This is a genomic window from Limnohabitans sp. (genome assembly GCF_034680285.1).
In the GTDB taxonomy this organism is placed as follows: domain Bacteria; phylum Pseudomonadota; class Gammaproteobacteria; order Burkholderiales; family Burkholderiaceae_C; genus Limnohabitans_A.
The window spans coordinates 1-54,479 of sequence record NZ_JAXITC010000019.1 but is presented as its reverse complement, the minus strand read 5'-3'; the positions used below and the strand labels follow the sequence as shown (position 1 = coordinate 54,479).

59 protein-coding genes and 1 tRNA gene are annotated in these 54,479 nt (G+C 57.4%); 37 read left to right on the top strand and 23 right to left on the bottom strand.

Annotation, left to right across the window (positions count from 1 at the left end; translation table 11 throughout):
- The 3 genes from pgk to SWE17_RS14525 form a co-directional block, all read left to right on the top strand.
- Window positions 1–229 (top strand): phosphoglycerate kinase (gene pgk / locus SWE17_RS14535; protein WP_322993792.1); only part of this gene is annotated, 229 nt, incomplete at its 5' end.
- A 36-nt stretch (window positions 230–265) separates the two neighbouring features.
- Window positions 266–1,306 carry a class II fructose-bisphosphate aldolase gene (gene fba / locus SWE17_RS14530; protein WP_322993791.1) on the top strand — a complete coding sequence of 347 codons (1,041 nt, stop codon included), beginning with the start codon at window positions 266–268 and terminating at the stop codon, window positions 1,304–1,306.
- A gap of 224 nt (window positions 1,307–1,530) precedes the next feature.
- On the top strand, window positions 1,531–2,028 hold the full coding sequence (locus tag SWE17_RS14525; protein WP_322993790.1) for an Rrf2 family transcriptional regulator: 498 nt from the start codon (window positions 1,531–1,533) through the stop codon (window positions 2,026–2,028).
- On the opposite strand, the gene SWE17_RS14520 is transcribed toward SWE17_RS14525, so the two are convergent.
- Window positions 1,944–2,567 (bottom strand): class I SAM-dependent methyltransferase, encoded by a 624-nt coding sequence (locus SWE17_RS14520; protein WP_322993789.1) that lies wholly within the window; start codon window positions 2,565–2,567, stop codon window positions 1,944–1,946. The genes SWE17_RS14525 and SWE17_RS14520 overlap by 85 nt on opposite strands.
- Before the next feature lie 96 nt (window positions 2,568–2,663).
- Here SWE17_RS14520 and SWE17_RS14515 point away from each other — a divergent pair, with 96 nt between their 5' ends.
- From SWE17_RS14515 to SWE17_RS14505, 3 genes are all read left to right on the top strand, one after another.
- Window positions 2,664–3,092: a rhodanese-like domain-containing protein gene (locus SWE17_RS14515; protein ID WP_322993788.1), complete on the top strand. Its 429-nt coding sequence runs from the start codon at window positions 2,664–2,666 to the stop codon at window positions 3,090–3,092.
- A gap of 121 nt (window positions 3,093–3,213) precedes the next feature.
- Window positions 3,214–3,567, top strand: a complete 354-nt coding sequence (locus tag SWE17_RS14510) for a carboxymuconolactone decarboxylase family protein (RefSeq protein WP_322993787.1) — start codon at window positions 3,214–3,216, stop codon at window positions 3,565–3,567.
- Between the two features lie 3 nt (window positions 3,568–3,570).
- Window positions 3,571–4,020: an OsmC family protein gene (locus tag SWE17_RS14505; protein ID WP_322993786.1), complete on the top strand. Its 450-nt coding sequence runs from the start codon at window positions 3,571–3,573 to the stop codon at window positions 4,018–4,020.
- Window positions 4,021–4,038: 18 nt separating this feature from the next.
- Here SWE17_RS14505 and SWE17_RS14500 read toward each other — a convergent pair whose 3' ends face one another.
- On the bottom strand, window positions 4,039–4,284 hold the full coding sequence (locus SWE17_RS14500) for a metal-sensitive transcriptional regulator (protein ID WP_019430145.1): 246 nt from the start codon (window positions 4,282–4,284) through the stop codon (window positions 4,039–4,041).
- A gap of 151 nt (window positions 4,285–4,435) precedes the next feature.
- Window positions 4,436–4,771, bottom strand: coding sequence for an ArsR/SmtB family transcription factor (locus tag SWE17_RS14495; RefSeq protein WP_295503678.1), 336 nt, complete (start codon window positions 4,769–4,771; stop codon window positions 4,436–4,438).
- 132 nt (window positions 4,772–4,903) lie between these two features.
- Between SWE17_RS14495 and SWE17_RS14490 the strand changes: the two genes are divergently transcribed.
- From SWE17_RS14490 to SWE17_RS14405, 18 genes are all read left to right on the top strand, one after another.
- Window positions 4,904–5,968: an efflux RND transporter periplasmic adaptor subunit gene (locus SWE17_RS14490; RefSeq protein WP_322993785.1), complete on the top strand. Its 1,065-nt coding sequence runs from the start codon at window positions 4,904–4,906 to the stop codon at window positions 5,966–5,968.
- 10 nt (window positions 5,969–5,978) lie between these two features.
- Window positions 5,979–9,197, top strand: a complete 3,219-nt coding sequence (locus SWE17_RS14485) for an efflux RND transporter permease subunit (protein ID WP_322993784.1) — start codon at window positions 5,979–5,981, stop codon at window positions 9,195–9,197.
- A 32-nt stretch (window positions 9,198–9,229) separates the two neighbouring features.
- Complete coding sequence (locus SWE17_RS14480) at window positions 9,230–9,439, top strand: DUF2892 domain-containing protein (protein ID WP_322993783.1); 210 nt, start codon at window positions 9,230–9,232, stop codon at window positions 9,437–9,439.
- A gap of 9 nt (window positions 9,440–9,448) precedes the next feature.
- On the top strand, window positions 9,449–10,843 hold the full coding sequence (locus SWE17_RS14475; RefSeq protein WP_322993782.1) for a TolC family protein: 1,395 nt from the start codon (window positions 9,449–9,451) through the stop codon (window positions 10,841–10,843).
- Window positions 10,844–10,872: 29 nt separating this feature from the next.
- The gene (locus tag SWE17_RS14470) at window positions 10,873–11,253 is read left to right on the top strand and encodes a rhodanese-like domain-containing protein (RefSeq protein WP_322993781.1); all 381 of its coding nucleotides are present in this window, start codon (window positions 10,873–10,875) and stop codon (window positions 11,251–11,253) included.
- A 156-nt stretch (window positions 11,254–11,409) separates the two neighbouring features.
- A complete protein-coding gene (locus SWE17_RS14465) occupies window positions 11,410–11,718 on the top strand; it encodes a c-type cytochrome (RefSeq protein WP_322993780.1) in 309 nt (102 codons plus the stop codon).
- 121 nt (window positions 11,719–11,839) lie between these two features.
- Entirely contained in the window at window positions 11,840–12,163 is a 324-nt protein-coding gene (locus SWE17_RS14460; protein ID WP_322993779.1) for a hypothetical protein, read from the top strand.
- 169 nt (window positions 12,164–12,332) lie between these two features.
- A complete protein-coding gene (locus SWE17_RS14455) occupies window positions 12,333–12,905 on the top strand; it encodes a DUF302 domain-containing protein (RefSeq protein WP_322993778.1) in 573 nt (190 codons plus the stop codon).
- A gap of 22 nt (window positions 12,906–12,927) precedes the next feature.
- On the top strand, window positions 12,928–14,235 hold the full coding sequence (locus SWE17_RS14450; RefSeq protein ID WP_322993777.1) for an OmpP1/FadL family transporter: 1,308 nt from the start codon (window positions 12,928–12,930) through the stop codon (window positions 14,233–14,235).
- A 131-nt stretch (window positions 14,236–14,366) separates the two neighbouring features.
- Window positions 14,367–14,672, top strand: a complete 306-nt coding sequence (locus tag SWE17_RS14445; protein ID WP_322993776.1) for a metalloregulator ArsR/SmtB family transcription factor — start codon at window positions 14,367–14,369, stop codon at window positions 14,670–14,672.
- A gap of 22 nt (window positions 14,673–14,694) precedes the next feature.
- Complete coding sequence (gene soxC, locus SWE17_RS14440) at window positions 14,695–16,059, top strand: sulfite dehydrogenase (protein WP_322993775.1); 1,365 nt, start codon at window positions 14,695–14,697, stop codon at window positions 16,057–16,059.
- Window positions 16,043–17,119, top strand: a complete 1,077-nt coding sequence (locus tag SWE17_RS14435) for a c-type cytochrome (RefSeq protein ID WP_322993774.1) — start codon at window positions 16,043–16,045, stop codon at window positions 17,117–17,119. Before soxC ends, SWE17_RS14435 begins: the two co-directional genes overlap by 17 nt.
- Before the next feature lie 69 nt (window positions 17,120–17,188).
- The gene (gene soxY / locus SWE17_RS14430) at window positions 17,189–17,644 is read left to right on the top strand and encodes a thiosulfate oxidation carrier protein SoxY (protein ID WP_322993773.1); all 456 of its coding nucleotides are present in this window, start codon (window positions 17,189–17,191) and stop codon (window positions 17,642–17,644) included.
- Window positions 17,645–17,700: 56 nt separating this feature from the next.
- Window positions 17,701–18,012, top strand: coding sequence for a thiosulfate oxidation carrier complex protein SoxZ (gene soxZ, locus SWE17_RS14425; RefSeq protein ID WP_322993772.1), 312 nt, complete (start codon window positions 17,701–17,703; stop codon window positions 18,010–18,012).
- 73 nt (window positions 18,013–18,085) lie between these two features.
- The gene (gene soxA / locus SWE17_RS14420) at window positions 18,086–18,889 is read left to right on the top strand and encodes a sulfur oxidation c-type cytochrome SoxA (RefSeq protein ID WP_322993771.1); all 804 of its coding nucleotides are present in this window, start codon (window positions 18,086–18,088) and stop codon (window positions 18,887–18,889) included.
- An 18-nt stretch (window positions 18,890–18,907) separates the two neighbouring features.
- Window positions 18,908–19,564 (top strand): sulfur oxidation c-type cytochrome SoxX, encoded by a 657-nt coding sequence (soxX, locus tag SWE17_RS14415; protein WP_322993770.1) that lies wholly within the window; start codon window positions 18,908–18,910, stop codon window positions 19,562–19,564.
- A gap of 60 nt (window positions 19,565–19,624) precedes the next feature.
- A complete protein-coding gene (gene soxB, locus SWE17_RS14410) occupies window positions 19,625–21,358 on the top strand; it encodes a thiosulfohydrolase SoxB (RefSeq protein ID WP_322993769.1) in 1,734 nt (577 codons plus the stop codon).
- 57 nt (window positions 21,359–21,415) lie between these two features.
- Complete coding sequence (locus SWE17_RS14405) at window positions 21,416–22,414, top strand: MBL fold metallo-hydrolase (protein WP_322993768.1); 999 nt, start codon at window positions 21,416–21,418, stop codon at window positions 22,412–22,414.
- Window positions 22,415–22,487: 73 nt separating this feature from the next.
- Here SWE17_RS14405 and SWE17_RS14400 read toward each other — a convergent pair whose 3' ends face one another.
- Entirely contained in the window at window positions 22,488–22,835 is a 348-nt protein-coding gene (locus SWE17_RS14400; protein ID WP_322993767.1) for a rhodanese-like domain-containing protein, read from the bottom strand.
- Window positions 22,836–22,932: 97 nt separating this feature from the next.
- Between SWE17_RS14400 and SWE17_RS14395 the strand changes: the two genes are divergently transcribed.
- Complete coding sequence (locus SWE17_RS14395; RefSeq protein WP_322993766.1) at window positions 22,933–23,871, top strand: cyanophycinase; 939 nt, start codon at window positions 22,933–22,935, stop codon at window positions 23,869–23,871.
- A gap of 4 nt (window positions 23,872–23,875) precedes the next feature.
- Here SWE17_RS14395 and SWE17_RS14390 read toward each other — a convergent pair.
- The 5 genes from SWE17_RS14390 to SWE17_RS14370 form a co-directional block, all read right to left on the bottom strand.
- Window positions 23,876–23,950, bottom strand: a tRNA-Arg gene (locus tag SWE17_RS14390).
- Between the two features lie 54 nt (window positions 23,951–24,004).
- On the bottom strand, window positions 24,005–25,189 hold the full coding sequence (locus SWE17_RS14385; protein ID WP_322993765.1) for a vWA domain-containing protein: 1,185 nt from the start codon (window positions 25,187–25,189) through the stop codon (window positions 24,005–24,007).
- A 15-nt stretch (window positions 25,190–25,204) separates the two neighbouring features.
- Window positions 25,205–25,816: a GNAT family protein gene (locus SWE17_RS14380; protein WP_322993764.1), complete on the bottom strand. Its 612-nt coding sequence runs from the start codon at window positions 25,814–25,816 to the stop codon at window positions 25,205–25,207.
- Entirely contained in the window at window positions 25,813–26,052 is a 240-nt protein-coding gene (locus tag SWE17_RS14375; RefSeq protein ID WP_322993763.1) for a hypothetical protein, read from the bottom strand. Before SWE17_RS14375 ends, SWE17_RS14380 begins: the two co-directional genes overlap by 4 nt.
- Window positions 26,053–26,062: 10 nt before the next feature.
- A complete protein-coding gene (locus tag SWE17_RS14370; protein WP_100119259.1) occupies window positions 26,063–26,905 on the bottom strand; it encodes an AAA family ATPase in 843 nt (280 codons plus the stop codon).
- Window positions 26,906–27,011: 106 nt separating this feature from the next.
- On the opposite strand from SWE17_RS14370, the gene SWE17_RS14365 reads away from it, so the two are divergent.
- Window positions 27,012–27,671, top strand: coding sequence for a c-type cytochrome (locus tag SWE17_RS14365; protein WP_322993762.1), 660 nt, complete (start codon window positions 27,012–27,014; stop codon window positions 27,669–27,671).
- Between the two features lie 109 nt (window positions 27,672–27,780).
- On the opposite strand, the gene grxD is transcribed toward SWE17_RS14365, so the two are convergent.
- The 4 genes from grxD to hemA all read right to left on the bottom strand — a co-directional run bounded on the left by grxD (window position 27,781) and on the right by hemA (window position 31,487).
- A complete protein-coding gene (gene grxD, locus SWE17_RS14360; RefSeq protein ID WP_322993761.1) occupies window positions 27,781–28,104 on the bottom strand; it encodes a Grx4 family monothiol glutaredoxin in 324 nt (107 codons plus the stop codon).
- 85 nt (window positions 28,105–28,189) lie between these two features.
- Window positions 28,190–29,035, bottom strand: a complete 846-nt coding sequence (gene prmC / locus SWE17_RS14355) for a peptide chain release factor N(5)-glutamine methyltransferase (RefSeq protein WP_322993760.1) — start codon at window positions 29,033–29,035, stop codon at window positions 28,190–28,192.
- Window positions 29,035–30,123 carry a peptide chain release factor 1 gene (gene prfA / locus SWE17_RS14350; RefSeq protein ID WP_322993759.1) on the bottom strand — a complete coding sequence of 363 codons (1,089 nt, stop codon included), beginning with the start codon at window positions 30,121–30,123 and terminating at the stop codon, window positions 29,035–29,037. The genes prmC and prfA overlap by 1 nt, the downstream gene beginning before the upstream one ends.
- Window positions 30,124–30,215: 92 nt before the next feature.
- Window positions 30,216–31,487 (bottom strand): glutamyl-tRNA reductase, encoded by a 1,272-nt coding sequence (gene hemA / locus SWE17_RS14345; protein WP_322993758.1) that lies wholly within the window; start codon window positions 31,485–31,487, stop codon window positions 30,216–30,218.
- Window positions 31,488–31,625: 138 nt separating this feature from the next.
- On the opposite strand from hemA, the gene SWE17_RS14340 reads away from it, so the two are divergent.
- Together SWE17_RS14340 and SWE17_RS14335 are read left to right on the top strand one after the other, a co-directional pair.
- On the top strand, window positions 31,626–31,901 hold the full coding sequence (locus SWE17_RS14340; protein ID WP_322993757.1) for a hypothetical protein: 276 nt from the start codon (window positions 31,626–31,628) through the stop codon (window positions 31,899–31,901).
- Between the two features lie 49 nt (window positions 31,902–31,950).
- Window positions 31,951–32,925, top strand: coding sequence for a tripartite tricarboxylate transporter substrate binding protein (locus SWE17_RS14335; RefSeq protein ID WP_322993756.1), 975 nt, complete (start codon window positions 31,951–31,953; stop codon window positions 32,923–32,925).
- 7 nt (window positions 32,926–32,932) lie between these two features.
- On the opposite strand, the gene ugpQ is transcribed toward SWE17_RS14335, so the two are convergent.
- From ugpQ to ugpB, 5 genes are all read right to left on the bottom strand, one after another.
- Window positions 32,933–33,667 (bottom strand): glycerophosphodiester phosphodiesterase, encoded by a 735-nt coding sequence (gene ugpQ / locus SWE17_RS14330; RefSeq protein WP_322993755.1) that lies wholly within the window; start codon window positions 33,665–33,667, stop codon window positions 32,933–32,935.
- A complete protein-coding gene (gene ugpC, locus SWE17_RS14325; protein ID WP_322993754.1) occupies window positions 33,664–34,686 on the bottom strand; it encodes a sn-glycerol-3-phosphate ABC transporter ATP-binding protein UgpC in 1,023 nt (340 codons plus the stop codon). The genes ugpQ and ugpC overlap by 4 nt, the downstream gene beginning before the upstream one ends.
- Window positions 34,687–34,794: 108 nt before the next feature.
- Window positions 34,795–35,649 (bottom strand): sn-glycerol-3-phosphate ABC transporter permease UgpE, encoded by an 855-nt coding sequence (ugpE, locus tag SWE17_RS14320; protein ID WP_322993753.1) that lies wholly within the window; start codon window positions 35,647–35,649, stop codon window positions 34,795–34,797.
- 1 nt (window position 35,650) lies between these two features.
- The gene (gene ugpA / locus SWE17_RS14315; protein WP_322993752.1) at window positions 35,651–36,532 is read right to left on the bottom strand and encodes a sn-glycerol-3-phosphate ABC transporter permease UgpA; all 882 of its coding nucleotides are present in this window, start codon (window positions 36,530–36,532) and stop codon (window positions 35,651–35,653) included.
- A 109-nt stretch (window positions 36,533–36,641) separates the two neighbouring features.
- Window positions 36,642–37,946: a sn-glycerol-3-phosphate ABC transporter substrate-binding protein UgpB gene (ugpB, locus tag SWE17_RS14310; RefSeq protein ID WP_322993751.1), complete on the bottom strand. Its 1,305-nt coding sequence runs from the start codon at window positions 37,944–37,946 to the stop codon at window positions 36,642–36,644.
- A 278-nt stretch (window positions 37,947–38,224) separates the two neighbouring features.
- On the opposite strand from ugpB, the gene SWE17_RS14305 reads away from it, so the two are divergent.
- The 6 genes from SWE17_RS14305 to ubiB are packed head-to-tail and all read left to right on the top strand — an operon-like array spanning window position 38,225 to window position 46,504.
- A complete protein-coding gene (locus SWE17_RS14305; RefSeq protein WP_322993750.1) occupies window positions 38,225–42,103 on the top strand; it encodes an FAD/FMN-binding oxidoreductase in 3,879 nt (1,292 codons plus the stop codon).
- 15 nt (window positions 42,104–42,118) lie between these two features.
- The gene (locus SWE17_RS14300) at window positions 42,119–42,538 is read left to right on the top strand and encodes a DUF971 domain-containing protein (RefSeq protein ID WP_322993749.1); all 420 of its coding nucleotides are present in this window, start codon (window positions 42,119–42,121) and stop codon (window positions 42,536–42,538) included.
- A 10-nt stretch (window positions 42,539–42,548) separates the two neighbouring features.
- A complete protein-coding gene (gene ubiE / locus SWE17_RS14295) occupies window positions 42,549–43,280 on the top strand; it encodes a bifunctional demethylmenaquinone methyltransferase/2-methoxy-6-polyprenyl-1,4-benzoquinol methylase UbiE (protein WP_100119247.1) in 732 nt (243 codons plus the stop codon).
- Between the two features lie 35 nt (window positions 43,281–43,315).
- Window positions 43,316–44,314: a Tim44 domain-containing protein gene (locus SWE17_RS14290; RefSeq protein ID WP_322993748.1), complete on the top strand. Its 999-nt coding sequence runs from the start codon at window positions 43,316–43,318 to the stop codon at window positions 44,312–44,314.
- 46 nt (window positions 44,315–44,360) lie between these two features.
- Window positions 44,361–44,933, top strand: coding sequence for a hypothetical protein (locus tag SWE17_RS14285; protein ID WP_322993747.1), 573 nt, complete (start codon window positions 44,361–44,363; stop codon window positions 44,931–44,933).
- Window positions 44,930–46,504, top strand: a complete 1,575-nt coding sequence (ubiB, locus tag SWE17_RS14280; protein WP_322993746.1) for a ubiquinone biosynthesis regulatory protein kinase UbiB — start codon at window positions 44,930–44,932, stop codon at window positions 46,502–46,504. The genes SWE17_RS14285 and ubiB overlap by 4 nt, the downstream gene beginning before the upstream one ends.
- A gap of 34 nt (window positions 46,505–46,538) precedes the next feature.
- Here ubiB and SWE17_RS14275 read toward each other — a convergent pair whose 3' ends face one another.
- The 4 genes from SWE17_RS14275 to SWE17_RS14260 form a co-directional block, all read right to left on the bottom strand.
- Complete coding sequence (locus SWE17_RS14275) at window positions 46,539–47,363, bottom strand: ABC transporter permease (protein WP_322993745.1); 825 nt, start codon at window positions 47,361–47,363, stop codon at window positions 46,539–46,541.
- Entirely contained in the window at window positions 47,360–48,301 is a 942-nt protein-coding gene (locus SWE17_RS14270) for an ABC transporter permease (RefSeq protein WP_322993744.1), read from the bottom strand. Before SWE17_RS14270 ends, SWE17_RS14275 begins: the two co-directional genes overlap by 4 nt.
- The gene (locus tag SWE17_RS14265) at window positions 48,298–49,416 is read right to left on the bottom strand and encodes an ABC transporter ATP-binding protein (RefSeq protein ID WP_322993743.1); all 1,119 of its coding nucleotides are present in this window, start codon (window positions 49,414–49,416) and stop codon (window positions 48,298–48,300) included. Before SWE17_RS14265 ends, SWE17_RS14270 begins: the two co-directional genes overlap by 4 nt.
- Window positions 49,417–49,499: 83 nt before the next feature.
- Window positions 49,500–50,642, bottom strand: coding sequence for an extracellular solute-binding protein (locus tag SWE17_RS14260; RefSeq protein ID WP_322993742.1), 1,143 nt, complete (start codon window positions 50,640–50,642; stop codon window positions 49,500–49,502).
- Window positions 50,643–50,837: 195 nt separating this feature from the next.
- Here SWE17_RS14260 and SWE17_RS14255 point away from each other — a divergent pair, with 195 nt between their 5' ends.
- The 3 genes from SWE17_RS14255 to aspS are packed head-to-tail and all read left to right on the top strand — an operon-like array spanning window position 50,838 to window position 53,741.
- Entirely contained in the window at window positions 50,838–51,176 is a 339-nt protein-coding gene (locus tag SWE17_RS14255; protein ID WP_322993741.1) for an FmdB family zinc ribbon protein, read from the top strand.
- A 37-nt stretch (window positions 51,177–51,213) separates the two neighbouring features.
- Entirely contained in the window at window positions 51,214–51,885 is a 672-nt protein-coding gene (locus tag SWE17_RS14250) for a DUF502 domain-containing protein (protein ID WP_322993740.1), read from the top strand.
- A gap of 41 nt (window positions 51,886–51,926) precedes the next feature.
- Entirely contained in the window at window positions 51,927–53,741 is a 1,815-nt protein-coding gene (gene aspS, locus SWE17_RS14245) for an aspartate--tRNA ligase (protein ID WP_322993739.1), read from the top strand.
- 199 nt (window positions 53,742–53,940) lie between these two features.
- On the opposite strand, the gene SWE17_RS14240 is transcribed toward aspS, so the two are convergent.
- A complete protein-coding gene (locus SWE17_RS14240; RefSeq protein WP_100119240.1) occupies window positions 53,941–54,363 on the bottom strand; it encodes an RNA recognition motif domain-containing protein in 423 nt (140 codons plus the stop codon).
- Between the last annotated feature and the right edge of the window lie 116 nt (window positions 54,364–54,479).

Below are 54,479 nucleotides of genomic sequence, written 5' to 3'. Positions count from 1 at the left end.
CGAGTTTGCGGCCTTCGAAAACGGCACCAAGGTGATTGCCCAGGCGATTGCCGAGTCCAGCGCCTTCAGCATTGCAGGCGGTGGTGACACACTGGCCGCGATTGCCAAATACGGCATCGAAAAGCAGGTGGGCTACATCTCCACAGGCGGCGGTGCTTTCCTGGAGATCCTGGAAGGCAAGACTTTGCCCGCCATCGAAATTCTGAGCCGGCGCGCAGCGGCGGACTGACTTTTTTCATCTTTTTTACTTTTCAAGGAGCCCCACATGGCATTGGTTTCATTGCGCCAGGTCCTCGACCACGCGGCCGAATTCGGTTACGGCATTCCTGCTTTCAACGTCAACAACCTCGAACAAGTGCAGGCCATCATGGAGGCGGCGCAAGCCACTGACAGCCCAGTCATCTTGCAAGCTTCGGCCGGGGCCCGCAAATACGCGGGTGAGGCGTATTTGCGCCATTTGGTGCTGGCCGCCATCGAGACGCACCCCGACATTCCGGTGGTTTTGCACCAAGACCACGGGGCCACGCCCGCGCAGTGCCAGCAGTCCATCCGTTCGGGCTTTTCAAGCGTGATGATGGACGGCTCCCTCATGGCCGACGCCAAGACGCCCGCCAGCTACGAGTACAACGTGGGCGTGACGCAAAAGGTCTGCGAGATGGCCCACGCCGTGGGCGTGTCGGTTGAGGGTGAATTGGGCTGCCTGGGCTCTCTGGAAACTGGCGAAGCGGGCGAAGAAGACGGCGTGGGTGCCGAAGGCAAACTCAGCCACGATCAGATGCTTACCGACCCCGTGCAGGCCAAGGACTTTGTGGCCCAAACCGGTGTGGACGCCCTGGCCATTGCCATTGGCACCAGTCACGGTGCCTATAAGTTCACCCGTCCACCCACAGGCGACATCTTGGCCATGGACCGCATTGCCGCCATCCATGCTGCCATTCCCAACACGCATTTGGTGATGCACGGCAGTTCCAGCGTGCCGCAAGAGTGGTTGCAGATCATTCGCCAATACGGCGGCGACATCAAGGAAACCTATGGCGTGCCGGTTGAAGAGATCGTGCGCGGCATCCAAAGCGGTGTGCGCAAGGTCAACATCGATACCGACATCCGCTTGGCCATGACCGGTGCCATGCGCCAGTTGTTTGCTCAGCAACCCTCAGAGTTTGATCCACGCAAAGCCTTGGCGGCTGCGAAAAAGGCGGCAGCGGGCATTGTGAAGGCCCGTTTTGAAGCTTTTGGTTGCGCCGGCCAAGCTCAAAAGATCCGTCCTCTTAGCTTGGACGCCATGGCAGCTCGTTATACGAATTGAGGCAGATCAAGGCGAATGAAGTGATTTCTTATAAGGTTGGAGGGTAGTGGTTTAGGTTGTGTTTGGTACACACATCCTGATTGGGGGACTCCGTCAAAGGAGTCCCCTTTTTTTCAATGACCCCATCCCCCCAAGAACAGGAGATCATTCATGGGTACTGGTGAGCTGGCTGTGCAACTGCCCAATAAGACAAACTGTTTTGCGACGTCACAAGGCGGCTTGTGATGCGGATGAGCAAAGACAGCCAGTTGGCTGTGACCGTCTTGATGGAGGTGGGTCTGCACGAGCACAAGGGTCCTGTGTCTTTGGCTGCCATCCAGTCACGGCACGACCTATCGACCACGCGGCTGGAGCAGGTTTTCAGCAAATTGCGCAGATCTCAGTTGGTGGACAGCACCCGAGGTCCGGGCGGTGGTTATTGCCTGGCCATGGCCTCAGAAAAAATCAGCTTGGCCGACATTGTTGAGGCCATGGAGCCGGCAGAGCCAAGCACGAGCCAGGCTCAGGATTTTCTGGTCAGTGATCGCTTATGGCAGCAGTTGAACCAAAAAATCCAACAAGAACTTCAGCGCATCAGTCTGCGCCAATTGTTGAGTGCACAGCGGGCGCAAGACGCCAAACACAGCCGACTTGAGCTTCAGCCGATGGGCTTGCGAGCGGTGAGGCCCAGCAGGCCCGAAATGCCTTGGTGGCCGGTGCCCTCGGCAATTTCAGCCTCGTAGGTGCGCAGGTCCAGGATGTCCAGTTCGCCGAAGGCGTCCAGCATCAGGGATTCGTCGTACATATGCGCCAACTTGCCGGGGCCTCCCGTGTTGAAGTCCAGTTGGCGTGGTGTGTAGCCCTGGATGATCAGGGTGCCGCCGGGCTTGAGGCTGTCCAGCATGCGAGCAAACAGGGTGCCGCGCTCTTCGGGTGTGGCGAACTGAAAAAAGATGCCCACCACGTTGTCGTAATGTGCAGGCCGCCAGTCAAACGATTGCCAATCGCTGCAGACAAAATTCACAGCCACTTGTCGGCTTTGCGCCAAAGCACGGGCTTTGCGGACGGCGTTGTCCGAAAAATCAAAGGCATCGACCTGCAGGCCTTGCTGGGCCAGCCAGACGCCGTTGCGGCCCTCGCCATCGGCCACGGCCAGCGCGGTGCCTGGCACCAAGTGGGCCGCTTGTGATTGCAAATAGGCGTTGGGTGCTTCACCAAACACATAGTGCTCGGCAGCAAAGCGTTGGTTCCAAGTTTGTTGGGGGTTTTGAAAGGTGCTCATGTGAATTCCAAATGGGTCTGGATAAGGTCAAGTGACGCCGTGCGTTAAATTCAGTATATTAGTTGTTGCTTATTGATGTCCTTGAGGTGTTTGTTGATGACTGTTTTGCATCGTTTTTTTGTTTCTTTGGGCTTGTTGTTTTTTGTGTTCGGTTTACCTGCCTGTAGCCCCGAGACGCCACTGCCCAATGTGACCTTGGATCAAGCCCGAGCCGAGCACGAGGCGGGCAAGGTGTTGATGATTGACATCCGTGAGCCGCAAGAGCACGCCACGGGTGTGGCACAGGGCGTGGTCTTGCTGCCCATGAGCCAGGTGGCACAGCGCGTGGCCGAAATCCCCAAACAAACCGATCAACCGGTTTTGCTGATCTGCAACACCCAAAACCGCTCGCGTGCCGTGACCCAGGCGCTGCATGAGCAGGGCTTCACCAACATCCGCTATGTCAACGGCGGCATGAGCGAGTGGGCCAAACGTGGCTGGCCCATGGTGAAACCACAAGATCTGGTGGGGCCGCCCAAATCTTGATGTAAAGCAAATCGGGATTTCAGTGGCAGACATAAACTGATACTTATATAAGGCCTTTTGGTGCATCCCAACACCCCGGGCCTGGTTTCAGTTTGTCGTCACCATCAGAAAGGTAAGTCCCATGAGCACGTTTGACCACCCCAGTTTGATGCAAGACATCAACGAATGCCTGGTCCCGTTTCGCAAAAGCCAGCCCGACGCCATGAAAGGCTTTGGCCAATTGGCCCAAGCGGCCATGGCGGAGGGGGCGTTGAGCACCAAACACAAGGAGCTGATGGCTTTGGCCATCGGTGTCACGCAGCGGTGCTCCGGCTGCATTGGCTTTCACGTCAAAGCTTTGATCAAACTCGGTGCCACGCGGGCCGAGCTCGAGGAAATGTTGGCGGTCTGTGTGTACATGGGCGGTGGCCCCGCTTTGATGTATGCCGCTGAAGCCGTGAAAGCCTGGGATGACCTGCAGGCAGCGCAGGCTTGAGTCATGGGCGAGAAAAGCATTTCGGTCACGCTGACCCAGCAGCAAGATTACCGCTTCGACATCCGTTTTGACGACAGCATGCCGGTGCTGACCAGCGACGAGCCCGCGCCCTTGGGCACGGGCCTAGGGCCGTCGCCCGTGCAGTTGCTGTGTGCTGCAGTGGGCAATTGCCTGAGCGATTCGTTGCTGTTTGCTTTGCGCAAATTCAAACAAGCCCCCGAGCCTTTGCGCTGCGAGGTGCAAGCGCAAGTGGGCCGCAATGCCGATGGCCGCATGCGCGTGCTGGAGATGGTGGCCACTTTGCACCTGGGTGTCAGCGCCGCCCAGCTCGAGCAGCTCGAGCGTGTGTTGGGTCAGTTTGAAGGTTTTTGCACGGTCACCCAAAGCGTGGGGCAGGGCATCCCAATCCAGGTGCGGGTGCTCGACGCCGATGGGGTGGTGCTCAAGTCCTGAATGGACTGCACCCGGATTTCAGGCGAACTTGGTCAGCATTTCCGCCACGTGTTCGGGCGATTGATCACCTTGCTCGATCATGCAGCCGACCATGGAGAAAAAGGATTTGTCCAGCGCCTTGCGGGCAGCGGCCATTTGCTGGGCAATTTTTTCGCAATCGGCATCGGCTTCGATGAGTTTTTGCAAACCGCGCAGCTGCCCTTCAATGCGGGCCAGGCGGGCGCACAGGTTTTTTTTCTTCTCGGCGTTCACGATGCGGCTCATGCAGATCTCCTGAGTGGCCCCTGATGAGAGGGCGGGGCCGTTGGAGCGCCATGATAGCCATTTGCGATGAGGCCTGAATTTAAGGGAAATGGGCAAATGTTGCCAAGGGGCTTGGCCCATGCGGCCAGCCATGGATGGCCAGCCCTGGCTTTCAGCCCGGCGTGAACAAGGCCCGGTCGCTGGAGGTTTGTTCGTATTGCCTGGCGATGTTGGCGCAGACCAGGTCACACAGGGCGTAGATGGAGGGGTCGCTCACTTTGTAAAACACGCTTGCCCCCCGGCTTTCGCGGGCCACGATGCCGTGCTGTGCCAGATAAGACAGGTGGCGCGACACGTTGGCCGAGGAGTAGCCCGACAGCTGGGCCAACTCGCCCACGTTGTGTTCGGCTTCGCGCAGCAGGTTCAGGATTTGCAGGCGCGTAGGCTCCGACAGCGCCTGAAAATAGGCGGCAATCTGTTCGAGTGCTTTGGCTGGCAGGTCTTTCATGGGCGCTCCATTACACAACAAATCCAAACAACGAAGGACACTGTTTGACGTGGTGATGTAATTGATTGTATCATTGCGCATGTACGCAAACAACCAAATGTGCAAAACCAACGGTTTGACGGAGAAGCTTTGATGAACAGACGATCGATTTTGGCTGCGGCCATGGCACTTGCAGGCTTGACCAGCGCCCCGGTTTGGGCCAATGCCGAGGCGGCAGCGGTCAAAAGTGTGGCCGCCCAAACCAGTGTGGCAGATGTCCAAGAGGCGAGTTTGGACGCCGTGGTCGAGGCGGTGCGCCAAGCCACCCTGTCAGCCCAGGTTCCCGGGGCCATTGTCAGTTTGAACGTGAAGGCTGGTGACCGGGTGCGAGCCGGCCAGGAGTTGCTGCGCATCGATGCCAGCGCTGCCCAACAAAACGTGGTGGGCAACACGGCCCAACTCGAAGCCGCACAGGCCAATTTGCGCGTGGCCAGCAAAGAGCTGGACCGACAAAAGCAACTCTTCCAAAAGCAATACATCAGCCAGGGCGCGCTTGAACGCGCTCAAGCCCAATACGAAGCGGCCCAAGCCCAGGTGCAGGCCCAGCAAGCCCAAACCCGCGCAGCCCAAACCCAGACGGGTTTTTTCAGTGTGCGTGCCCCCTTCAATGGCGTGGTCTCCGATGTGCCCGTCACGCTGGGTGATATGGCCATGCCGGGTCGTCCCTTGGTGACTTTGCACGACCCCTCGGCTTTGCGCGTGAGCGCTGCCGTGCCGCAGTCGATGATTGAAGACGTTCGCAAGCAGTTGAAAACGGTACGCTACGAGATCGCGGGTCACACCAGCGTCGCAGCCGCCAGCGCGCAACTGCTGCCCGCCGTGGACCCGGTAACGCACACCGCGCAATTGCGCGTGGCTTTGCCTGCGGGTGCTGAAGGTCTGGTGCCTGGCATGTTTGTCCGGGTGTGGGTGCCTGTCAGCGCCAGCAGCGAAGCGGTCAAGACGGGTGCCAAAGACGGCCGCGTCTTCTTGCCGCTCACAGCCATCGTGCGCCGCGCAGAAATGACCGGCGTGTATGTGATGGACGCGCAAGGCAAACCACGTTTGCGCCAGGTGCGCTTGGGGCGCACCACCGGCCAGACCGTCGAGGTGCTGTCGGGTGTGAGCGCGGGTGAGCAGGTGGTGACCGAGCCTGCCCATGTTGTCAAAAAACTCTGAAAGCTGACCCATGAGCGAGCAAAAAATGGGCATTTCGGGTCGCATCGCAGCGGCCTTCCAGCGCGCGCAAATCACGCCTTTGCTGGCGCTGGTGGCATTTTTGTTGGGCGTGTTTGCCGTGATGGTGACGCCCCGAGAGGAAGAGCCGCAGATCAATGTCACCATGGCCAACGTCATCGTGCCTTTCCCGGGTGCATCGGTGCGCGATGTGGAGCAAATGGTGGCCATCCCGGCCGAGCAGGTGCTCTCCAAAATCGCTGGGGTGGAGCATGTGTATTCGGTCTCGCGCCCAGGCGTGGCCATCTTGACGGTGCAGTTCAAGGTGGGCGTGCCGCGCACCGAGGCGCTGGTCAAGTTGCATGACACGATTCGTGAGAACGCCGACTGGTTGCCCACCAACTTGGGGCTGCCTGAGCCCTTGATCAAACCCAAGGGCATCGACGATGTGCCCATCGTCTCCCTCACCTTGCATGGCAAAACAGCAGACGTGAGCGCTTTTGATCTGGAGCGTGTGGCGCACAGCATCGAGGCCGACATCAAGCGCGTGCCGGGCACCCGCGATGTGGTCACCATCGGTGGCCCGCGGCGTGCGGTGTTGGTGCAAATCGACCCGCAGCGCATGAACGGCTCGGGCGTCACGGTGCACGATTTGCGCATGGCCTTGCAATCGGCCAATCTGGGTCTGCCCGTGGGTGAGTTGTTGGGGGCCAACCAAAGCGTGGCCATCGAAGCGGGCCCACACCTGGCGCAAGCCAGCGATGTGGCCGATCTGGTTGTGCAAGTGGTGCAGGGCAAACCTGTCTTTTTGAAGGATGTGGCCAGTGTGAAAGACGGCCCCATGCCCGCCGAGCGCTACGTCTGGCACGGCAACAATGACAAAAATGGTGGCGAAGAGTTTGCCGCCGTGACGCTGTCGATCACCAAGAAATCGGGTGAGAACGCCATCGATGTGGCCAATGGCGTCAAGCACCGGGTCGGGACATTGCAGGGCACCGTGATCCCTGACAACGTGCAAGTGGTGGAGACACGCAACTATGGTGAAACCGCCAACGACAAGGCCCAAAAACTGATCCAGAAGCTGCTGTTTGCCACCGCCTCGGTGGTGGCGCTGGTGTTCATGGCGCTGGGGCGTCGCGAAGCGGCCATCGTTGGCGTGGCGGTCATTTTGACTTTGACGGCGACCTTGTTCGCCTCCTGGACCTGGGGGTTCACGCTCAACCGCGTGTCGCTGTTTGCCCTGATTTTTTCGATCGGTATTTTGGTGGACGACGCGATCGTGGTGGTGGAGAACATCCACCGCCACCAGCAGCTCTACCCTGGCAAGAGTCTGCGCGACATCATTCCCGGCGCGGTGGACGAAGTCGGCGGCCCCACCATCTTGGCCACATTCACGGTGATCGCGGCCTTGTTGCCCATGGCCTTTGTGAGCGGCTTGATGGGCCCCTACATGAGCCCGATCCCGATCAATGCCAGCTTGGGCATGTTGCTGTCCCTGGCCATTGCCTTCGTCATCACGCCTTGGTTGTCGGGCATGTGGATGAAGCCGTCATCGGCCCATGCGCACGGTGCGACAAATGGCGGACACAGTGGCCTGAGCGCCAAGCTCGAACCCCTGTTTGAAAAAATCTTCAAGCCTTTGCTTGACACCCAATCGGGTGGACGCAACCGCAAGTTTTTGGGTTTGGGTATTGCTGGCTTGATCGCCATGTCGTTGGTGCTGCCGGCCACTGGCCTGGTCATGCTCAAAATGCTGCCCTTTGACGACAAGTCGGAGTTCCAGGTGGTGGTGGACATGCCGGTGGGCACACCGCTCGAAAAAACCGCCGCCGTGATGCGCGAGTTGGGCGGCCACCTGGCCACCGTGCCCGAGGTGACGCATTACCAAGCCTATGTGGGCACGGCCTCGCCCATTAACTTCAACGGCCTGGTGCGTCAGTACTACCTGCGTGCAGGCTCCGAGTTGGGCGATATCCAGGTGAATTTGGTGCGCAAGTCCGAGCGCAGCGACAAGAGCCATGTGATTGCCACGCGTGTGCGTCCGGCCTTGCAAGAGATTGGCCGCAAACACGGCGCCAACGTCAAAGTGGTCGAAGTGCCCCCTGGCCCGCCCGTGATGTCGCCCATCGTGGCCGAAATTTATGGGCCTGATGCCGAAGGCCGCCGCCAAGTGGCCAAGTCGGTACGAGCCGTGTTTGAAAAGACCGAAGGCGTGGTGGACATCGATGACAGTTCCATCGCCGATGCACCGCGCAAGGTGCTGCTGGTGGACCGCCGCAAAGCGGCTGTGCTGGGTGTGTCGCAGCAAGCCATCGTGACCACCTTGCGAGCCGGTTTGGCGGGTGAGTCGGTGACTTATTTGCACGATGGCAGCAAGTACCCGGTGCCCGCCTTGATCCAACTGCCCGAGCAGCTGCATGGCGATTTGAACGCCTTGCTGCAGTTGGGCGTGAAAAGCGCCACCGGCAAGGTGGTGGCCATGCGCGAGCTGGTCACCGTGAGCGACACCCTGCGTGAGCAGCCCGTCATCCACAAAGACATGCTGCCCGTGAACTTTGTCAACGCCGACATGGCCGGTAAGGTGGACAGCCCCTTGTATGGTCTGTTCAAGATGCGCGGTGACGTGGCCCAGATCCATGGCCCGGACGGCGAGCGGATCGAAGAGTACTTCATCAGCCAGCCCGATGACGCCTGGCGCGGCTACAGCATCAAGTGGGATGGCGAATCACAAATCACGTACGAGACTTTCCGTGACATGGGCGCGGCCTATGGGGTGGGTCTGATCCTGATCTATTTGTTGGTGGTGGCGCAGTTTGGCTCTTACCTCACGCCGCTCATCATCATGGCGCCGATCCCGCTCACCATCATTGGCGTGATGCCGGGCCACGCTTTGCTGAATGCCCAGTACACCGCCACCAGCATGATCGGCATGATCGCGCTGGCGGGCATCATCGTGCGCAATTCAATTTTGCTGGTGGACTTCATCAACCTGCAGGTCAACAGCGGCATGGACTTCAAGCGGGCGATTGTGCAGTCGGCCATCACCCGTGCGCAGCCCATCATGCTCACGGGCCTGGCGGCCATGATCGGCGCCTTCTTCATTGTGGATGACCCGATCTTCAATGGCCTGGCCATTTCTTTGATCTTTGGCATCTTTGTTTCGACCGTCTTGACCTTGGTCGTCATCCCCACTTTGTATTTTGTGGCGTACCGCAAAAAGTACGGCGCTTGAATTTTTTTCTTTAACCCCTAGGAGTTTTAACCATGAAATCTTGGCAAATCGTTCGTTTGGTCGCTGGCACTTTTGTGTTGTTGTCCTTGGCATTGGGCGTTCAGGGCAGTCCCATGTTTGTGAGCCAGTGGTGGCTCGCTTTCACCGCTTTTGTGGGGGCCAACTTGCTGCAAAGCGCCTTGACCAAGTGGTGCCTGATGGAGAGCATCTTGCGCAAAATGGGCGTGCAGGCTGGCAGCTGAGCTGACGACATGCCCTCCCTGCGTTCTCCCTTGTTCAAACCCCGGCCCCTGAGCGGCTGGGTCTTGTCGGCTGTCTTGGCCAGCCCTTCTGTGCAGGCGCTGGATGTGTTGCAAACCTGGGAGCAGGCGCGTGCGCACGATCCGCAAATGCAGGTGGTGGCCGCTACGCGCTCATCGGTGCAAGCCTTTGAAGCACAAGCCCAAGCCCTGTGGCGTCCCGTCCTGATGGGCAGTGCCACGGTGGGTGCCATGTCGGCCGACACCAGCACGAACGGTGCACAGTTCGCCGTGGGCGGTCAAGCCCCTTCGCTTGGCAGCTTCGCCACTTCGGCCAGTGCAGCCACTTCCACGCGCTGGTCGATGCAGGCCAAACAGCCCTTGTACAGTCCAGAACGCCAAGCCCAGCAAGCCCAACTGAACAGCGCAGCGGGCGTCGCTGAGTTGCGCGCCGATCTGGCCCAACAACAGTTCATGCTGCTCACCGTGCAAAGGTACTTCAATTTGTTGCTGGCCGAGCGCCAGCAGCAGGTTTTACGCCAGCAATATGCAGCCGTTAGCCGTGCCTTGACTGAAGCCAAAGACCGCTTTGCCTTAGGGAACTTGCCAGTCACGGACACGCATGAGGCCTCTGCGCGTGCCGCGGGCTTGCAAGCGCAATGGTTGGCCGCTGACAACGATGTGCAAGTGGCTCGCCGCGTGCTGATGGACTCCACCCGTTTGAGTTCAGATGCCTTGAAACTGCAGGCCCTCAAAGCAGAGGTGGCCGTGTCAGCTCTGCCTTCTTTGGATCAGGTGACGGCGCAAGTGCAACAGGCCAATACGGGCGTGTTGCTGAAAAAGGCCCAGCAAGACGTGGCCCGGCAGGAGCTCAAAAAGCACCAGCGCAGTGGCGGTGTCACCTTGGACTTGGTCGCCTCGGTCGGGCGAGACCGTTTGAGCGGCGATGGTGACTTTGGGGCTTCTTCCAGCAAGCAAAGCCAGCAAATGGTGGGTTTGAGTCTCAATGTGCCTTTGTACACAGGGGGCTGGCGCAGTGCCAAGCTTCAAGAGGCGATGGGCGCCTTAGCCCAAGCGCAGGCAGAACTGGATTTGGCGTTGCAACAAACGCAATCGCAAGCGCAGTCTGTCTGGTTGGCGCTGCAATCGGGCCCAGCCCGTTTGTCGGCCATGCAGGCGGCATGGAAAGCCAGCGCAGCACGGCTCGATGCGACCCGTTTAGGGCGGCAAGTTGGTGACCGCACCACTCTCGAATTGTTGCAAGCTGAGAACGATGCGGCGCAGGCCGAGTTGTCCTGGCTGCGTGCACAATCTGAAGTGCTGATGGCGCGTTTGCAACTCGATGCCTTGACCGGTAGCTTGACCCTGCAAAGTCTGCAGACATTGAATGCGCAATTGGCGCCTTGAGCGCCATTTTTGGAAATGAGAGACAAGAGATGAAAACTGCCCAAGATCTGGTGATGCAGGCCAAAGCTGCGACCCAAGAAGTGACTTTGGTGGATGCCGAAGAAGCCATTCGCCAAGCCGATGTGTTGATGGACGTGCGTGAAGCCGACGAATTTGCTGCAGGCCACTTGCCTGGCGCAATTTTGGTGCCAAGGGGTTTGTTGGAGTTCAAGCTCAGCAGCACGCCCGCTTTGTCTGGCCGCGACTTGAAGGTCGTGCTTTATTGCAAAACCAGCGGTCGTGCGGCCCTGGCTGCGCAAACCATGCAGAGCATGGGCTACCTCAATGTCTCTTCGATTGCGGGTGGATTTGACGCTTGGAACGCTGCCGGCAAAGCGGTGGTCAAACCCGAGCAGCCTGCATTTGAGTGAGCCCGATGGCCGCGTTAGGGTCATGGCTTTGTGACTTTTTAAGGCTGGCCCTCAGTAAAATCCCCAACGCAAAACCTGTGTTTGGGTGCGCAATGACAGCTTGATTTCGGTTAAATTAGCGCCTGGTTATATTTAAACCCCTCATTTGGAGTTCTCATGAAATTAATTTTTGCAGTGGCTGCTGTGGCGGCCTTGGCTTCTTCGCCTGCGTTTGCCAACTTGGACATGGCCAAGAAAAACGCCTGCATGGCATGCCATGCTGTGGACAAAAAACTGGTGGGTCCTTCCTACCAAGACGTGGCCAAGAAATACGGTGGTCAAAAAGACGCTGCGGCCAATTTGGCCAAGAGCATCAAAGCCGGTGGTTCGGGCAAGTGGGGCCCCGTGCCCATGCCCGCACAAGCCGCTCTGAGCGAAGCCGATGCCTTGACTTTGGCCAATTGGATTTTGGCTGGCGCCAAGTAAGCACAGGCCATTTCTGGCTTGGTCAAACAATGTGAATGATTTAAAGCTCGATTGGTACTCGTGGCTTTTGTTTGCCGCTCAGGGGTTCGCCCTTGAGCGGCTTTTTTAATGGGTGGATTCCATGAAATTACACGCAAAGGTGGCCGCATTGATGGCCAGCACACTGCTTTGCGCAGTGGTCCAGGCGCAGCCAGCCATCTTCAAGGAGGCCGACTACAAATTGGGCGAAACCCTGATCGCCGATGGCAAATGCGTGGCTTGCCATGTCTCCAAAGTCGGCGGCAATGGCAGCGCCATTTACAAACCGCAAGGGCGCATCAACAACGCCTCTTTGTTGCGGGGCATGGTGGAGCAATGCAACACCGAATTGAACCTGGGCATGTTCCCAGAAGATGTGACATCGGTGGCGGCCGTACTCAACCGCGACCATTACAAGTTCAAGTGAACCCTTTGGCTTGCAAGTTCAATTGAGCTGACAAATACCTTACCCCGTGGGGTATAGGGTATCTGCCAATACCCAAATTTTCTTCTGTCATGGATGATCGACGTCAATCCAGCCGGACACCGATGGTGTGGGTTTGGGGCTCATCAATGCATGTCTACAGGAGAAAACAATGCGCAAATCATTCACATGGCTCAAGTGGGCCGTATTGGCCAGTTCGATCTGGCTGACCGGCTGCGGCACGATCAACACGCTGGGCAAACTTGAGTCTGGCGCAGGCGCTGAAGCCAGCCGCATGTGGGATCGATGGGTCGAGGGCGAAGGCGACATCGCCGTGGCCACCACTTGGGAGCGCAAAGTCAAGAAGGGCGTGACTGCCCAAGAGGTCGAACAGGTCCTCAAACAAGTGGCCACAGAGCGCAATATGCGCGATGTCGGCACCTTGCCGCTGTCCAAAGAGCTCGAAGCCCGCTCCGGCAAGAAAGAAAAACTGCTGACGGTCTATTCCTTTTGCTCACCCACCACGGCCCGCAAGATGGTGGACTTCAGCCCGCACATGGCCGCCTACCTGCCGTGCCGTATTTCCATGGTGGAAAAAGAAGACGGTCTTTGGCTCTACACCCTCAACATGGACATGATGGTCAAGATGGGCCGCAAGTTGCCTTCCCCCTTGAAAGAGGAAGCCAAAGCCGTGCGCGACACCATCTGGGAAATGATGGAACGTGGCCACAAGGGTGAATTCTGATCTTACAAATAAGGAGACAACAATGAAAACAATGAACACTTTGCGTGCCACCGTGGTGGCGGCTGTTCTGGCTACAGGCTCTGCAGCTTGGGCGACTGACGGTTACTTTCCACATGGCTTTGGCATCAAATCCAAAGGCATGGGTGGCGCTTCTGTAGCGGTTACGGACAACGCTTTCGCCGGCATCAACAACCCTGCTGCATCTGTCTGGGCTGGCAACCGCGCCGAGATGGGTCTTGATATTTTCATGCCCAAGCGCAGTGCAGCTCGCTCAGCGCCAGGTTTCGGCGGCATGCTGGAAGGTGATGTCAAGAGTGACGGCAGTGCCTTTGCGATTCCCGAATTTGCATACAACAAAAAAATTGACGATCGCATGAGTTGGGGTGTCACGGTCTATGGCAACGGCGGCATGAACACCGAATTGCCTGGCAGTAACGTCACTTGCATGAACCCCAATAATGGTCAGCCTTACCAAGGCAACTTGTTGTGTGGTCAAGGCAAGCTTGGTGTGGACTTGATGCAATTGGTTGTTGCACCGACTTTGGCCTACAAAGTCGACGCACAGCATTCATTTGGTGTATCGCCACTTTTGGTTTTGCAGCAATTCAAAGCGAGCGGGCTGGATGCCTTTGCGGGTTTCTCCATGGCACCTTCCCAGATGAGTGACACTGGAACAGATCGAAGCACAGGTCTGGGTGTTCGTTTGGGTTATTTGGGTCAATTGTCTGAAACCTTGAAATTTGGTGCGACCTATTCGCCCAAAATCAAGATGAGCAAATTCGACAAGTACTCAGGTTTGTTTGCAGGTCAAGGTGCGTTCGACATTCCTGAAAACTACGCTTTAGGCATCAATGTGCAGGTCACTCCTGCTGTGTCCGTGGCAGCTGATTACAGCCGAATCAACTACAGCGGTGTGACTTCCATTGGTAACCCCATGAGCAACCTCATGATGGGCAATCCCATGGGATCCACCAATGGTCCTGGTTTTGGTTGGTCGGATGTCAACGTGTTGAAGTTGGGCGTTCAATGGCAAGCTACTTCGACCATGGTGTTGCGTGCTGGTTACAACCAGACGACCAATCCAGTCAAAGCTGAAAACGTGACCTTCAACATTTTGGCGCCCGGTGTGATCAAGCAGCACTTCACCGTGGGTGGCACTTATGCCTTGTCCAAGGATTCCGAGTTCACTTGGGCCTATATGTATGCACCCAAGAACACGGTCACAGGCCCTTCGATGTACAACGGCATGATGCCCGGTGCTTCTGGAATAACAGAAACCGTACGCATGTCTCAGCAATCGCTGGGTGTTCAGTACGGCTGGAAGTTTTGATCTTCAAAAAATGAGAGGGATCAGGGTTTATCCTGATCCTTTTCGGGTCTCGGTGTAATTTTTGGTTCAGTTAGGTCCGTTATCCTTTATATTCGCATATCCGAATATAAGAACCTACTAGCAGGCGACCCATGAAAGATGAAAGCGATCAGGTGTACGACAAGGCGGCAGAACTTTTTGCCGTACTTTCGACGCCGGTTCGTTTGCGCATCATCAGTGAACTGTGCGAAGGTGAGAAAAATGTCGGGCAGTTGTTGGGCAACATTGGTGTGGCTCAACCCAACATGTCTCAGCATTTGAACATCATGTACAGATCGGGCATTTTGGGTAAGCGTCGCGAAGGCGCCCAAATGTTTTATCGGATTGCAGACGAAACTGCTGTGAAAGTTTGTCGTGCCGTGTGCACGCAGGTGGCCATCGATACAGCCGTGAATTGACAACTCAAAAAGAGGAGTTTGTGTGAAAGAAGACAGCATCAACTCAGGAAGGGTGCAAAAAGCGCCTGAGAATTTCCTGACCCAAAGTGGCATCAAGGAGGTCTTTGCCGAAGGCAAAAAAGGCCGCCGTGATTTCATTCGCAATGCCTTTGCAGCGGCTGCTGCAGGTGCCGCTGCCCCCATGGCCATGGCACAGGGCAACCCGGTGCCCGTTGAGGGCGGTGATCCCAACATTTTGAATTTGCCAGAGCACGCTGTGGGCTTGGGTCAAGGGGTGGCTGCTGAAGGTTATGGCAAGCCATCCAAGTTTGAAGGCAACTTGCAGCGCCGCCAAAGTCCTGGCCTGACACAAACCACACAAGCTTCGGTGTCGTTCGCGCCACTGCAGTCTTTGTTTGGCATCGTCACGCCCAGCGGTTTGCACTTCGAGCGTCACCACCAAGGTTGGTGGGATATCGATCCGTCAAAACACCGTTTCATGATCAACGGCATGGTCAAAAAGAACATGGTGTTCACCATGGACGAGATCATGCGTTTGCCATCTGTCTCGCGTTTCCACTTCATTGAGTGTGGAGCCAACAGTGCGACTGAGTGGGGCAATGTGGCCGTACCTACAGTGCAGTACACCCACGGCATGTTGTCCTGCAGCGAGTTCACGGGTGTGCCTTTGATCACTTTGCTGGAACTTGCTGGTGCTGACCTGAAAAACGGCAAATTCGTTTTGGCTGAGGGCGGTGACGGCTCTTCCATGACCCGCACCATTCCCATGAGCTTGATCACATCCGGTGAAGTTATCGTGGCCTATGGTCAAAACGGTGAAATGTTGCGCCCAGAAAACGGTTACCCCTTGCGATTGGTGGTTCCTGGCGTGCAAGGTGTGAGCTGGGTCAAGTATCTGCGACGCGTTGAAGTGGGTGACAAGCCTTACGCTGCCAAAGATGAAGCGATTCACTACATCGACCTGCAGCCCGGTGGCATGCATCGCCAATACACCAACATCCAGGAAGTCAAGAGCGTGGTGACTACGCCTTCGGGCGGCCAAGTGTTGTTGGACAAAGGCTTTTACAACATCACTGGATTGGCTTGGTCGGGCAAAGGCAAGATCAAACGTGTGGATGTGTCCACCGATGGTGGCCGTAACTGGCGTCAAGCGCGTCTGGAAACGCCTGTTTTGTCGAAAGCCCTTTCACGTTTCAATCTCGACTGGGTTTGGGACGGTAAGCCCGCCATCATTCAAAGCCGTGCGCAAGATGAAACAGGCCACGTACAGCCTACTTACCAGCAGTTGCGCGGTGTGCGCAGCACGCGCTCTATTTATCACAACAACGCCATCCAGTCGTGGTTGGTGCAGGAAAACGGTGAGGTGAAAAATGTCCAGGTTTCGTAATGCCGTTTTGACGGTTGCGCTGTTGGCGGTAGCCGGTGTAGCCGCTGCACAAGGTGCCAAATACCCCGGAGTTGGCCGTGATGCCACCCCTAAAGAAGTTGCCAAGTGGGATATCGATGTACGCCCCGATTTCAAGGGCTTGCCCGCGGGTTCTGGTTCGGTAGCCAAAGGTCAAGATGTGTGGGAAGGCAAGTGCGCCCACTGTCACGGCGTTTTTGGTGAGTCGGGTGAGGTGTTCAGTCCGTTGATTGGCGGCACCACAGCCGAAGACATCAAGACTGGCCGCGTGGCCAATTTGAACCGCGCTGACTATCCTGGTCGCACCACCATCATGAAGGTGGCCACCGTGTCGACATTGTGGGATTACATCAACCGTGCAATGCCTTGGACTGCCCCCAAGACCTTGACCACGGAAGAGGTGTATTCGGTCACGGCGTTCTTGTTGAATTTGGCCAACATCGTGCCGGACAACTTTGTCCTGTCGGACAAAAACATCGCCGAAGTCCAAGCGCGTATGCCCAACCGCAACGGCATGATGACCCAACACGCCATGTGGCCTGGCAACGAATTTGGCGGCGTGAAAAAGCCCGATACAGCCAACAAGCTGTGCATGAAAGACTGCACGCCTGAACCCAAGGTCGCATCTTTCTTGCCCGACTTTGCTCGCAATGCCCACGGCAATTTGCAAGAGCAAAACCGCACTGTGGGTCCCCAGCGAGGTGCCGACACCAGCAAGCCAGAACCCAAAGCGGGCATGCCCGTGGCCGCAGCAGCGCCGGTTGCCGCAGCAGCCAAGCCTGAAAACAACGAAGCCAAAGCGGCCATTGCGCTCTTGAACAAACACAGCTGCACGGCTTGCCACGGTGTGGACAAGAAAATTGTCGGTCCTGGTTTCAATGAGGTGGCCAAAAAGCAAGCCGGTAAAACCGACTATCTGGTCGGTAAAATCAAGGCCGGTGGCGTGGGCGTGTATGGTCAAATCCCCATGCCTGCCCAAGCCCTGCCTGATGCCGACGCCAAGCAAATTGCCGAATGGATTTCCAAGGGGGCCAGCAAGTAATTCGGGGTCAACCCGATGCACTGCTGAACCTGTTTCTATAGCATCACTCAAACATCAAGGAGATATCAGATGCAAAACCGTCGCGAGACACTCAAGCAAACCGCTGTTGTGGCTGGCCTCTTGGCCACCGCAGGCTTCCCTCAGTTCGCCCAAGCTGCTTTCAACAAAGCTGCGTTCGAAGCCAAATCGGTGCAAGACGCCGCCAAAGCCGCTGGTGCTGCCAGCATGGCCGAGAGCAAAGATGTGACCATCACAGGTCCAGACATCGCTGAAAACGGTGCCGTTGTTCCTTTGGGTGCCAGCACTTCTTTGGCTGGCGTCAAGCATGTCTTGATCTTGGTCGAGAAAAATCCTGCTGCGCTGGTGGCCATGTTCCACGCCTCTGACGCTGTGGAATCCAACTTCACCACACGCGCCAAGATGGGCCAGTCTTCCGATGTCTACGCCGTGGCCATCATGAACGACGGCAAGGCCTTGTGGGCCAAAAAAGAAGTCAAAGTCACTTTGGGTGGTTGCGGCGGCTAAGCCCCTGTCCACACAACACACTCACATTGATTCACTGAAAGATTTAGGAGAAAAACATGGCAGATCCAATGCGCATTCGTGCCCAGGCCTCTGGTGACAAAGCAACCGTTCGCGTGCTCATGAGCCACGAAATGGAATCCGGTCAGCGCAAAGACGCCGCTGGTAAAACCGTGCCTGCTTGGTTCATCCAAGAAGTCACCGCCAACCTCAACGGCAAACAAGTCTTGTCGGCCGAGTGGGGCCCCGCAGTGTCCAAAAACCCCTTCCTGCAATTCACCGTCAAAGGCGCCAAAGCCGGTGACAAAATTGCAGTGACCTGGAAAGACAACAAAGGCGACACACGCACCGACGAAGCCACGGTGTCTTGATCGTGACCTGAGTGAACAAAGGGTGAAGTGACCACTTCACCCTTTTTGCGTTTGAACCAACAACGAGGTGACAATGAAAAAAGTAGCGACCCTTTGTGCAGCAGCGGCCTTGGCCTTGGCTGTATCGCCTGTCATGGCCCAAAAAACAGCCAGCCAAGGCATCGACGAATACCGCGCCATGCTGCAAGACGGCAACCCGGCGGATCTTTTTGAAGCCAAAGGCGAAGATCTCTGGAAAAAAGCCCGCGGACCCAAAAATGCATCGCTGGAAAAATGCGACTTGGGTCAAGGGCCAGGTGTGGTCAAGGGCGCTTTTGTGTCTTTGCCTCGTTACTTTGCTGATACCCAGCGCATGCAAGACTTGGAATCCCGTTTGGTCACGTGCATGGAAACCTTGCAAGGTTTCAATGCTGCTGAAATCTCCAAGACCCCGTTTGGTCGTGGTGAAATGGCCAACGTCACGGCCTTGGCCACTTGGATCGCCGCAGAGTCCAAGGGCATGAAGTTCAACTTGTCGCAATCGCACGCGCAAGAGAAAACGTTTTACGAAGTGGGCAAACGTTTGTTCTTCCAACGGGGTGGCCCGCACGACTTTTCTTGCGCCTCATGCCACGGTGAAGAAGGCAAGCGCATCCGCTTGCAAGACTTGCCGATTCTGACCAAAAACCCGGGTGATGGTCTTGGCTTCGCTGCGTGGCCTGCTTACCGTGTCTCGAACGGTCAAATGTGGAGCATGCAATTGCGCCTGAACGATTGCTACCGCCAGCAGCGGTTTCCCTATCCAGGTTTTGCCAGTGATGCCACTGTGGCCTTGGCCACATACCTGGGTGTCAATGCCAAGGGTGCTGCCTCGATTGCACCGGCCATCAAACGCTGATCTGAGCAGGAGAAACACATGAACAAAAAGACCCAACTCGTATTGACCAGCTTGGCCGCTGCTTTGGTGGCTGTTGGCTGCGCTTCCGGCCCTTCTGTGGCCGAACTCAATGACTTGACGGACAAAATCGTCAAGGCCTCTTTTCGCGATGAAAGCCACGTGAAGGTGGAGCGCATCACCGCCACGGACGAAACCAACCGGGCTTGCAGTGATGCAGATGTGGCAGGCAAACCATTGGACGAAAAAACCGCCAAGCGCATCGAAGAAGCCAACCTCAAAGCCATCAAATGGCCATCGGACGGCAAATTCATCGGTGACTGGAAGCAGGGCGAAGCCATCGCGCAAAGTGGCCGGGGCCTGACATGGACCGATTCGGCAACGGCAGTCAACGGTGGCAATTGCTACAACTGCCACCAGATGGACAAGAAAGAAATTTCTTACGGCACCATTGGGCCGAGCTTGTACAACTACGGCAAGATCCGCGGCGTGTCCAATCCGAACGACCCCGCCAGCAAGGCCATTGTGGAATACACCTGGGGCAAGATTTGGAACGCCAAGGCCTACAACGCCTGCTCCAACATGCCTCGCGCGGGCCACATGGGCATTTTGAATGAATCACAGGTTCGCCACATCGTGGGCTTGTTGCTCGATCCAAAATCGCCCGTCAATCAGTAATCCCTTGAAAACCCGGCTGGTCCGGGTTTTTAAAGTTTCTATATATCAGTGGTTGCAAATATGAATCTCTCCAAACGCGAATTTATCCAAGTCATGGGCGCTGGCACGATGGCCGGCATGAGCATGGGCTCTTTTGCCGAAGCCAGTGCAGCCACTGCATCCAATGGGCTCTACGACATTCCCAAGTTCGGCAATGTCTCATTCCTGCACATGACCGACTGCCACGCGCAGCTCAAGCCGATCTATTTCCGCGAGCCCAGCATCAACATGGGCATTGGCTCCATGGAAGGCAATTTGCCGCATTTGGTGGGTGAGTATTTGCTCAAGGTGGCCAAGATCCGTCCTGGTACAGCAGAGGCCCATGCGCTGACATTCTTGGACTACGAAAAAGCCGCCAAGCGCTATGGCAAGGTCGGTGGTTTTGCGCATCTGGCCACCCTGGTCAAGCGCATGAAGGCCAGCCGCCCTGGCGCTTTGCTGCTCGACGGTGGTGACACCTGGCAAGGCTCGGGCACCAGCTTGTGGACCAATGGCCAGGACATGGTGGACGCCTGCAAACTGCTCGGCGTAGACGTGATGACCGGCCACTGGGAATTCACCTTGGGCATGGAGCGCGTCAAGGAAATCGTCGAAAAAGACTTTGCCGGCAAGGTCGACTTTGTGGCGCAAAACATCAAGACCAGCGACTTTGGTGACCCGGTGTTCAAGCCCTATGTGATCCGCGAAATCAATGGCGTGCCCTGCGCCATCATCGGTCAGGCCTTCCCTTACACCCCGATTGCCAACCCACGCTACATGGTGGCCGATTGGGAGTTTGGCATCCAAGACGAGAACATGCAAAAGATGGTCAACGAAGCCCGCGGCAAAGGCGCGCAGGTCGTGGTCGTCATCAGCCACAACGGCATGGACGTGGACCTGAAGATGGCCAGTCGCGTCAGCGGCATCGACGCCATCATGGGTGGCCACACCCACGATGGCATGCCCGTGGCCTCCATCGTGTCCAACAAGGGTGGCAAAACCTTGGTGACCAACGCGGGCTCGAACGGCAAGTTCTTGGGTGTGCTCGATTTTGATGTGAAAGACAAAAAGGTCAGCGACTTCCGCTACAAGCTGCTGCCCGTGTTCTCCAACATGCTGCCCGCCGATCCTGAGATGGATGCACTGATCAACAAGATCCGCGCACCCTACGAGTCCAAACTGGCTGAAAAACTGGCCGTGACCGATGGTTTGTTGTACCGCCGTGGCAACTTCAATGGCACGGGCGACCAGTTGCTGGTGGACGCGCTGCTTGACGTGCAAGGTGCAGAGATCGCTTTCTCACCGGGCTTCCGTTGGGGCACCACGCTTTTGCCAGGCCAAGCCATCACGCGCGAGTGGTTGCTCGACATGACCGCCACCACTTACTCGTATGCCACCGTGACCGAGATGACGGGTGAGACCATCAAGACGGTGCTGGAAGACGTGGCCGACAACCTGTTCAACCCGGATCCGTATTACCAGCAAGGCGGTGACATGGTGCGCGTAGGCGGCTTGAGCTACAGCTGCAACCCCGTGGGCACCATGGGGACACGCATTGGCGATTTGCGCTTGAAGGGCCAGCTCATCGAGGCGGGCAAAAAATACAAGGTGGCGGGTTGGGCGCCTGTGGCCGAAGAGGCGCGGCACCAAGGCAACAAGCAGGTGTGGGAAGTGGTCGAGACCTGGCTCAAGGCGCAAGGTGGTCGTGTCAAACCCCGCAAACTCAACGCCCCCAAAATCATGGGCGCATTGCCCAACAAAGGCTACGCGGCTTGAGGTGTGTGTGCAGCGCCCCCAGCAACAGCAGGGGCTGCATGTGAAGGAGGAGTGACCATGCAAAGAAGACAACTGTTGTGGGCCAGCGCAGCCATAGGCAGCGCAGCCCTGTGGCCTGAAGCGCGATTGCTGGCGCAGCAAGCGCAGGAATTCATCGAGGGGCCACCTGTGGGGGATATCCCGGCCAAACAGCTGTCGCCGCACGTGTGGATGGTGTTCTCTCCGGATGGTTTCCCGACCGTTGAAAACCGCGGCATGATGTCCAATGTGATTTTTGCGGTGACCTCTGCAGGCGTGGTGGTGATCGATTCAGGTGCCTCCCTGCAGATCGGTCAAATGGCGATCCGCATGATCCGCAAGGTGACCGACAAACCCGTGGTGGCGGTGTTCAACAGCCACTACCACGGTGACCATTGGCTGGGGAATCACGCTTTTGTCAAAACTTATGGCGACAAGCTGCCCATTTATGCGCTGCCCAGCACCATTGAAAAACTCAAAGGGGCCGAAGGCAATTTGTGGCGCAGCCTGATGGAGCGCTGGACCAACCAGTCGACATTAGGCACTCAAGTGGTTCTTCCCAACACGCCCGTGCAGCATGGCCAGGTCATTCAAATCGGTGACGTGAGTTTTCGCATGCACCACTACGGCACGGCCCATACCCCCTCTGACCTGTGTGTCGAGGTCGTGCAAGACAAGCTCACAGCGGTCGGCGACATCGCCATGGCCAACCGCATTGCCAACATGGACGAGGGCTCTTATGTCGGCACCTTCAAGTATTACAAGGCCTTGGTGGCGGCCGCTGGAGAGCAAATGTGGGTGCCCGGCCATGGCTTGGGCAGCAAAGACTTGCTCAAGACTTATGGCGAGTTCTTGGCGGGCATTTGGGAGCCTTGCTTACAAGCCGTCAAAGATGGCAAGTCGGAAGCTGAGGCCAAAGCGGCAGTTCTGAAAGACCCTCGTGTGGCCTTGCGCGCCAAAACCATGCAGGGCTATGAAGGCAACATCGGGAAGTACACCAGCTTGGCCTATCTGGAGGCGGAAAAAGAAGCGTTTTAAGGAGGCGTGGCGAGCAAAGAGCCTGTTCACGTGGCACACATGCCTGCCACGCAAAAAGCAGTTGTCGCTTCTTTCAAACGATGAAGTTACGCCATGCCCCCACGTTGTAAACCTGCTTGAACCCATTCTTTTTCAAGAGCAGTTTGGCCATGCCGCTGCGGGTACCACTGGCGCAGCCAACCACGACAGGTGTCTCGCGGGAAATCTCATTCAAGCGATGGCCCAGTTCATTGAGTGGTATGTTGACCGAGCCAGGGGCGTTACCCGATGAAAATTCAGCCAGGGAACGGACATCGATCAGCGTCGCGCCCTCAGCCTTGAGTTTTGGCAGCATCCCCTTGACGCGGTGAGTGTTCCACCACTTGTAAGCCAGCCAAAGGCCCAAAGCAATCATGGGCCAGTAATCTTGCACAAACTTCATAGAGCTCCGATGGGAAATAAATCTAGGCTGCAATGCGTCTTATTGTAGAAGTACTGCGCCCACCCATACATTCACAGGCATGGGTTAGAGTGACAGCATGAGCCGAAGAAAATTTATAGGGAGCATGGTCAGCGGTCTGGCCATGACCGCTGCGGGTGTTTTACCGAGCTGGGCGCAGATGCCCAAGGTGTCCCGGCTGGTCATCGTGGGGGGTGCAGAGGATCGATTACAAGATCGCATCATCTTGCGCAAATTCTCAGACTATTGTGGTGGCCCTCAGGCCAAGATACGGATCATCACAGCGGCAAGTGGTGATCCACAAGGTGTTTGGAAAAGTTACCGCGATGCGTTTCACGCTTTGGGTGTGAGGGATGTTGAGAGGCTGGCCATCGATGACCGCGAGAGCGCTCAAGCACCCGCTGTTCAAGCAGAAATTCTGCAGGCTGATGGTATCTTCATGAGTGGTGGTGACCAGTCCAAACTGATGGCGATTTTGTGGGACAGCTTGGCTTATCAATCTTTGCACCAATCATTTCATATGAACGCTTGCTGCATTGGCGGGACCAGCGCAGGGGCTGCTGTCATGTCGCGCCACATGATTGCCCAGGGGCCATCGGTGCTTCGCCCCAGCAAGGAAGCAGTGGATACCGATATTGGTTTGGGTTTTCTGTCACAAGCCGTGGTGGATCAGCATTTTTCAGAGCGCAGACGCTTGCCTCGTTTGTTGTCCACTTTGGCCATGCGGCCAGATTTGTTGGGAGTGGGCATCGACGAAGATACGGCTTTGGTGATCGAACGGGGTGAGGGCATTGAAGTGATTGGCCAAGGTACAGTGACCCTTGTCGATCCATCACAAATGCAATCCAATGTGGACGATTTGGAAACTCTCGATCAAATTGAAATGTTGGGTGTGCAGTTGCATTTGCTGCCCGCTGGACACCGCTATACCGTGAAGTCTGTTGGACAAGGTGCCAGGTCAGCACCGTTGCGCCGAGCTATCGAGCGATTGGTCGCGGTGGGACCGATAAGGGGTTGAGGTGTGGTGCCCCCGACAGGAATCGAACCTGTATCACTCCCTTAGGAGGGGAGAGTTCTATCCATTGAACTACGGTGGCTTTGAGCATGGGAGATTGTAAGCGGGCACAAGCGATGACCGCTTCAGGCAAAACTCACTTGCTGAGCATGCGCATCGCGTCTTCCAAGCCCTTGAGCGTCAGCGGGAACATGCGCTGGCTCATGAGCTGCTGGATGATCGAAATGCTCTGGCGGTATTGCCACACGCCTTGCGGTTCAGGGTTGATCCAAGCGAATTTGGGGAAGGTGTGCGTCAAGCGCTGCAGCCACTCGGCTCCGGCCTCTTCGTTGTTGTACTCAACGCTGCCGCCTTTTTGCAAAATCTCGTAGGGGCTCATCGTGGCGTCCCCAATGAAGATCAGCTTATAGTCTTTGTTGTATTTGCGAAGGATGTCCCAGGTCGGGAACTTCTCGGCGTAGCGGCGTTTGTTGTTCTTCCACATGAAGTCATAGACGCAGTTGTGGAAGTAGTAAAAGTCCAGGTGCTTGAACTCGGCCTTGACGGCCGAGAACATTTCTTCGACGCGGGCAATGTGGTCATCCATCGTCCCGCCAACGTCCATGAGCAGCAGCACTTTCACGTTGTTGTGGCGCTCGGGCCGCATCAAGATGTCGAGGTAACCCGCGTTGGCTGCCGTTTTGCGGATGGTGCCATCCAAGTCCAGCTCTTCCACCGAGCCTTCGCGGGCAAAACGGCGCAGGCGTCGCAGCGCCACCTTGATGTTGCGTGTGCCCAGCTCTTGTTGGTCGTCGTAGTCTTTGTAGGCGCGTTGCTCCCACACCTTCACTGCACTGCGGTTGCCGCCTTTGCCGCCAATGCGAATGCCTTGCGGGTTGTGGCCGCCGTTGCCAAAAGGCGAGGTGCCGCCTGTGCCGATCCACTTGTTGCCGCCTTCGTGCCGCTCTTTTTGTTCTTCGAGGCGCTTCTTGAGCGTATCCATCAGCTCATCCCAGCCCATCTTCTCAATGGCGGCTTTTTGCTCGGGTGTGAGCTCTTTCTGCAGAATTTTTTCCAGCCAGTCGAGGGGCACTTCTTTGGTGAAGTCGGTCAGCATTTCAACGCCTTTGAAGTAAGCGCCGAAAGCTTTGTCGAACTTGTCGAAATGCTTTTCGTCCTTGACCATCACGGTGCGGGCCAGGTGGTAAAAGTCGTCGATGCTGCAGGCGTCAGATGCCGGGCCGACCACATTGGCTTGCAAGGCTTCGAGCAGCGTCAGGTACTCGCGCACCGAAACAGGCAATTTGGCTGCACGCAGGGTGTAGAAAAAATCGATCAGCATGGTGTGTCTCCGTGCTCAAGCCCGAACGCGAGCGAGTTGGTAGTCCAAATGCGTTTTCACATTGGGCCATTCACTGGCCACGATGCTGTAGACGCAGGTGTCGCGCAGTGCACCGGGAGCCATGGGATGTGGGTTGATCTGGTGGCTGCGCAACACACCGTCAAGCTTGGCACCCAAGCGTTCGATGGCGCGGCGGCTTTGCTGGTTGAAGAAATGCGTGCGGAATTCCACCGCGATGCAGTTCAGTTGCTCAAAGGCGTGGGCCAGCAGCAGGCGCTTGGCTTCGGTATTGAGGGGGCTGCGCTGCACACTTTGGCGGTACCAAGTGGAGCCAATTTCAACACGGCGGTTGGCCGCGTCGATGTTCATGTAGGTGGTCATGCCCACCGCTTGGTTGGTTGCCGGATCGATCACGGCGAAGGGGCACATGCTGCCTTTGGCTTGCAGGTCCAATCTGCGGGTGATTTCGGCGCCCATGGCTTCGGGCGTGGGGATGGTGGTGTACCAGTGGTTCCAGAGTTCGCCGTCGCGCACAGCTTCAACCAGCGCGTCGTGATGCGCGTGCGACAGCGACACCAGCTGCACATGCCGAGCTGATAGCGAGATGGGCGAAATCCAGGGGTTCATGATGCGTCTGTGTCAGAGTCTTTGGCTTTTTGTTTGCCGCGCCAATAGCGGGCCAAATGCAAGCCCGCGCCACCGCCCAAGCCCACCAGCAAAATGCCACCGATGCTGGCGTTGTCGTATCCGGCGCTGAAGATGTTCAGGCCCAGCCATTGACCAGCCCAATAACCGGTCAGGGCGCCGCCGACAAAGCCCACGGCATCCGAGATGCCTTCCATGAAGGGGTTGGGTGTGGTCATGGCGTCTGGATCAGCGGTTGCGCTGGTTCATGAACACCAGCTTTTCAAACAAGGTCACATCTTGCTCGTTCTTGAGCAGGGCGCCCACCAGTGGTGGCACCGAGACCTTCTGGTCGGCGCTTTGCAGGGCTTCGAGCGGAATGTCTTCGGCCACCAGCAGCTTGAGCCAGTCCAGCAGCTCGCTGGTGGAGGGCTTTTTCTTCAGGCCGGGCAGTCCGCGAACGTCATAAAAGGTCTTGAGCGCCAGGGCCAGAAGGTCTTTTTTGAGCGTCGGAAAGTGCACATCCACGATCTGCTTCATGGTTTCCGCCTCGGGAAACTTGATGTAGTGGAAGAAGCAGCGGCGCAGGAAGGCGTCGGGCAACTCTTTTTCGTTGTTAGAGGTGATGAACACCAGCGGACGGGTTTTGGCTTTGATCAGCTGGCGCGTCTCGTAGCAATAAAACTCCATGCGGTCGATCTCGCGCAGCAGGTCGTTCGGGAATTCGATGTCGGCCTTGTCGATCTCATCGATCAGGATGGCCACGGGCACTTCAGAGGTGAACGCCTGCCAGAGAACGCCCTTGATGATGTAGTTCTCGATGTCTTTGACTTTTTCCTCACCCAGCTGGCTGTCGCGCAAACGGCTCACCGCATCGTATTCGTACAGGCCTTGTTGTGCCTTGGTGGTCGATTTGATGTGCCACTGCAGCAGCGGCAGGCCCAATGCCTCGGCCACTTCTTCGGCCAGCATGGTTTTGCCAGTGCCAGGTTCGCCTTTGACCAGCAGTGGGCGTTTGAGGGTGATGGCGGCATTCACGGCCAGCATCAAGTCCGGTGTGGCGACGTAGTTTTCGGTACCTTGGAATTTCATGGTGAGCAGTTCTCAAAAACAGGAATAAAGCTTGTCAGGATTATGAGGGCCAGCCCGATATAATCCGCAGTTGATTTTTATCAATCATTTGGATTGTGTGAGCAAAATGAATAAGCTGTTGACCTCGATGTTCGCCTTGGCTGTCGCTTCCGTGACCGCCATCTCCGCCCAAGCCCAAGAAATCAAGGGCGATGCCAAAGCCGCTGAGCAAAAGATTGCCATGTGCATCGGCTGCCACGGTATCAAAGGCTACCAAGCCAGTTTCCCAGAGGTTTACCGCGTGCCCATGATTTCTGGCCAAAACGCCAAATACATCGTGTCGGCCCTGAATGCCTACAAAAAAGGTGAGCGCAAGCACCCCACCATGCGCGGCATTTCCGATACCCTGAGCGACCAGGATATGGCCGATCTGGGCGCTTATTACGAGCAGCATGGCAAGACGGAGCCAGTGGCTACAACCCCCAAGACACCCGATGCCAAAGTGGCCGCTTTGCTGCAAAAGGGCGCTTGCATTTCTTGCCACGGCGATAACTTCGCCAAGCCCATTGACCCTAGCTACCCCAAAATTGCCGGTCAGCACAAAGACTTTCTCTTTGTGGCGCTCAAGTCCTACAAAGTTGAAAACCAATCCACATGGGGCCGCAACAACGGCGTGATGGGTGGCATTGCCAAGCAGTTCTCCAATGCCGAACTGAAGGCCATGGCCGGTTACATCGGTTCTTTGGATGGCGACATGAAAGTGGTGCCTCAGTCCAAATTCCGTTGATCTGAGTCACCTCCAAGCAAAAAAGCCAGTCTGTTGACTGGCTTTTTTTGTTGTGGCGGCTTGCTTGGATGGCCCCTTGCGGTCAAGGGGCGGACTCGCCTGGCCCGGTTCAGGCCTGGCCGTTGATCACTTGCTGCAGTTCGCCAGACTCGTACATCTCCATCATGATGTCCGAACCACCGATGAACTCACCCTTGACATACAGCTGCGGGATGGTGGGCCAGTTGCTGTATTCCTTGATGCCTTGGCGGATTTCGGCGTCGTCCAGCACGTTCACGGTTTTGACGGTCTTGGGGTCAACGCCCACGGCCTTGAGGATCTGGATGGCACGGCCGGAAAAGCCGCACATGGGGAAGCTGGCGCTGCCCTTCATGAACAGGGTGATTTCGTGGCCTTTGACGAGTTCGTCGATGCGTTGTTGGGTGTCGCTCATGGTGTTGCTCCAAATGGGGTCGGTATCGTGTAGGGGAGATTATCTCTCTGATTGAATGTCTGCAACCGTCACAGGGGTGTTGGTGTCAAACAGGCCAGGCCGCGCCGGTGCAGCGCGCCATGCCGCCTAAGTCTCGGCGAGATTGCACCTGCACAAAACCGGACTCGTTCAACAGGGCTTGCACAGCGGCGGCTTGGTCCCAGCCATGCTCGAGCAGCAGCCAGCCGCCCGGGGCTAGAAAGGCAGGGGCTTGGGCGATGATCTGGCGGATGTCATCCAGCCCGTCAGGGCCGCTGGTCAACGCCTGCAGGGGCTCGTGCCTCAGGGCGGCCAGGTGCGGGTCGCCTTCGGCCACATAGGGTGGGTTGGAGACGATGAGCTCAAAGCGGCCCGTCCCTTGCACATCCACCGCTTTGAGCCAGTTGCTGGCGATGAACTGCACGCCCAAGTGCAAGCGCGTGGCATTGGCACGGGCCACGGCCAATGCGTCCTCGCTGGCGTCCACGGCCCAGACCGTGGCATTGGGCCGCATGTGTTGCAGTGCCAAGGCCACCGCGCCGCTGCCCGTGCCCAGGTCCAAAATGCGCGGCGTGCCGGTTTCTGGCAGGCATTCCAGGGCCCATTCCACCAAGGTTTCGGTGTCGGGGCGAGGGTCCAGAACGCGGGCGTCCACGGCCAAATTCAGGCCAAAAAAGTCCTTGCGGCCGGTGATGTAGGCCACGGGTTCGCCGCTCAAGCGGCGCTGCAGTGCGTCTTGCCACGCGGTCGATTGCGCCGCCGTCAAGGTGTCGCTGTCGTGGGCCATGAGCCAGGCGCGGTCGTGCAGCGGGCGCTGCAGGCTGTGCAGCAGCAACATTTGTGCGTCCACCCTGGCCAAACCCCGGGTTTGGGCTTGGCGCAGACACTCGGCGACGGTTGCAGGGTTTGGCATCAGGCGGTGGCCCCGATTTCCAGTGCGGCCAGCTGTTCAGCGGCTTCGTAGCTTTGCAGCGCGTGGACCACGTCCTGCAAATCGCCTTCCATGATGGTGAGCAGCTTGTACAAAGTCAGGTTGATGCGGTGGTCGGTCAGCCGCCCTTGCGGAAAGTTGTAGGTGCGGATGCGGTCTGAGCGGTCGCCGCTGCCGATCAAGCTTTTCCTCTCGGCCGCGTCTTTGGCGGCGCGTTCAGATCGGTCTTTTTCTTGGATGCGGGCTGTCAGCACTTTCAGGGCCTGAGCCTTGTTGCTGTGCTGGCTGCGGCCGTCTTGGCATTCGGCCACGATGCCTGTGGGCAGGTGGGTGATGCGCACGGCCGAATCGGTTTTATTGATGTGCTGACCACCCGCGCCGCTGGCGCGGTAGGTGTCGATGCGCAAATCCGAGGGGTTGATTTTGATGGCCTCAGCTTCGTCCGGCTCGGCCAGCACTGCCACGGTGCAGGCGCTGGTGTGGATGCGGCCTTGGGTCTCGGTGGCAGGGACGCGTTGCACCCGGTGCCCGCCCGACTCAAATTTGAGTGCGCCATACACGTTGTCACCTTCAACGCGCACCACCACCTCCTTGTAGCCGCCCAACTCGCTGACCGATTCCGACACGATCTCACACCTCCAGCCTTGGCTCTCGGCGTAGCGGGTGTACATGCGCAGCAAGTCGGCCGCAAACAGCGCCGACTCGTCGCCCCCGGTGCCAGCACGGATTTCTACAAAAGCCGGGCGTGCGTCATCGGGGTCTTTGGGCAACAGCATGCGCTGCAACTCAGCTTCCAATGTTTGCAACTCGGCACTGGCACTGACCACTTCTTCTTCGGCCATCTCGCGCATATCCTCGTCGACCAGCAGGGCTTGCGCACTGGCCAAGTCGGCAGTGCGCAGCTGAAAGCGGGCAAAGCGCGAAGCCACGGCGCTGACCTCGGCATGTTCCCGTGAGAGCTTCAGGAACTGCGTCATGTCGGCCATGATGTCCTCGCGGGACAACAGAAAGTCCAGCTCCGTCAAGCGCAGGGCGTAGCGTTCGAGTTGTTGGATCAAAAAGGGTTTCATGCGAGCGGTGTTGTGGAGGCCGGAGGTCAAGCTCCAAGCGGCGTGCCAAGAAGAGTTTGTCGGTTCAAAACCCCGACTCACTGAACCCGCCGCTAACGCTCTTTGCGCAAGAAAACGCGTTGCACTGTGTGCATGGTCTGCTCGCGGTGCTCGGGGTCTGCCCCCCGCAACTCGGCCATGGCGCCATGCAGCATTTTTTGGGTCAGACCCTTGGATAAGGCTTCCATGACCGCAATCGGGTCGTCGCCCCGTGACAGCAGCTTGCGAGCGCGGGCCAACTCGGCTTCGCGCCAAGCATCGGCTTGGTTTTGGAGTTGCTGGATCAGCGGCACGGTGTCACGCTGGCCCAGCCAGTGGCTGAAACTTTGAACACCCGCGTCGATGATGACTTCTGCCTCGGCCACGGCGGCCTGTCGGTGCGCCTGACCGGCTTGAACCACGCTGGCCAAATCGTCCACGGTGTAAAGGTAAACGTCTTCCAGCGATTTCACTTCAGGTTCAATGTCGCGGGGCACGGCCAGGTCGACCATGAACATGGGTCGGTATTTGCGTTTCTTCAAGGCCCGTTCAACCGCGCCCAAACCGATCAGGGGCAGGGTGCTCGCGGTACAGCTGATGACCGCATCGAACTCGTGCAGGCGGTCGGGCAGATCGGCCAGGCGCATCACTTCGGCCCCGAAGCGGCTGGCGAGCAATTCCCCACGGTCCATGCTTCGGTTGGCGATGGCCATGCTTTTGGGTTGCTTGGCTGCAAAGTGGGTAGCCACTAACTCGATCATTTCACCTGCGCCAACAAACAGGACGCGGATGTCTTTGAGGTCTTCGAACAACTGGCTGGCCAGTCGCACCGAAGCGGCGGCCATGCTGATCGAGTGGGCACCGATTTCGGTGGCGCTGCGCACCTCTTTGGCCACCGCAAAGCTGCGCTGAAACAATTGGTTCAGGGTGCTGCCCAGAGCGCCGGCTTGCTCGGCCGCCCGAACAGCATCTTTGAGCTGACCCAAAATCTGGGCCTCGCCCAGTACCATGGAGTCCAGACCGCTGGCCACGCGAAAGGCGTGACGGGCAGCTTCATTGCCTTCAAGCAAATAGGTATGAGCGTGCAATTCGGATGCACTCACCCCACCAGTTTGGGCCAGCCAGCGCAGGGTGTCGTTGGTGGCGGCCTGGTCGGCGGCGCAATAGATTTCGGTGCGGTTGCAGGTCGAAAGAATCGCCGCTTCAGGCTCTTGTGCCATGCGATGGGCCAGATCGCGCCGCAGACCTTGGAGGGTGGGCACCAGTTTGTCCACGGCGAACGCAAACCGACCGCGCAGATCCAGCGGTGCAGTGGTGTGGTTCAAACCCAAGGTCCAGACAGCCATGAAAGCAATTATAGGCACAGCATGTCAACTTTGCTTGACACTTTCAATGGGTTCCGATGTTGACGTGGCATTCGAGGCACAATTTGACCGAATGGGCTACGCCAAATGAGCCTATCACTTGTATCAATGAGAGGCCACATGACATTGGGTTTGTTGCTGTTGCACCTTTTGGGGTTCGTCATGCCCGCGCTGGCCATGGCTGTTTTCATGCCTATGGCTGGGCGATGGGTCATGGGTCCTGGCTCCATGACGATGCGACGCCATTCAGCGGTCCATGCCGTCAGTGGTGTGGCTGTCTTGGTCGTCGGTTTATGGCTACATGGTCAGGATGGGAAAATGAGCACCTACATCGCTTTGGTGTTGGTGGCCGCCACGCTCGAATGGCTCATGCACCGGGGCTGGGCCCGTCACTGAAAACCGATGTGCGGGCTGCACATTTGAAAATCAATCAAGGGAGATGAACATGCGAGGAATCAAACGCCGTGCTGGGCTGGCTCTGGGTGGGTTGGGCTTGGCCCTGACTTTGGGGAATGTTTGGGCTTACCCGACCAAGCCGATCCGCGTGGTGATGGGTTTTCCTGCAGGCGGGCCACTTGACCAGCATGCCCGCTTGCTGACCGACCGGTTGCAGGCCCAGCTGGGGCAGCCCATCTTGGTGGATTACAAAGCAGGAGCGGGTGGAACCGTGGGCGCGCAAGAGGTGATGCGCGCTGCCCCCGATGGCCATACCCTCATGCTGGCCAACACAGGCGTGATGGTCATCAACCCGGCGCTTTACACCAAGTTGCCTTACAGCACCTTGCGTGACTTTGTGCCCGTGGCCCGCACCGCCATGCAGCCACTGGCCTTGCTGGTCAACCCCAAAGTGCCCGCCAACTCCCTGCAGGAGTTTGTGGCCTATGCCAAAGCCCGGCCTGGCCAGATCAACTACGGCTCTGCGGGCAACGGCGGCAGCAGCCACTTGGTGCCCGAGATGTTCAAGTCTGCCACAGGGCTGTTCATGGTGCACATCCCCTACCGTGGCAGCGCACCCGCCTTCACCGACCTCATGGCAGGGCAGGTGCAATTCATGGCCGAGAGCATTCCGCAAGCTGCCCAGTACCACAAACAAGGCAAAGTGCGGGCACTGGCCGTGACCAGCCGCGAGCGCAACCCGGCCTTGCCCGATATCCCCACCGTGATGGAAACCGGCATCAAGAATTTCGAAGTGGTCGGCTTTTATGGCTTTTTGGCCCCGGCAGGCACTCCCAAGGACGTGGTCAACAAGCTCAGCGATGCGTTCAAGGCCGTGATGAACCAGCCCGACATCAAGTCACGCATGGTGGCGCAAGGGGCTGATCCGGCTTTCTTGGGGGCCGATGACTTCGCTAAATTTCTGTCGGCCGAGATGCCGCGCTGGGCGGCGGTGGTTCAAAAGTCGGGGGCCAAGCTCGATTAAGAGGTACTCAGACCGGGCTGAACACATCCACCCGGTCGGTGATGATGCCGTCGGTGCCCAGTTCCAGCAGGTGCTGAGCGGCCCAGTCGTCGTTGACGGTGTAGCTCAGGCACCGCATGCCTGCCCCTTGCACGCGGGCCACAGTGGCCACGTCCCACAAGGCGTAATTGGCCACCACAGCCACACAACCTAGATCTAGTGCTTTTTCAAACCAACCCGTCCACAACGTGTCGATCAGCAAGCCGCGAGGCAATTCAGGGACGGCTTGCTGAGCGGCGGCCAGTGCATCGGGTTTGAACGAGGTCAAAAGTGGCGGCACATCAGCGCCTGCCCACAGGCGTTTCGCCAGTCGTGCCACAGCTTCTCCGGTGGCAGCCTCGGTGCCCGGTGTGGGTTTGATTTCGATGTTCAGCAAGTGACCATTCGCGAGACAGAACTGTGCGAGCCCTTCGAGCGTAGGCAATGCTTCGCCTGCGTAGGTGCGTGAGTGCCAGGTGCCTGCGTCAAGCTGGGACAAGGCGTGCCAAGGCAAATTGCCGCCAATGCCCTGCCCATTGGTGGTGCGATCCAGCGTGGCGTCGTGCATCAGGAACACCACGCCGTCAGCGCTGATCTTGGCGTCGCACTCGAACATGCGGTAGCCATACGATGCCCCCAACCTGAAGGCCGCCAAGGTGTTTTCTGGGGCGAGCTTGCCAGCGCCCCGGTGGGCGATCCAGCGCGGGTAGGGCCAATGTTTCATGGTGCTGATGGGGCGATGCGTTTTTGGGTTTTCGCGTCAAACCCGTGAACACGGTCTGGGCGGGGTGTGGCGTGGAAGGTGCTGCCTGGCTGCGGCGGCGTGACCGATTCGTCCACGCGCAAGGTGAGTGTTTCATCGCCCAGTCGGGCATGCACCAAACGTTCAGCGCCCAGCAGTTCAACCGTGTCCACCGTCAGGGTCCAGCCCCCCGATGGGGTGATGTCCAAATGCTCGGGGCGGATGCCCAAGATTTGCCCCTCAGGTGTGCCCGGGGCATGCTTGAGCAGGTTCATGGGCGGTGAGCCGATGAAGCTGGCCACAAAGGTGCTGGCTGGACGGTTGTAGACCTCTTCGGGCGTGCCGAACTGCTCCATGTGGCCGCCGTTCATCACGATCATGCGCTGGGCCAGCGTCATGGCTTCGACCTGGTCGTGTGTCACAAATAGGCTGGTGATGCCGAGTTCGCGGTGCAGTTTTTGAATCTCCAGCCGGGTCTGGGCGCGCAGCTTGGCGTCGAGGTTCGACAGTGGCTCGTCAAACAAAAACACTTGCGGTTGGCGAACGATGGCGCGGCCCATGGCCACGCGCTGGCGCTGGCCACCGGACAGCTCGCGGGGTTTGCGCTGCAGCAAGTGACTCAATTCGAGGATGCCTGCTGCCTTGTCCACTCGGGCTTTGATTTCTTCGATCGGGCGCTTGGCGATCTTCAGGCCGTAAGCCATGTTGTCGAACACGCTCATGTGCGGGTACAGCGCGTAGTTCTGAAACACCATGGCGATGTCGCGCTCAGCCGGCTCCAGCTCGTTCACCACGCGGTCGCCAATCGAAATGGTGCCGCCAGAAATGTCTTCCAGGCCGGCCACCATGCGCAGCAAGGTGGATTTACCGCAGCCCGAGGGGCCGACGATGACGACAAATTCACCATCGGCAATGCTGGCGCTCAGGTCGTGGATGACGGTGTTGCCCTTGGCGCCAGTGCCGTAGGTTTTGAGGATGTGAGAAAGGGTAATTGCAGCCATAAATTCATTGATAAGACGAGGACAGAGCAACGCTTCAAATGGGACTGTCCCCGGGTTTATTCAGACGGGGATAGAGCAACGCTTCGCATTGGTCTATCCCCGGCGTATTTATTTCTCTGTATCTACCAGTCCTTTGACGAACCATTTTTGCATCAGGACCACGACCAGTGCCGGCGGGAGCATGGCCAGGATGGCGGCGGCCATCACCACATTCCACTCCGTCCAAGACTCCCCCGAAATCAAGCGTTTGATGCCCAGCACCACCGGGTACATGTCTTCGTTGGTGGTCACCAGCAGGGGCCAGAGGTATTGGTTCCAGCCATAAATGAACTGGATCACAAACAGTGCCGCGATGTTGGTGGCCGACAAGGGCAGCAACACGTCTTTGAAAAAGCGCATCGGTCCGGCACCGTCCATGCGGGCGGCTTCCACCAACTCGTCGGGAATGGTCAGAAAAAACTGCCGGAACAAAAACGTGGCGGTGGCCGAGGCGATCAAGGGCACCGTCAGACCTGCAAAACTGTTGAGCAGGCCAAGACCTGCCACCACTTCATAAGTGGGGCTGATGCGCACTTCGACGGGCAGCATCAGGGTGACAAAAATCATCCAGAACACCATGTTCCGCAGCGGAAAGCGGAAATACACGATGGCAAAGGCCGACAGCAGCGAGATGGCGATCTTGCCAATGGCGATGCCCAAGGCGCTGATCAAGCTGACCTGCATCATCGGCCACATGGCGGGCAGCGGACTGCCTTGAGAGTTGGGGCCGCCAAACAGCGTCAGACGGTAGGTTTCCCAAAAGTGGCTGCCTGGCACCAGGGACATGGGCACGCTCTGGTTGATTTGCTGGGCGGTTTGGGTCGAGCCAATGAAAGTGAGGTACAGCGGAAAGGCCACGACGGCCACGCCAATCAGCAAGATGAGATGCCGCAATATTTGCAGGCCAGGGCGGCGTTCGATCATGTCAGTATTGAACTTTCTTCTCGACAAACTTGAATTGCAAAACGGTGAGTGAGACCACGATCACCATCAGCACCACCGACTGTGCGGCCGAGCTGCCCATGTCCAGCGCCTTGAAGCCGTCGTAATACACCTTGTAGACCAGGATGGCGGTGTCTTTGCCAGGGCCCCCATGGGTGGTGGCGTCCACGATGGCGAAGGTGTCAAAGAAGGCGTAAACAATGTTGATCACCAGCAAAAAGAAGGTGGTGGGGGACAAGAGCGGGAACACGATGGTCCAAAAACGCTTCCAAGGGCTGGCCCCGTCAATGGCGGCCGCCTCGATCAATGACTTGGGGATCGACTGCAAGCCCGCCAGAAAAAACAGAAAGTTGTAGGAAATTTGCTTCCACACCGCAGCCATCACGATCAGCGCCATGGCGTGGTTGGGGTTAAGCAGGTGGTTCCACTCGATGCCCATGGCCCGAAGTGCGTAACCCACCACCCCCATGGGCGATGCAAACATGAACAGCCACAACACGCCCGCGACCACCGGTGCCACGGCGTAAGGCCAGATCAGCAGGGTTTTGTACAGACCCGCGCCGCGCCCGACCCGGTCGGCCATCACGGCCAGCAGCAACGACACCGACAGGCCCGTGACTGCCACCAAGAGAGAAAACACCGCAGTGGTCTTGAATGAGTCTAAGTAGCCGCTGTCGTTCCAGAGGCGAGAAAAGTTCTCCAGGCCCACAAATTCACGCGAAGCGCCAAAGGCGTCTTCTTGCAGCACGCTTTGGTACAACGCCTGCCCGGCTGGCCAAAAAAAGAACACCAGCACGATGCTCAGCTGGGGCGCAATCAGCAGCCAGGGCAGCCAGCGGGATTTGAAGCGGACGCGTTTTTCCATAAATTCTTTGCAAAGCTGGGGTCTGAAGTGTCACCCCAAAATGCGCAAAAGCAGAGGCACCGCCTCTGCTCCTTTCAGGTGCTCGCCGCCCAAGAGCGCGGCGAATGCATCACTTGTTGGCTTTTTCGAACCGTTCGAGTTGTTCGTTGCCGCGCTTGATGGCCATGTCCAGGGCTTCTTTGGTGCCCTTTTTGCCGCTCCACACGCCTTCGAGTTCCTCGTCAATGATGGTGCGGATCTGCACAAAGTTGCCCAGACGCACGCCGCGTGACTTGTCGGTGGTCTTGCGGATCATTTGGGTGACTGAAACGTCGGTGCCGGGGTTCTTTTTGTAGAAGCCGGACTTTTCGGTCACTTCAAAAGAGGACTTTGTCACAGGCAGGTAGCCGGTGCGCTGGTGGCTGGCGGCGGCCACGCTGTCTTTGGACAGGTGGGCAAAGAACTCTGCCACGCCTTTGTATTCGGGGGCTTTTTTACCACTCATGACCCAGAGGCTCGCGCCGCCAATCACGGTGTTTTGGGGGGCACCATTCACATCGGGGTAGTAGGGCAGTGTGCCGATGCCGTAGCCAAATTTACCGTTGCGCGTCACGCTGCCATACAAAGCCGATGAGCCGGTGGCCATGGCGCATTCGCCCGAGACAAAAGTGGCATCGGCTGCGTTTCCGCGGCCTTTGTAAACAAACAGGCCTTGTTTGGCCATGTTGGCCAAGTTGTCAATGTGGCGCACATGCAGGGGGGTGTTGAAGGACAGGCGTGCGTCCATGCCGCGCATGCCGTTGCCTTTGGTGGCGAACTCGGTGTTGTGCCAGGCCGAGAAGCTCTCCAGCTGCGTCCAGCTGATCCAGCTGGTGGTGAAGGGGCATTTGTGTCCGCTGGCCTTGAGCTTGGCTGCGGCCAGGGCTACCTCGGGCCAGGTGGTGGGCGGGGTGTTGGGGTCCAGGCCTGCGGCCTTGAAGGCGTCTTTGTTGTAGTGGAAGACGGGGGTGGAGCTGTTGAAAGGGAAGCTCAGCATTTGGCCGTTCGGGGCGGTGTAATAACCGGCCACAGCGGGCACATAAGCGTTCTGGTCGAATTTGAGGCCTGCGTCGGTCATGACCTTGCCCACGGGCACGATGGCGCCCTTGCTTGCCATCATGGTGGCGGTGCCCACTTCGAACACCTGCAGGATGTGCGGCGCATTGCCCGCACGGTAGGCGGCGATCGCGGCGGTCATGGACTCGTCGTAGCTGCCCTTGAAGGTGGGCACGATTTTGTAGTCTTTTTGGCTGGCGTTGAAGTCCTTGGCCAGGTCGTTGACCCATTCACCCAGGGCGCCGCCCATGGAATGCCACCACTGGATCTCTGTCTGTGCTTGGGCTGAGAGGCTGGCCAGGCCCAAAGCCAAGGCGGAAATGGTAAGTTTGAGTTTCATCGCGGTTCCTAAAAAATACGGATTTTTTGATTTGCCCAATTTCAAAGGGCAATTCCGATGCTTCACTTTGGGGGCTGTTGATGTCAAATATATTAAAACTGTGTGACATTGCCGGGACAATCCGGGGTTTCCATGAGCTGAGACCTTTGGGTGACAGGTGCCCCCACCCCCGGCGTGTGTTTGTTGCACTGCGGTAACATTCACGCTCAGCCGGTTTGACATTGGTTTCGGGTCTGGCTGACAGCGTCTTGAGTGACGCCTTTGACTGCGCCATACCCATGAATGCACCCACCACGCTCCAACATTTGATGCAAGCCGACGCCGATGCGCCGCGCCTGCGCGAGATCCCCTACAACTACACGAGCTTCTCTGACCGCGAAATCGTGCTGCGTTTGCTGGGTGAATCGGCTTGGGACTTGCTGAACCAGCTGCGCCAAGAGCGGGGCACGGGTCGATCCGCTCGGATGTTGTACGAAGTGCTGGGTGACATCTGGGTGGTGGAGCGCAACCCCTATTTACAAGACGACCTGTTGGACAACCCGGCCCGCCGCAAATTGCTGGTCGAGGCCTTGCAGCACCGCCTGGCTGAGGTGCAAAAGCGCCGCACGCCACAGGCCGACGCGGCCCGCGATGCATTGGTGGGCCAACTGCTGGCCATGGCTGCCCAGGCTGTGACGCAGTTCAGCGAACGTTTTACCCGCATGGCCAAGCTGCGCAGCCAGGTGCAAAAGACCCTGGGGCGCCTGACCGCCAAGGACAACATCAAGTTCGATGGCCTCTCGCGTGTGAGCCATGTGACCGACGCCACCGACTGGCGCGTGGAATACCCCTTTGTGGTGCTGACCCCCGACAGCGAGACCGAAATGGCGGGGTTGGTTAAGGGCTGTATCGATTTGGGCCTGACCATCGTGCCCCGGGGCGGCGGCACCGGCTACACGGGTGGCGCCATTCCGTTGACTTGGAAGAGCGCGGTCATCAACACCGAAAAGCTCGAAGCCATGACCGAGGTCGAAATGGTCGACCTGCCCGGTATCGCCCACCCTATTCCCACCATTTACACCGAAGCTGGGGTCGTGACCCAGCGCGTGGCCGATGCGGCCGAGCGCGGCGGTTTTGTCTTTGCGGTAGACCCGACTTCTGCCGAAGCCAGCTGCATTGGTGGCAATATTGCCATGAACGCGGGCGGCAAAAAGGCGGTTTTGTGGGGCACCGCGCTCGACAACCTGGCCAGCTGGCGCATGGTCACGCCCGACGCCGAATGGCTGGATGTGGTTCGCATGGACCACAACATGGGCAAGATCCACGACGCCGAAGTGGCCACCTTTGAGCTGCGCTACTTCAAAGCTGACGGCAAAACCCCGATCCGCACCGAAACCCTGGTGATCCCGGGCAAGACTTTCCGCAAGGAAGGCTTGGGCAAAGACGTGACCGATAAATTCTTGAGCGGCCTGCCTGGCGTGCAAAAAGAAGGTTGCGACGGCCTGATCACCAGCGCCCGCTGGGTCGTGCACCGCATGCCCACACACACCCGCACCGTGTGCATGGAGTTCTTTGGCCATGCCCGTGAGGCGGTGCCCAGCATCGTTGAGATCAAGGACTTCATGTTTGCCGAGCAAAAGCGCACCGGCACCGTCATGGCTGGCCTGGAGCACTTGGACGACCGCTATTTGCGGGCCGTGGGTTATTCCACCAAGTCCAAGCGCGGCGGCTTTCCCAAGATGGTGCTGATCGGTGATATCGCAGGTGACAACGCCGACGATGTGGCCAAGGCCACGTCTGAGATCGTGCGCATCGCCAATTCGCGCAGTGGTGAAGGCTTCATCGCCATCAGCCCCGAAGCGCGTAAAAAATTCTGGCACGACCGCAAAAAGACGGCCGCCATCTCCCGCCATACCAACGCCTTCAAGGTCAACGAAGACGTGGTGATTCCATTGCCGCGCATGGCCGAGTACACCGATGGCATCGAGCGCATCAACATCGAGCTGAGCCTGCGCAACAAGCTGCAGTTTTGCCGTGAGTTGGAAGATTTCCTGCAAAAGGGAAACCTGCCCTTGGGCAAGCAAGACGATGCCAGTGACATCCCATCGGCCGAGTTGCTGGAAGACCGCGTGGCGCAAGCCCTGGCGGTGGTACGCGAGGTGCGTGCACAGTGGCAGGGCTGGTTGACCGATGTCGACGCGCTGTTCCCTCAGCTGCAAGAGCACAGCCTGCGGGCCAGCTGGAAGACGCAAATTCGCCCGGCTTTCCAGAATATTTTCTCAGGCTCAGCTTTCCTGCCGATCCTGACCGAAGTCACTGCCATTCACCAGCGCGTGCTCAAAGGCCGCGTGTGGGTGGCCCTGCACATGCACGCGGGTGACGGCAATGTGCACACCAACATTCCGGTGAACAGTGACAACTACGAGATGCTGCAGACCGCGCACGAGGCGGTGGCCCGCATCATGGTGCTGGCCCGAAGCCTGGACGGCGTGATCTCGGGCGAACACGGCATTGGCATCACCAAGCTGGAGTTTTTGACCGACGCCGAGTTGGCCAACTTCACCGCCTACAAAGCCAAAGTGGACCCCGAAGGTCGCTTCAACAAAGGCAAGCTGCTGCGCGGCGCGGCCCTCACGGGGCTGGGCGACGATGTGCATGCGGCCGACCTGACGCACGCTTACACCCCCAGCTTTGGCCTGATGGGCCACGAGTCTCTGATCATGCAGCAGTCCGACATTGGTGCCATCGCCGCCAGCGTGAAAGACTGTCTGCGCTGCGGCAAGTGCAAGCCCGTGTGCGCCACGCATGTGCCGCGTGCCAATTTGCTCTACAGCCCACGCAACAAGATTTTGGCGACCTCATTGCTGGTCGAGGCCTTCCTTTATGAAGAGCAAACCCGCCGCGGCATCTCCATCAAGCACTGGCAAGAGTTTGAAGACGTGGCCGACCACTGCACCGTGTGCCACAAGTGCCTGACACCCTGCCCTGTCAACATTGACTTTGGTGATGTGTCCATGAACATGCGCAACCTGCTGCGCAAGATGGGGCAGAAAAGCTTCCGCCCCGGTAACGCTGCGGCCATGTTCATGCTCAACGCCACCAACCCCGAGACCATCAAGCTGGCGCGTGCAGCCATGGTCGGCGTGGGCATGCGTGCACAGCGTTTTGTGGCTGGTTTGCTCAAGGGCGTGGCCCGTAAGCAAACCAGCGCACCACCCGCCTCGGTGGGTACCGCGCCCATCAAAGAGCAGGTGATCCACTTCATCAACAAAAAGATGCCGGGCAACCTGCCCAAGAAAACGGCGCGGGCTTTGCTGGACATCGAAGACAACGACTACGTGCCCATCATCCGCAACCCGAAGGCCACCACGTCTGAATCTGAAGCGGTGTTTTACTTCCCCGGTTGCGGCTCGGAGCGCCTGTTCAGCCAGGTGGGTTTGGCCACCCAAGCCATGCTCTGGCATGTGGGCGTGCAGACGGTGTTGCCACCGGGCTATCTGTGCTGCGGTTACCCGCAAAAAGGCTCGGGCCAGTTCGACAAGGCAGAGAAGATCATCACCGACAACCGTGTGCTGTTCCACCGCGTGGCCAACACGCTCAACTACCTGGACATCAAGACCGTGGTGGTGAGTTGCGGCACTTGCTACGACCAGTTGCAGGGCTACCAGTTCGACAAGATCTTCCCGGGCTGCCGCATCATCGACATCCACGAGTTTTTGCTCGAAAAAGGCATGAAGCTCGATGCGGGCGGTGCCTATCTCTACCACGACCCTTGCCACAGTCCCATGAAGCAGCAAGAGCCCATGAAGACCGTCAAGGCCTTGATGGGTGACAACGTGCTGGAAAGCAAACGCTGCTGCGGAGAATCGGGCACGCTGGGCGTGACGCGCCCAGATATTTCAACCCAGGTGCGCTTTCGCAAGGAAGAAGAGCTGCTCAAAGGCGAAGCCGCTTTGCGCAGCAGCGGTGCGCTGGCCCCCCAGGCCAACGTAAAAATCTTGACCAGCTGCCCCAGCTGCCTGCAAGGCTTGTCGCGCTTTGGCGACGACATGAAAAACGGCCTGCTCGAAGCCGACTACATCGTGGTCGAGTTGGCCAAACACATCCTCGGCGAAGAGTGGATGCCCGAGTACGTGAGTGCTGCCAATGCGGGCGGCATCGAACGTGTGCTGGTTTAAATCTGAAAGCGGAACATGGCCGGATTGAAAAAAGACATGCCCACCCCCGAGTCCTTGACGGTGCACGGTCAGACCCGGGTTCTGGAAATTGGGTTTTCCGATGGTGCGCAGTTTCGCATCCCTTTTGAGCTGATGCGTGTGTACTCGCCTTCCGCCGAAGTGCAGGGCCATGGCCCAGGCCAGGAAGTGCTGCAAACCGGCAAGCGCGAGGTCGGCATTGCCGAGATCGAGCCCGTGGGCAACTACGCCGTCAAGCCTACTTTCACCGATGGGCACGAGTCAGGTCTGTTCACATGGGAATACCTGTACTTTTTGGGCGACCAACAAGACGCTTTGTGGAAGCAATACGAAGACCGCTTGCAAGCCGCAGGCATGAGCCGCGATGCACCGATGGTCGAGGCTGCTGCAGGCGGCAGCTGCGGTCACCAACATTGAGGGCCCTGGCATGAGCACCACCCATTTCGGTTTCAAAACCGTCGATGAAACAGAAAAAGCCAAGCATGTACGTGGCGTGTTCGACTCGGTCGCGTCCAAATACGATGTGATGAACGACCTGATGTCCATGGGCTTGCACCGGGTGTGGAAGGCCTACACCGTGCAGGTGGCCAACCTCAAAGAGGGCGATCAGGTGCTGGACATCGCAGGTGGTACGGGCGATTTGTCCATGGCGTTCGCCAAAAAAGTGGGTGCCACGGGTCGCGTGGTCCACACCGACATCAACGAAGCCATGTTGTCCACTGGACGTGACCGCTTGGTCGATCACGGATTGGCTTTGCCCACTTTGGTGTGTGATGCCGAAAAACTGCCTTTCCCTGACGCGCATTTCAACGTGGTCAGCGTGGCTTTTGGTCTGCGCAACATGACCCACAAAGACGTGGCGCTGAAGGAAATGTGCCGGGTGCTCAAGCCAGGCGGAAAATTGCTGGTGCTGGAGTTTTCCAAAGTGGCCAAACCCCTGGAAAAAGCTTACGACTGGTACAGCTTCAAAATATTGCCCCAGTTGGGCAAGCTGGTGGCGGGTGACGCCGACAGTTACCGCTACTTGGCGGAATCGATTCGCATGCATCCCAGTCAAGAAGATTTGAAAACCCTTATGAAAAATGCCGGATTTGGGCATGTGGATTTTCACAATTTATCGGCCGGGGTGGTAGCCTTGCACATGGGCATCAAGTGCTGAGGCCCGCAAACTGAATTTCCTGAGTTGGAGACACCATGAACAACAAGTTGATGACCCTGATGCTCGCAGGCGTGATGGCACTGGGCAGTCTGAATGCTGAAGCCGCACGCCGCATGGGTGGTGGCAAATCCATTGGTCAGCAATCAAACCAGGTTACCAAGCGCGATGCTGCGCCTCAAACCCCGGCTGCACCTGCACAAAATGCGGCGCCTGCTAATGCTGCCAAGCCTGCTGCAGCCCCCGCTGCCGCTGCCCCCAAGCGTCCATGGGGTGCCATGCTGGGTGGTTTGGCCGCCGGTCTGGGCTTGGCTTGGTTGGCCAGCTCCCTAGGTATGGGTGAAGCCTTTGGCAACATTCTGATGGCTTTGCTGATCGGTGTGGCTGTGATCGCCGTGATTGGCATGATCATGCGAGCACGTCGTGGCAATGCTGGCCAAATGGGTGGCTTGGCCTATCAAGGTGCAGGTGCCTCTGCAGAAAATCCTGCTACTTACAAACAATACAGCCCGCAAAACGTGGGCAACGATGCTTCTGCCCGTCCATGGGAAGGTCAAAACACCCGTTTTGACAGCTCGGCTGCGTCAGCCTCGACCGGTTCCATGATTGGCTCGGGCATTGGCTCTGGTCTGAGTGGTTCGCAAACTTGGGGCATCCCAGCTGGATTCGATGTGGACAGCTTCATCACGGCCGCCAAGCGCAATTTCGTGACCTTGCAAGATGCATGGGATCGTTCGGACATCAGCGCCTTGCGTTCCATGATGACGGACGCCATGGTGGTGGAAATCCGCAACCAGCTGGCTGAGCGCGAAGCCCAATTTCCAGGCCAGCCTAACAAGACCGAGGTGGTCATGCTCGACGCCCAGCTGTTGGGTATTGAAGAGCAGGCCGATGCTTACATGGCCAGTGTTGAGTTCAACGGCATGATCCGTGAGGATGCTGCTTCTGGCCCGAGCCCATTCCGCGAAGTCTGGAACATGACCAAGTCCAAGCAGGGTGGTGGTTGGCTGGTGGCTGGCGTGCAAGCACTGCAATAAAGCCCTGGCTCTTTGGGGCCTGTACTTTCGGGAATAATCGGGGATTATGGCAACACAGTCCCCTTTTTCTTGGGCCGCTCAGGCGCTACCCGACCTGGCCGCTCAAATGGCCAAACAGTTCAGCACTTCATTTCACCCCCCTGAATGGGTGATCGATGAAACCGTGAACCGTTTGGTCCTGTTTCTCAATCATGTCTTGATAAGTGAGCCAGAAGCCATGGCACGGTTGGCACGCCAAAAAAACCAGCGTATCGCGCTGGTGTGGGAGCGGTTTGAATTGCAATTGACGCCGACCCCTGCTGGCTTGCTGGAGCGCGGCCGATTTGACGGCTTCGATTTGCGCCTGACCGTGACCGAAGAGTCGGCCTCAACACTGGTGTCGGCTTTGGCACGGGGCGACAAGCCCAAGGTGCGCATTGAAGGCGATGTGCAACTGGCGGCCGAAGTCAATTGGCTGATCGATCATGTGCGCTGGGACGCCGAGGAGGACTTGAGCCGTTTGATCGGTGATGCGCCGGCACACACTTTGACGCAAGCTGCCCGTCAAGCTGCGAGCGCTTTGCGCAGCTTTTTGGCTAAGCGCCCTGGCACTGAACTGCGCACGGGCGGCGCAGCATGATGCGCTGGAGCCGTTTTGGACGCGGTGCCTTCATTATTTTCATTGTCTTGCGCTATGGCCTGGACGAATTGGTGCTCTCGAGCTTCCAAAAACCATGGCTGCGTGTATTAGCGCGCGTGCTGTCGGTTGGGCGCGATTTGCGCTCTCCACGGGCCGTGCGTCTGCGTGAAGCCCTTGAGCGCTTGGGTCCGATTTTTGTGAAGTTTGGTCAGGTGTTGTCCACACGCCGTGACTTGCTGGCCCCCGACATTGCTGAAGAACTGGCCAAACTGCAAGACCGCGTGCCGCCATTCAGTTCGGCCATCGCGGTGGCCTCGATCGAGCGGGCTTTCAACCGCAAAGTCGAAGACATCTTTGAAACCTTCGAGCGCCAGCCCGTGGCAAGCGCTTCGATCGCCCAGGTGCACTTTGCCACCTTGCGCGGCAAATCGGGTGACGTTCGCGAAGTGGCCGTGAAGGTGTTGCGCCCGGGCATGTTGCCTGTCATCGACAAAGACCTGAGCCTCATGCGCATGATGGCGGGCTGGGTTGAGAGCCTGAGCGCCGACGGCAAACGTCTTAAGCCTCGTGAGGTGGTTGCCGAGTTTGACAAATACCTGCACGACGAGTTGGACTTGGTGCGTGAAGCCGCCAACGCGGCACAGCTGCGCCGCAACATGCAAGGCCTGGATCTGGTGCTGATCCCCGAAATGATCTGGGACTTTTGCCATCCCGAGGTCATCGTCATGGAGCGCATGCATGGTGTGCCCATCAGCCAGGTCGACCGTTTGCGCGAAGCGGGCGTGGACATCCCCAAGCTGGCCCGCGATGGCGTGACACTGTTTTTCACGCAAGTGTTCCGCGACGGCTTTTTCCATGCCGACATGCACCCCGGCAACATCCAGGTGAGCCTTGCTCCGGAGACTTTTGGTCGCTACATCTCCTTGGACTTCGGCATAGTGGGCACGCTCACCGAGTACGACAAGGAGTACCTGGCGCAAAACTTCACCGCGTTTTTCCGCCGCGACTACAAGCGAGTGGCCGAACTGCACATCGAGTCCGGTTGGGTGCCCCCTGAGACGCGGGTGGATGAGCTGGAGTCGGCCATCCGCGCAGTGTGCGAGCCTTACTTTGACCGGCCTCTCAAGGAGATTTCTCTGGGCATGGTGCTCATGCGTCTGTTCCAGACCTCACGCCGCTTTCAGGTTGAGATTCAGCCGCAGCTGGTGCTGTTGCAAAAAACCCTGCTCAATATCGAAGGTCTGGGCCGCGACCTGGACCCGGAGTTGGACCTGTGGAGCACGGCCAAGCCTTTCCTCGAGACTTGGATGCTGGAGCAAATCGGGCCCAAAAAACTCTGGGAAGAGCTCAAGGCCCAAGCCCCGCATTACGCCAAACTGCTGCCGCAGTTGCCACGCTTGTTGCACGATTACCTTAACCAGCCGCGTCAACAAGACGTCTATCAGCTGGAAAAGTTGTTCGCTGAACAACGCCGCACAAACCATTTGCTGCAGATAGTCCTCTATCTATGTTTGGGCTTCGTCACGAGCTTGTTTGTATTTCAGCTTTGGGTCTATTGGTCAAACAAATGAAACCCGATTGTTGGATGCTTTAGTGCCTGCTCATTCAAGCCGTAAGTGACAGACGCGCTTTACGAGCTTGTCTTGCTGTGTAAATCCCAAAACTGACCACAGCCAATGTCACCACCAGCATGAGCAAGCTGGCCGCTGCATAAACAGAGGGGTTAACCCCGCGCCTGGCGTAGCTGAAGATGACTTGGGGCAGGGTGGTTACCCCAGGGCCTGACAAAAATTCCGAGATCACCACATCGTCAAATGACAAGGTGAAAGTCAGCAGCCATGCGGCCAGAAGCGCCTGCGAAATATTCGGCAATGTCACGAGAAAAAACACTTGGCTGGGTTTGCAGCCTAAATCCATGGCGGCTTCTTCGATGGACCTGTCCATTTCTTTCAACCTTGACTGGATCACCACGGTCGCGAAGGCCATACCTAAAAGCGCGTGGCCCAAGACAATGGTGGTCATGCCGCGTTCGGGCCATCCGAAAATCCGCTGCGTCCCCACCGAAAGCAGCAGCAGTGACAGTCCGATGATCACTTCGGGCATGACCAGAGGAGCGCTGAGCATGGCATTGAACAGGTTGCGCCCTTTAAAGCGTGTGTATCGGACCAATGCATAAGCAGCCAGGGTCGCCAAAACCACCGAGAATGATGCGCTGATCAAAGCCACCTTGAGGGATAGCCAAAAGCCCTCTAATAGGCGAGAGTCCCGGGCCAGCGCCTCATACCAGCGCCAGGAAAAGCCGGTGAAATGGCTGTCTTGCCGGGTGCTGTTGAATGAGAATAGAACTAAAAACATCAAGGGTGCATACAAAAAAACATAAATGCAGGTCATCCACACTTTGCCAATGTGCGCTTGGATACGGCGCATCATGCGTGCTCCCTTTGCGTTTGACGCGTGAGTCTTGCGTTGAACCAGGCCAGTGGAAGGATGACCCACAAAATCATCATGATGGCCAGGGCCGATGCTCGGGGCCAATTGTTGCTGCTGAACATTTCGTCCCAGACCACGCGGCCGATCATCACATTTTCTGCACCACCTAACAGGGAGGGAATCACGAATTCACCCAAACAAGGAATGAACACCAGCATGGAGCCTGCCATGATGCCGGAGCGGCTCAGGGGTACAGTGATCAACCAGAATGTCTTCCAAGGGTTGGCGCCCAAGTCATAGGCTGCTTCCAGCAGCCTTGTATCAAGTTTGACCAAGGTAGCGTATAGCGGCAAGACCATGAAGGGCAGGTAAACATAGGTCATGCCCACGAGCATTGAAATGTCGGTGTAAAGCATTTGCACTGGCTCTGTGATCAGCCCCAAGGCCATCAGTGAATTGTTGATAATTCCTTGATCGGCCAAGATGCCTTTCCAAGCGTAAATGCGCAGCAAGAAGGATGTCCAAAAAGGCAGCATCACCATGAGCAGCAAGACTGGACGCACGGATGAGGCTGAGCGGGCCAGGAAATAGGCAAACGGGTAGCCCAGCAATAAGCAGAAAACCGTGGTCCAGAAAGCATATTTCATCGACAACAGGTATGACTCTGTGTAAAGCGTCTGACCGAAGTCTCCGCTGTCATCGACAAACAGGCTGATGTAGTGGCTCAGTTTGAGATGCAGTTGCCAGCCATCCGCCTCGGTGTGAGAAAGCAAGCTGGCAAACGGGTTGAGTTGCTCTCCCATGTCAGTGACGCTCAGACGCATCAAAATCAAAAAAGGCATTGCAAAGAAAATCGCAAGCCATACAAAAGGAATACCCAGCACCGTTCGTCGACCCAGACGCAGCCGCTCAAGCAATTGAGACAATATTTGGATCATGAGGAGAGCAACACCCCGGCCTGGGTGCTCCACGAGCAATAGACCGTATCGCCCCATAAGATGTCTCCTTCGTGGTTGCGACTGCGGTTGCTCTGGGTAGCTTTGATTACGCTTTGATCGGGCAGTTGCACCACGTAGGTGCTGTAGCTGCCCATGTAGGCAATCTCACGTACCACGCCTGTGACCACGTTGGCGGCATCGGTGGACCTGGCCATGGGGTGGCGTTTGTCTATCAGTATTTTTTCCGGTCGCACAGCCAATGCCAAGGCCATGCCTTGGGGGTGTGAGATTCCAGGGCCAAGTGTGAAACGACCTTGGGGCGTGTTGAGTTCGGATTCACTGGCTTCGGTGCGCGACAAATGCCCTTCAAACAAATTCACATTGCCAATGAAGTCGGCCACAAAACGGCAACTGGGTGCTTCGTAAACCTCGGTGGGGTTCCCCAGCTGAAGGATGCGACCGTGGCTCATCACGGCGATGCGCGAAGCCATGGTCATAGCTTCTTCCTGGTCATGGGTCACCATCACGCATGTCACACCAATCGATTCGATGATGTTGACCAGTTCAAACTGTGTTTGTTCACGCAGTTTCTTGTCCAGTGCACCCAAAGGCTCGTCCAGCAAAAGCAATTGTGGCTTACGTGCAAGGCTACGGGCCAGTGCGACACGTTGTTGTTGCCCTCCGGACAGCTGATGTGGCTTGCGGTTAGCGAAATTTTGCAGTTGTACCAAATCAAGCATCGCTTTCACACGCTCTGCGGTACTGTCCTTGTCCATCCCCAAGCGTCTCAAGCCGAAGGCGATGTTTTCCCAAACACTGAGGTGGGGAAAAAGTGCATACGACTGGAACATCATGTTGATGGGGCGCTCATAAGGTGGCAATTGGCTGATGTCTTGCCCCCCCAGAAAGATTTGGCCTGATGAGGGCGTCTCAAACCCTGCCAGCATCCGCAGCAATGTGGATTTGCCACAACCGGAGCTCCCGAGCAAGGCAAAAATTTCACCTTTGTCAATGGTGAGCGACACATCGTCAACCGCTGTCACGCTCTCAAATCGCTTGAACAGATTCTGAATCTGGAGAAATCCGGCTTTGTCGGAGGGCACAGAGAGCGTCATGTCAGCTTTCTCAACTCAAGAAAAAGGCTGTGCACATCCCGTGTGCACAGCCTGATTTGATTCACGGAGATTCGTATGATTGCTCACTTGCCTTTTTTGAAGGCGGTGTATACAGATGTCATGGATTCGCGTGTGGAATTGGACAGGCTGGAAGGCGACACCGCCACCTGCAGTGCTGCTTCATCCAGGAAAGCAGCCTTATTTTGCGCCACTTCGGGGGTGACCTGTGCCACGCTGGCCTTGTTGGCTGTCGCATAGCTCAGCTCATTGGTCAGAGATGCGGATATTTCTGGCTTTAGGAAATAATTGATGAATGCCATGGCATTGTTGGGGTGCTTTGCATCCTTGGTCACGGCCAAGTTGTCGAAGAAAAGCAGGCCACCGGTTTTGGGCAGCAAGGCTTCAATTTCCTGACCGCTCTTGTTTTCTTGTGCGCGTGCGCTTGCAATGTTGATGTCACCAGCCCAGCCCAAGGCCACACAGGCTTTGCCGCCAGCCAGATCATCGATCATGGTGCTGGAGAACAAGCGGATGTCTTTGCGGACTTTGCTGAGCATCTCACCTGCGGCCTTGTGGTCGGCTGCATCTGCAGAATAGGCATCTTTGCCAATGTAGTGCAGGGCTGGTGGCAGAATTTCTGTGGGCGAATCGAGGTAGGCAATGCCACACGATTTGAGTTTGCTAGTGTATGTGGGGTTGAACACCAGATCCCAGGCGTTCTCGGGCATGGGGGTGCTTCCTAGTGCTTTAGCGACTTTGGCTTTATTGATACCGACGGTGGTAAAACTCCAGGCCCAAGGGACCAAGTGTGAATTGCCTGGATCGACCTTGTCGAGCTTGGCCATGATGGCTGGGTCGAGATTGGCCAGATTCGGGATTTGCGCCTTGTCCAGAGGGCGCAGCAAACCCGCTTCAATTTGGGATTTGGCAAAAACAGCGCCTGGAACCACCAGGTCATAGCCTGAGTTACCAGCGATCAACTTGGCTTGTAGTGCTTCGTTGTTTTCAAACGTTTGGTAGTTGACCTTAATGCCGCTTTCTTTTTCGAAATTCGCCACCATGTCTTGGGTAATGTAATCGGGCCAGTTGTAGATGTTCAACACTTTTTCTTCGGTGTTGGCGGGCGGGGCTGCTGCAACGGCTGGCGCCTGAGGTGCTTCTTCTTTTTTGCCGCACGCCACCAAGGTCAATGCACACAAAGCGGTCAGTAAAAAACGTTTGTTCATGATCGTTAGAACTCCATAAATGGTGGGGCATGCTAATACCCAACAGACTATCGCGCGATTGTATAAGAAGGAACTTTCCCATTGTCTGGGGGGCTCTTGTGATGTTCGGGGCGAGGCATCTGACGGAGCATATCTGGGAAGACCAAAGGTTCGACTTACAATTTAGGGTTGAAAAAAATTCCCAGGAACCTCTCCATGCCCATTTACGCCTACAAATGCGACGCCTGTGGCCATGCCAAGGATGTTCTGCAAAAAATGAGCGATGACCCCCTGACCGTTTGCCCGGTTTGTGCGGCACCTCAATTCAACAAACAACTCACCGCACCAGGCTTTCAGCTCAAGGGCACGGGCTGGTATGCCACCGACTTCAAAGGCGGAGGTGCTGCTGTGCCTGCGGCTTCTGGCACTGCTGCTGATGTGGTATCGAGCCCCGCACCCTCACCGAGCGCGGAGTCTGCGGCACCAGCTGCAGCTTCTCCCGCAGCAACGACATCGAGCGCGGGTGGCTGCGCAGCTTCTTGCGCCTGCCACTGAGCACGTTTGTGCCTGAACTCACCGATTGCAAAAAATCATGAAACACCGCAGCTTCAAACAGTATTTCATCACCGGCTTGTTGGTTTGGCTGCCTTTGGCTATCACCGTGTGGGTGCTCATGTGGTTGGTCGGTTTGTTGGATGCCGTCTTTTTGGCTGTTCTGCATGCGGCTGACACCTTGATTCCTGGCATCCACGTCAGTGCCGAATACCTGAGGGGCGTGCCCGGTCTGGGTGTGGCCATTGTGGCCGTGTTCATTTTTTTAACGGGTGTGTTTGTGGCCAATATGTTTGGCCAATGGTGGTTGCGCAGCTGGCATGGTTTGATGAACCGAATCCCTGTGGTGCGAACCATTTACACCAGCGTCCGTCAAGTGGCCGACACCTTGTTTTCGGGCAGTGGAAATGCTTTTTCCAAGGCTTTGTTGGTGCAGTACCCGCGACATGGTTCTTGGACCATCGCATTTCTGACCGGCACGCCCGGTGGCGAAGTGGCAAGCCACTTCGATCAGCCCTTGGTCAGTGTTTATGTGCCGACAACGCCCAACCCAACTTCAGGTTTTTTCCTGATGATGCCCAAGGCCGATGTGATCGAGCTGGACATGAGTGTTGACGATGCCTTGAAATACATCATCTCCATGGGTGTGGTGGTGCCTGGCACGCCTGCCCCTGCTTCTGCAAACGACGGTCCATTGCCCAAGTCTGTTTGACCCTTTTTGAATCCTGTTCCTGCGAATCCTGAAAGTACAACATGTCCATGCGTTCCCACTACTGCGGTCTGGTGACCGAAGCCCTGACGGGCGAATCCGTGAGCCTGTGCGGCTGGGTCAACCGTCGCCGTGACCACGGCGGCGTGATCTTCATTGACTTGCGCGACCGTGAAGGTTATGTCCAAGTGGTGTGTGACCCAGACCGTCCTGACATGTTCAAGGTCGCTGAAGACGTGCGCAACGAGTTTTGCGTGCAGATCAAAGGTGTTGTGCGTGCCCGCCCTGAAGGCACCACCAATGACAACATGAAAAGCGGCAAGATCGAAGTGCTGTGCCACGAGTTGATCGTGCTCAATGCATCGGTGACGCCACCCTTCCAGATCGACGAAGAAAACCTGTCCGAGACGACCCGCCTCACGCACCGCGTTTTGGACTTGCGTCGTCCGTACATGCAAAACAACCTGATGCTGCGCTACAAAGTGTCGATGGAAGTGCGCAAGTACCTCGATGAAAACGGCTTCGTGGACATTGAAACCCCCATGCTCACCAAGAGCACGCCCGAAGGTGCCCGCGACTACCTGGTGCCCAGCCGCGTGCACGATGGCCAGTTCTTTGCATTGCCTCAGTCCCCTCAGCTGTTCAAGCAGTTGTTGATGGTGGCGGGCTATGACCGTTACTACCAAATCACCAAGTGCTTCCGTGACGAAGATTTGCGCGCTGACCGCCAGCCCGAATTCACCCAGATCGATATCGAAACCTCCTTCCTGACCGAAGAAGAAATCCGCGACATGTTCCAGGGCATGATCAAGCGCGTGTTCCTCAAAACCATTGGCGTGGACCTGGGCGAGTTCCCAGTCATGACGTACCAAGATGCCATGCACCTGTATGGCTCTGACAAGCCTGACCTGCGCGTCAAACTCCAATTCACCGAAGTCACCGACGTCATGGGCGATGTGGACTTCAAGGTGTTCTCTGGCGCTGCCAACATGAAAGGCGGCCGTGTGGTGGCCCTGCGCGTACCCAATGGCTCGGTCGAAGGCGGAGGCATCAGCCGTGGCGAAATCGACGCCTACACCGAGTTCGTCAAGATCTACGGTGCCAAGGGCTTGGCCTACATCCGCGTCAATGACCTGTCCAAAGGCCGTGAAGGTTTGCAGTCCCCCATCGTCAAGAACATCCATGATGCCGCTTTGAATGCTGTCCTGGAGCGCTCGGGCGCTCAAAACGGCGACCTGATCTTCTTCGGTGCCGACAAAGAAAAAATCGTCAACGACGCCATCGGCGCGCTGCGCATCAAGATCGGCCACAGCGCCTTCGGCAAAGCCAACGGTCTGTTTGAAGACCGCTGGGCCCCGATGTGGGTGGTGGACTTCCCGATGTTCGAATACGACGATGAGAACCAGCGCTACACCGCTGTGCACCACCCCTTCACCGCGCCCAAAGATGGCCACGAAGACTGGATGGTCACCGCCCCTGAAAAGTGCATCTCCAAAGGCTACGACATGGTTTTGAACGGTTGGGAAATGGGTGGCGGCTCAGTCCGTATCCACCGCGCCGACGTGCAGCAAAAAGTGTTTGATGCTTTGAAGATCACGCCCGAAGAAGCCCAGCTCAAGTTCGGCTTCTTGCTCGACGCATTGCAATATGGCGCGCCTCCTCACGGTGGTTTGGCCTTCGGTCTGGACCGCATCGTGACTTTGATGACCGGCGCTGAGTCCATCCGTGATGTGATTGCTTTCCCCAAGACACAACGCGCCCAGTGCTTGCTCACGCAAGCGCCAAGCCCTGTTGACGAGAAGCAATTGCGCGAACTGCACATCCGTTTGCGCAATCTGGATGCTGCCAAAACAGCCTGATCTACAAAGACAAGCCCCAAAAGCCAACGCCACCTTCGGGTGGCGTTGGCTTTTTGACTTTTAGTCAGCAGCTTGGATGGCGTAACGCCCACAAAAAAGGCTTCAAAACCGAAGTCTTGAAGCCTTTGATGTCTGAGCTCAACGAGAGCTGAGCCAGAAATTTTGTAACGGCGTTTGTGCCGTTGACAGGGTGCAGGGCTTAGTAGCCGCCGCGACCGCCGCCGCCGTAGCCGCCACCGCCGGAGCGATCGCCGCCACCGCCGTAGCCGCCGCCACCTGAACGGTCACCGCCGCCGTAGCCGCCGCCACCGGAACGACCGCCACCGCCGTAACCGCCACCACCACCGAAACCACCGGTGCGTGGAGGACGTGCCTCCATCGGACGGGCTTCGTTCACAGTGATGCTACGGCCACCCAAAGACTGGCCGTTCATGCCAGCGATAGCAGCTTGCGCTTCGGCATCGCTGCCCATTTCGACAAAGCCGAAACCTTTAGAACGACCTGTGTCGCGTTCCATCATGACTTTTGCGCTGGTGATGGCGCCGAATTCGCCGAATGCCTGTTGCAGGTCTTCGTCGCGAACGGTGTACGGCAGGTTGCCGACGTAAAGTTTATTGCCCATGGAGGACTCCTCAGAAATACAAAAAAACAAAGCGATGGGGTCCCGAAAGCACAACAAACTGAAAACTGCCGCCGTAGCGCGCGAAACTGACCGATCACCTGACTTGTGCCGTTTTT

What these genes read in the sequence shown, in the direction of transcription:
- SWE17_RS14435 (WP_322993774.1), top strand. Translation starts at nt 16,043, where the DNA reads ATGTCCAGGTTTCGTAATGCCGTTTTGACGGTTGCGCTGTTGGCGGTA.
- SWE17_RS14480 (WP_322993783.1), top strand. Translation starts at nt 9,230, where the DNA reads ATGAAATCTTGGCAAATCGTTCGTTTGGTCGCTGGCACTTTTGTGTTG.
- soxY (WP_322993773.1), top strand. Translation starts at nt 17,189, where the DNA reads ATGCAAAACCGTCGCGAGACACTCAAGCAAACCGCTGTTGTGGCTGGC.
- SWE17_RS14380 (WP_322993764.1), bottom strand. Translation starts at nt 25,816, where the DNA reads ATGAACCCCTGGATTTCGCCCATCTCGCTATCAGCTCGGCATGTGCAG.
- fba (WP_322993791.1), top strand. Translation starts at nt 266, where the DNA reads ATGGCATTGGTTTCATTGCGCCAGGTCCTCGACCACGCGGCCGAATTC.
- SWE17_RS14515 (WP_322993788.1), top strand. Translation starts at nt 2,664, where the DNA reads ATGACTGTTTTGCATCGTTTTTTTGTTTCTTTGGGCTTGTTGTTTTTT.
- ubiE (WP_100119247.1), top strand. Translation starts at nt 42,549, where the DNA reads ATGAGCACCACCCATTTCGGTTTCAAAACCGTCGATGAAACAGAAAAA.
- soxA (WP_322993771.1), top strand. Translation starts at nt 18,086, where the DNA reads ATGAAAAAAGTAGCGACCCTTTGTGCAGCAGCGGCCTTGGCCTTGGCT.
- SWE17_RS14385 (WP_322993765.1), bottom strand. Translation starts at nt 25,189, where the DNA reads ATGCTGATCGATTTTTTCTACACCCTGCGTGCAGCCAAATTGCCTGTT.
- SWE17_RS14260 (WP_322993742.1), bottom strand. Translation starts at nt 50,642, where the DNA reads ATGAACAAACGTTTTTTACTGACCGCTTTGTGTGCATTGACCTTGGTG.
- SWE17_RS14520 (WP_322993789.1), bottom strand. Translation starts at nt 2,567, where the DNA reads ATGAGCACCTTTCAAAACCCCCAACAAACTTGGAACCAACGCTTTGCT.
- SWE17_RS14525 (WP_322993790.1), top strand. Translation starts at nt 1,531, where the DNA reads ATGCGGATGAGCAAAGACAGCCAGTTGGCTGTGACCGTCTTGATGGAG.
- prmC (WP_322993760.1), bottom strand. Translation starts at nt 29,035, where the DNA reads ATGCCAAACCCTGCAACCGTCGCCGAGTGTCTGCGCCAAGCCCAAACC.
- SWE17_RS14450 (WP_322993777.1), top strand. Translation starts at nt 12,928, where the DNA reads ATGAAAACAATGAACACTTTGCGTGCCACCGTGGTGGCGGCTGTTCTG.
- SWE17_RS14465 (WP_322993780.1), top strand. Translation starts at nt 11,410, where the DNA reads ATGAAATTAATTTTTGCAGTGGCTGCTGTGGCGGCCTTGGCTTCTTCG.
- ubiB (WP_322993746.1), top strand. Translation starts at nt 44,930, where the DNA reads ATGATGCGCTGGAGCCGTTTTGGACGCGGTGCCTTCATTATTTTCATT.
- SWE17_RS14305 (WP_322993750.1), top strand. Translation starts at nt 38,225, where the DNA reads ATGAATGCACCCACCACGCTCCAACATTTGATGCAAGCCGACGCCGAT.
- SWE17_RS14485 (WP_322993784.1), top strand. Translation starts at nt 5,979, where the DNA reads ATGAGCGAGCAAAAAATGGGCATTTCGGGTCGCATCGCAGCGGCCTTC.
- SWE17_RS14510 (WP_322993787.1), top strand. Translation starts at nt 3,214, where the DNA reads ATGAGCACGTTTGACCACCCCAGTTTGATGCAAGACATCAACGAATGC.
- SWE17_RS14460 (WP_322993779.1), top strand. Translation starts at nt 11,840, where the DNA reads ATGAAATTACACGCAAAGGTGGCCGCATTGATGGCCAGCACACTGCTT.
- soxZ (WP_322993772.1), top strand. Translation starts at nt 17,701, where the DNA reads ATGGCAGATCCAATGCGCATTCGTGCCCAGGCCTCTGGTGACAAAGCA.
- SWE17_RS14375 (WP_322993763.1), bottom strand. Translation starts at nt 26,052, where the DNA reads ATGACCACACCCAACCCCTTCATGGAAGGCATCTCGGATGCCGTGGGC.
- SWE17_RS14400 (WP_322993767.1), bottom strand. Translation starts at nt 22,835, where the DNA reads ATGAAGTTTGTGCAAGATTACTGGCCCATGATTGCTTTGGGCCTTTGG.
- SWE17_RS14505 (WP_322993786.1), top strand. Translation starts at nt 3,571, where the DNA reads ATGGGCGAGAAAAGCATTTCGGTCACGCTGACCCAGCAGCAAGATTAC.
- SWE17_RS14290 (WP_322993748.1), top strand. Translation starts at nt 43,316, where the DNA reads ATGAACAACAAGTTGATGACCCTGATGCTCGCAGGCGTGATGGCACTG.
- SWE17_RS14405 (WP_322993768.1), top strand. Translation starts at nt 21,416, where the DNA reads ATGCAAAGAAGACAACTGTTGTGGGCCAGCGCAGCCATAGGCAGCGCA.
- SWE17_RS14395 (WP_322993766.1), top strand. Translation starts at nt 22,933, where the DNA reads ATGAGCCGAAGAAAATTTATAGGGAGCATGGTCAGCGGTCTGGCCATG.
- SWE17_RS14490 (WP_322993785.1), top strand. Translation starts at nt 4,904, where the DNA reads ATGAACAGACGATCGATTTTGGCTGCGGCCATGGCACTTGCAGGCTTG.
- ugpQ (WP_322993755.1), bottom strand. Translation starts at nt 33,667, where the DNA reads ATGAAACATTGGCCCTACCCGCGCTGGATCGCCCACCGGGGCGCTGGC.
- ugpC (WP_322993754.1), bottom strand. Translation starts at nt 34,686, where the DNA reads ATGGCTGCAATTACCCTTTCTCACATCCTCAAAACCTACGGCACTGGC.
- grxD (WP_322993761.1), bottom strand. Translation starts at nt 28,104, where the DNA reads ATGAGCGACACCCAACAACGCATCGACGAACTCGTCAAAGGCCACGAA.
- SWE17_RS14475 (WP_322993782.1), top strand. Translation starts at nt 9,449, where the DNA reads ATGCCCTCCCTGCGTTCTCCCTTGTTCAAACCCCGGCCCCTGAGCGGC.
- SWE17_RS14500 (WP_019430145.1), bottom strand. Translation starts at nt 4,284, where the DNA reads ATGAGCCGCATCGTGAACGCCGAGAAGAAAAAAAACCTGTGCGCCCGC.
- ugpB (WP_322993751.1), bottom strand. Translation starts at nt 37,946, where the DNA reads ATGAAACTCAAACTTACCATTTCCGCCTTGGCTTTGGGCCTGGCCAGC.
- SWE17_RS14340 (WP_322993757.1), top strand. Translation starts at nt 31,626, where the DNA reads ATGACATTGGGTTTGTTGCTGTTGCACCTTTTGGGGTTCGTCATGCCC.
- SWE17_RS14495 (WP_295503678.1), bottom strand. Translation starts at nt 4,771, where the DNA reads ATGAAAGACCTGCCAGCCAAAGCACTCGAACAGATTGCCGCCTATTTT.
- SWE17_RS14240 (WP_100119240.1), bottom strand. Translation starts at nt 54,363, where the DNA reads ATGGGCAATAAACTTTACGTCGGCAACCTGCCGTACACCGTTCGCGAC.
- SWE17_RS14370 (WP_100119259.1), bottom strand. Translation starts at nt 26,905, where the DNA reads ATGAAATTCCAAGGTACCGAAAACTACGTCGCCACACCGGACTTGATG.
- SWE17_RS14445 (WP_322993776.1), top strand. Translation starts at nt 14,367, where the DNA reads ATGAAAGATGAAAGCGATCAGGTGTACGACAAGGCGGCAGAACTTTTT.
- SWE17_RS14275 (WP_322993745.1), bottom strand. Translation starts at nt 47,363, where the DNA reads ATGATGCGCCGTATCCAAGCGCACATTGGCAAAGTGTGGATGACCTGC.
- soxB (WP_322993769.1), top strand. Translation starts at nt 19,625, where the DNA reads ATGAATCTCTCCAAACGCGAATTTATCCAAGTCATGGGCGCTGGCACG.
- SWE17_RS14455 (WP_322993778.1), top strand. Translation starts at nt 12,333, where the DNA reads ATGCGCAAATCATTCACATGGCTCAAGTGGGCCGTATTGGCCAGTTCG.
- SWE17_RS14265 (WP_322993743.1), bottom strand. Translation starts at nt 49,416, where the DNA reads ATGACGCTCTCTGTGCCCTCCGACAAAGCCGGATTTCTCCAGATTCAG.
- prfA (WP_322993759.1), bottom strand. Translation starts at nt 30,123, where the DNA reads ATGAAACCCTTTTTGATCCAACAACTCGAACGCTACGCCCTGCGCTTG.
- SWE17_RS14285 (WP_322993747.1), top strand. Translation starts at nt 44,361, where the DNA reads ATGGCAACACAGTCCCCTTTTTCTTGGGCCGCTCAGGCGCTACCCGAC.
- SWE17_RS14250 (WP_322993740.1), top strand. Translation starts at nt 51,214, where the DNA reads ATGAAACACCGCAGCTTCAAACAGTATTTCATCACCGGCTTGTTGGTT.
- ugpE (WP_322993753.1), bottom strand. Translation starts at nt 35,649, where the DNA reads ATGATCGAACGCCGCCCTGGCCTGCAAATATTGCGGCATCTCATCTTG.
- ugpA (WP_322993752.1), bottom strand. Translation starts at nt 36,532, where the DNA reads ATGGAAAAACGCGTCCGCTTCAAATCCCGCTGGCTGCCCTGGCTGCTG.
- soxX (WP_322993770.1), top strand. Translation starts at nt 18,908, where the DNA reads ATGAACAAAAAGACCCAACTCGTATTGACCAGCTTGGCCGCTGCTTTG.
- SWE17_RS14470 (WP_322993781.1), top strand. Translation starts at nt 10,873, where the DNA reads ATGAAAACTGCCCAAGATCTGGTGATGCAGGCCAAAGCTGCGACCCAA.
- hemA (WP_322993758.1), bottom strand. Translation starts at nt 31,487, where the DNA reads ATGGCTGTCTGGACCTTGGGTTTGAACCACACCACTGCACCGCTGGAT.
- aspS (WP_322993739.1), top strand. Translation starts at nt 51,927, where the DNA reads ATGTCCATGCGTTCCCACTACTGCGGTCTGGTGACCGAAGCCCTGACG.
- SWE17_RS14365 (WP_322993762.1), top strand. Translation starts at nt 27,012, where the DNA reads ATGAATAAGCTGTTGACCTCGATGTTCGCCTTGGCTGTCGCTTCCGTG.
- SWE17_RS14270 (WP_322993744.1), bottom strand. Translation starts at nt 48,301, where the DNA reads ATGATCCAAATATTGTCTCAATTGCTTGAGCGGCTGCGTCTGGGTCGA.
- SWE17_RS14300 (WP_322993749.1), top strand. Translation starts at nt 42,119, where the DNA reads ATGGCCGGATTGAAAAAAGACATGCCCACCCCCGAGTCCTTGACGGTG.
- SWE17_RS14335 (WP_322993756.1), top strand. Translation starts at nt 31,951, where the DNA reads ATGCGAGGAATCAAACGCCGTGCTGGGCTGGCTCTGGGTGGGTTGGGC.
- SWE17_RS14255 (WP_322993741.1), top strand. Translation starts at nt 50,838, where the DNA reads ATGCCCATTTACGCCTACAAATGCGACGCCTGTGGCCATGCCAAGGAT.